Genomic DNA, 55937 nt, shown 5'->3' on the forward strand with positions numbered 1-55937 from the left:
CAATACCGCCGGGTGATCGAGTTGAGTGCCGACTTTGTCGAGCAGCACACGGGCTTCAACCCAATACAGGTCGATGTGGGAGCTGTCGAGCTTCAGCGAGGCTGCGATGCAGGCGCCTCGGTCTTTCAGGTACACCGAGGTGATGCCATCGCAGCCTCGCCGGGGCTCGACAGCTCCCACATTTGATCGGCGTTCACCACAGAAATAAGGGATACCTGTGATCACCACCCAAGCCTTCCCGACCATCCGGGCCCTCCAGCGTAGCGCCTGGAACGACTGCTTCCCCGGTGCGTTGGAGGACTGGGATTATTACGTCGCCGTGGAAAACGCCGCCATCGCGGACTTCCAATGGCGTTACCTGGCGGTTTACGACGATGGAACGCTAGTGGCCGTTGCCGCCGCGTTCATCACCCATTATCGGCTCGACACCACGGTGTCGGGCGCCGGCAAGCGTTTGGCCGAACGTATGGAGCGGCTGTGGCCGGGGATTTTGCAATTGGGGCTGTATGCCGTTGGCTCGCCGGTGGCCGAGCGTTGCGACGCCGGGGTTGCCAGTGGCGTGCCCGCGTCGCGTCGCCCGTTGCTGCTTAAACACCTGTTGGACGCCGCGCGCCAGGATGCCGATGACTTCGGTATCGGCCTGCTGGCGGTCAAGGATGCGCCTTCCCGGGACCCGCATTGGCTCGACAGTTGCCGAGCGGCGGGTTTTCAAAACATGCCGAGTTTGCCTACGGGGGTGTTGCCGCTGCCCTACGGCTCGTTGGATGCCTACCTCGGCTCGCTGGGTAAATCCACGCGCAAAGACTTGCGCCGCAAGCTGCGCGCACCGGGACCACGGGTGGAGTGGCGGCGTAATATCGACGACGTGCTGCCCGACGTCATGCGCTTGTACGAAGCCACGCTCAAGCGCGCCGAGTTGCAGTTCGAGCGCCTGCCTGCCGGCTATTTCACCGGCGTGCTGGAACGTCTTGGAGCGCGTGCCGTCTGTGTTCTTTACTGGGTAGACGAGCAGTTGGTGGCGTTCAACCTGATCCTGGTGGACGAGCACCGGCTGGTGGACAAGTTTTTCGGGCATGACGTCGAATTTACCCGCGATTACAACCTGTACTTCCGCAGTTGGCTGACCAATGTCGACTACTGTATTGCGCACAATATTGCGGTGTATGAGTGCGGCCAGGCCGGGTATGCCAGTAAGCTGCGCCTGGGTTGCGAGTTCCAGGGCAACAGTGTGTTTTTCCGCCACCGCAACCGGCTGGTCAACGGCCTGCTCAAGCTTGTAAAACTGTTTATTCGACCGGATCGTTCCGACCCTGCCATGGCTGCTGCGATAAGCGAAACCTGATGATCACCAAGACCCGCCAGAAAGCTCGCCCCTTTGCCATTTCGCGCTGGAGCGTCCAGCGCAAGCTGGTGCTGGCGTTCTGGCTGGTCAGCGTGATTCCCACCATGATCGCGGCGGAGCTGGCCGCGACCACGCTGTCGCAGATTTTCGACAGCAACGTGCGTATCTGGCTGCAGGAGTCGACCAAAATCGTCAAGGACGAGATCGGCGACATCCTTCACGACAACGCACGCATGGCCAAGCTGTTCCTGCGCTACACCAGCCCGCCCTCCAGCCGGCTGGCTGCCAAGCATGACCGGCTGACCGCGGACATCGCCGATGCCACCGACATCGACGTGGTGGCGCTGATCCGTACCAGCGATCAGAAGGTGGTGTTCAGCACCGCCTCGGATGACATCGTCAAACAGATCAGCCTGACCAGCAACGCGGTGCTGCAGACCGTGCAAGTGGCGGGGGTGAGTACCGGGATTGTGGTCTCGACCTTCGAAACCAGCCAGGACGGCGTCGACTATCGCTTGTTGGTGGCGACCTACCTGGACAGCAGCTTCCTCACCAGCGTGGCTGATGTGCACTCCCTCGACCTGCGCCTGTACCTGGCCAACCCCGAGGGGTTCTCGGAGATATTCTCGACCCAGCGCTTCGTGGATCACCCGTCGCGCATCCCGAAAAGTGTCGAGACCGCGATGCGCAGCACCAAGCAGCCCAGCGAGCAGTTCACCAACAGCTACAGTGGGTTGTACTGGCCGATCTTCAATGACGCCGGTGACCTGCAAGGCGTGATTTTCAGCGGCCTGCTGCGCCACACCAGCCTGGTGGGCCTGGTGAACCAGAGCAACCTGTTCGTGCTGATTTTCCTGCTCAGTTCGGCATTGTCCCTGGCGGCCGGTGTGCTGGTGTCGCGGCGCTTGACCAAGCCGTTGCGGGACTTGTCCGAAGGCGTGGGTGCGGTGATCTCAGGCAATTACGCGCACCGCGTGCTGGTCAGTGGTGGCGACGAACTGGCGCAATTGAGCAGCACTTTCAACCATATGACCGAGCGCCTCGGCGAGCTGCACCACCTCGAAGCCCAGCTGCGCCGGCGTGATCGTCTGCACGCCCTGGGTGAGGTCGCCATGGGCCTGGCCCACGAGATCCGTAACCCGTTGGGCATCATCAAGACGGCTACCCAGTTGTTGCACCGTCGTGCTGACCTGCCGGACGCCGACAAGCGTCACCTGGAATATGTGATCAGCGAAGTCAGCCGCATCAACGACTTGATCACCGAGTTCCTCGACTTTGCCAAACCCAACCCACCGTTGCGCGTGCTGCAGCCGGCGCGCCCATTGGTCGAGGAGATCCTGGGTTTCTGCGCGCCGGAACTGGCCAGCCATAACATCGATGCGCAGATCGATGACCAGGCGCCGGGGGCGACGATCTACGCCGATGCCAAGCAACTCAAGCAGGCCTGCCTCAATCTGATTCTCAACGCCATCGATGCCATGCCCGAAGGCGGGCGCCTGACCCTGGGCATTCGCAGCGTGGGCGACAACACTGTCATCACCATCGCCGACACCGGCCAGGGCATCGCGCCGGAGATGATCGAGCGTATCTTTACGCCCTTCGTCACCACCAAGGCCTCGGGCACGGGCCTGGGCCTGGCCAAAGTCTATTCGATCATGGAAAGTCACGACGGCAGCATCGAATGCGCCAGCGAAAACGATGCCGGCGCCACCTTCAGCCTGTACATTCCAGCGATAGGCGAAGACGACGAGGACAGTCATGACGCATAACATTCTGGTAGTCGACGACGAACCCAAGCTCTGCGACCTGTTGGCGTCGGCCCTGGGCCAGAACAACGTGCAGGTGTTCATTGCGGGCAACGGCCTGCATGCGCTCAAGGTTCTGGAGCAGGAAGACATCGACCTGGTGATCAGCGACTGGCGCATGCCGGGCATGGACGGGCCGGCCTTGTTGGCCGAGATCAAGCTGCGCTATCCCCAGGTGCCGGTGATCGTGATGACCGCCTACAGCACGGTGAAAAACGCCGTGCAGTCGATGCGCAACGGTGCCTACGACTACATCGCCAAGCCGTTCGATATCGACGAACTGGACATCACCGTCGCCAAGGCCCTGCAGTTTCGCGACATCATGCGCGACAACGCGCGCCTGCGCGCCGAGCTGGACGAGCAGACGCAGTTCGACAGCCTGGTCGGCGACAGCCCGGCGTTTCGCAAAGTGCTGCAGGCGGTGGATTCGGTGCGCGACAGCAGCACCACCATCCTGCTGACCGGCGAAAGCGGCACCGGCAAGGAAATGGTCGCCCGCGCCATCCACAAGCATGGCAGCCGTGCCGACAAACCGTTCGTGGCGGTCAACTGCGCAGCGATCCCGGAGGGGCTGCTGGAAAGCGAAATGTTCGGCCATCGCAAGGGCGCGTTTACCGGCGCCGTGTCTGATCGGATCGGGCGTTTCCAGCAGGCTGACAAGGGCACGCTGTTTCTTGATGAGGTGGGCGATATGCCCCTGGCGCTGCAAGCCAAGATCCTGCGCGCCTTGCAGGAACGGGTGATCGAGCCGGTGGGCGATCCCCGCGAGCGCAAGGTGGATGTGCGGGTGATTGCCGCTACCAACAAGAACCTGCTGGAAGCGGTGGCCAACAAAGAATTTCGCGAAGACCTGTATTACCGCCTCAACGTGTTCCCTATCCCGCTGCCGGCCCTGCGTGAACGTGTGGAAGACATCGCGCCCCTGGCGCGCCACTTTGCCCAGACCCTCAGCGCCACTGCCGGCAAGCGTATTACCGGCTTCAGCCCTGAAGCGTTGCAGGCCATGGCCGCGTATCACTGGCCGGGCAATATCCGTGAGCTGCAAAACTGTGTGGAGCGCGCGACCATCGTGGCGGCGTCACCCGTGATCGAGGATATCGACTTGCCGGGCTACCTGTTTGCGTCGAAGCCGAGCGAAGGCGGCGTGACCGCGATCCTCAGCGACGGGCCGGGCATTCCTCAGGATCTGGATGCGGCGCTGGCAGAGGTGGAGAAGGCTTATATCCTGGCGGCGTTGCAGGAGAGTAATGGCGTGCAGGCTGCGGCGGCGGCGAAGATCGGGATCTCTGAGCGCAGTTTCTGGTATCGACTGAAGAAGCTGGGCATCCAGGTCGACAAGATCGTCCGCTGACATGCCTCGATTAAAAATGTGGGAGGGGTGTCAGGCGTGGACGCGTACCCACACGCTCACCAACACCGTCGCGGCCATCAGCCACGCTACCGCTGCTACGGCTAAAGAGGCCTCCAGCCGCATCCGGTCCACCACCACATACAACGTCGCCAAGTACACAAAGTACGGAATGATCGACCACATCCCGAACAGGATCGTGGTCTTCAAATCGTCCAGCGAGCGGCCCTTGCCGACGATGTAATGGGCGATCAACGCAAAGGTCGGAAACAGCGGCACCAGCCCCGCGATGTAATAGTTCCTGGTCTTGGCCAACGCCGCCAGGATCAACACCACCGCCGCGCCAAGGGCGGCCTTCAAAAAAAGATCCATCAGTGGCTCAACCCGTACTTTTTGACTTTGTCGAACAGGGTGGTCTTGGCCATGCCCAGTTCCTGGCTGGCCTGGGTCAGGTTGCCACCGCTGCGTTGCAACGCGTCTGCCAGCAGGTTGCGTTCAAAGGCTTCGACCGCCTCGGTAAAGGCCAGGCCTTGGCCGCTGCTGCTGTTGCCACTTTTCTTGAAGGCGGGCAGGCCGAGGGCGAAGCGTTCGGCGACGTTGCGCAGTTCACGCACGTTACCGGGCCAGTCGTGGCTCATCAGGCTGGACACGGTCTGGTTGTCCAGTTCCGGCGCGGTGCGGTCAAAACGCAGGGATGACTGCTGCAGGAAATGTTCGAACAGTTGCAGGATGTCTTCGCGGCGTTCGCGCAGGGGCGGCAGTTCCAGGGTCACCACGTTGAGGCGGTAGTACAGGTCGCTGCGGAATTGGCTGGCGCGGCTGAGTTCGTCGAGGTCGGACTTGGTGGCGGCGATTACCCGGCAATCCACGGCCACGCTCTGGTTCGAACCCAGGCGTTCCAGGGTGCGTTCCTGCAACACCCGCAGCAATTTGATCTGCAGGTTGATCGGCATGCTTTCCACTTCATCGAGGAACAGCGTGCCTTCGTGGGCGTGCTCGATCTTGCCGATACGGCGTTTGCCGGCGCCGGTAAAGGCATTGGCTTCGTGGCCGAAAATCTCGCTTTCGAACAGGTTCTCCGGCAGGCCGCCGCAGTTGAGGGCGACGAACTGGTGGGAATGCCGGCGGCTGAAGTCATGCAGGCAACGCGCGACCAGTTCCTTGCCGGTACCGGTCTCGCCTTCGATCAGCACGTTGGCCGAGGTGTCGGCGACGTTGGCGATCAGTTCGCGCAAGTTCTGCATGGCCGGCGAGCGACCGATGATGCGGCCTTCCAACGAATCCCGCTCGGCCAACTGGCGGCGCAGTGACCAGACTTCCCGCGCCAGTCCGCGTTGTTCCAGGGCGCGCCGGGCGACGTCGACCAGGCGTTCGGGGGAGAAGGGTTTTTCCATGAAGTCGTAGGCGCCATTACGCATGGCGCCTACGGCCATGGAGATATCGCCGTGCCCGGTGATCAGCACCACCGGCAGGCTTTTATCCAGGGCCTTGAGTCGGGTGAGCAACTCCAGGCCGTCGATGCCCGGCAGGCGGATATCGCTGATCACGATGCCGGCAAAGTTCTCGCCGATGCATTTCAACGCTTCTTCGGCACTGCCCACGCCCACGCTGGGGATGTCTTCCAGCGCCAGGGCCTGCTGACAACCGAGCAGCACATGGGGGTCGTCTTCGACGATCAGGACGGTGAGGTCTTGGGGATCAATATTCATGTCGACTCAGCTGTTTGGGCGCCCACCAGCGGCAGGCTCAGGACAAAGGCAGTACCGCCGCCGACCGGGTGTTCCACGGCGAGGCTGCCGCCGGTGGCCGCCGCGAGGCTGGCGGAGAGGGTCAGGCCGAGGCCCAGGCCTTGCTCGCCGGGTTTGGTGGTGAAGAACGGTTCGAACAAATGCTTGCGGACCTCGGCGTCGATGCCATGGCCGTTGTCGCGCACGCGCAGGCGGTATTTGCCCTCGGCGATGCTGCCTTCCAGCCATAGCTCGGGAGCGGGTTGCGCCTGCATGGCGTCGAGGGCGTTGCCGATCAGGTTGACCAGGATTTGCTCCAGTCGGGTCTGGTCGATCTGCAATTGGGCCGGGGTGAAGTCGCGATGCAGGGTCAGCGGCAGGCTGTCCAGGCGTGCACCCAGGACCTGGAACGCGGCGTCTACCGCTTTGGGCAGGCTCGCTTCGCCCTGGTCATCACCGCGCCGCGCGAACGAGCGCAGGCTGGCGGTGATGCGGCCCATGCGGTCGATCAGTTCGTTGATGGTCTTGAGATTGGCGCTGGCGGTGTCCAGCGCGCCGCGTTCGAGGAAGCGCACGGTGTTGCCGGACAAGGTGCGCAGCGCCGCCAACGGCTGGTTCAGTTCATGGGCAATGCTGGTGGACATCTGGCCGATGGCTGCCAGTTTGCCGGCCTGTACCAGTTCGTCCTGGGCGCGGCGCAGGGTTTCCTCGGCCTGGCGCCGTTCGCGGATCTGGCCCTTGAGCCGTTCGTTGCTGGCGCGCAGGTCGGCGGTGCGTTCGGCAATCCGCCGTTCCAGTTGGCTGTTGGCTTCCTGCAAGGCTTCGCGCGCAGCGAGGCGGGTGGCGATGACTTTGCGGCGTTCGTTCCAGGCAATCAGCAGGAAGGCCACCAGGCCAAATGCGACAGCCACCAGGATGCCCTGGTTGATCGCTGCGCGGCGCAGGTCGTTGAGCGGGGTGAGCAGGGTGAAATTCCACGGCGTGTCGTTGAGTGGACGGGTTTGTGCCAGGTAGCTGACTTCGTGCTCGTCGTTGACCACTTCGCTGTTGGCCGGGAAGGTCAGCTTTTCGCTGCGGTCATTCAAGCGCTCGCGGGCCAGGGGTTCCAGCTCGTTCAGCGTGGCCCAGTAATATTGCAGGCTGTGGGCCAGGTGTTCCTTGATCTCATCGCTCAGCGGGCGCACGGCCTTGAGGCGACGGGCCGGGTCGCTGGAGAGGATGATGATGCCGTTCTCGTCGCTTACAAAGGCTTCGAGACGCGCGCGTTGCCAGCGTTCTTCCAAGGCTTCCAGGCGTACTTTGACCACCGCCACGCCGATGATCTTGCCGTGCTCTTCCAGGCCGTGGGCCAGGTAGTAACCGGGTTCGCCGTTGGTGCTGCCGATGCCGTAGAAGCGTCCGGGCTGACCGCGCACGGCATTCTGGAAATAGGCACGAAAGGACAGGTCTTCACCCTGGTAACTGTCGGCATCGCGCCAGTTACTGGTGGCCAGCACCCGGCCGGTGGTGTCCATCACGTAGATGGCCCGGCTGCGACTGCGTCGGTTCAGGCCTTCGAGGTAGTCGTTGACCGCTTTGCGGGTTTCCTGATTGGGCTCGGCCAGCAGCTTGGAGACGCTGGACTCCAGCTCCAGCAGGCTGGGCAGGTAGGTGTATTTGCTGAGTTCACTTTCAACGGTGCGGGCATGCAGCTCCAGCTGGCGCTCGCCGTTGTCGCTGAGGGTGCGGATGCCGTAGTACTCACTGATCCAGAAGCCGATATAACCCAGGCCGATCATCAGGGCGATGATCAACGGCGGCAGGAACAGTTGGCGAATCAGGCGAGGTTTCACGGCAAGTGATGGCGGTGCGGCGCGAAATTGGTTGGGGTCGCATTTCATCACAGATGCCTTGGGTCAGCTACCGCCCTCCGGCCAACTGTAGGAGCGAGCTTGCTCGCGAAAAACGTCAACGATGACGCGTGCATCCTGGATGTCCGCGGTGCTCTTGGGTTCTTCGCGAGCAAGCTCGCTCCTACAGGGTGGGAGTGAGGCTGTTTTTAGTGCTGCAGGATTTTCTCAAGGAAGTGCTGCGCGCGTTCGGAGCGGGCGCTGATGTCGCCGAAGAATTCTTCTTTCGGGCAGTCTTCGATGATCTTGCCGGCGTCCATGAAGATCACGCGGTCGGCCACTTTGCGGGCAAAGCCCATTTCGTGGGTCACGCACATCATGGTCATGCCTTCCTGGGCCAGTTGCACCATCACGTCCAGTACTTCGTTGACCATTTCCGGGTCGAGGGCCGAGGTCGGTTCGTCGAACAGCATGACGATCGGGTCCATGGCCAGGGCGCGGGCAATCGCCACACGTTGCTGCTGACCACCGGAGAGCTGGCCAGGGTGCTTGTGGGCGTGCGCCGACAGGCCTACGCGCTCAAGCAGTTGCAGGCCTTTCTTGGTGGCCTCTTCCTTGCTGCGGCCGAGCACCTTGATCTGCGCGATGGTCAGGTTTTCGGTGATGGTCAGGTGCGGGAACAGTTCGAAGTGCTGGAACACCATGCCCACGCGCGAACGCAGTTTCGGCAGGTTGGTCTTCGGGTCGGCGATGGAGGTGCCATCGACGACCACGTCGCCTTTCTGGAACGGTTCCAGCGCGTTGACGCACTTGATCAGGGTGGACTTGCCCGAGCCCGACGGCCCGCACACCACGATCACTTCGCCTTTTTTAACCTCGGTGCTGCAATCGGTCAGCACCTGGAAGTCGCCATACCACTTGTTGATGTTCTTGATAGAGATCATACGGCAAACCTTTTTTGCAGACGCTTGACCAGCAGCGAGGCGGAAAAGCTGATGATGAAGTAGACGACACCGGCGAAGATCAGGAACTCATTGGAGCGGCCAATGATGTCGCCGTTGGAGCGGGCGGAGTTGAGGAAGTCCACCAGGCCCACGGTGTAGACCAGCGAGGTGTCCTGGAACAGGATGATCGACTGTTGCAGCAGCAACGGGGTCATCTTGCGGAACGCCTGGGGCAGGATGATCAGGCGCATGGTCTGGCCGTAGGTCATGCCCATTGCTTGAGCGGCGGCCATCTGACCCTTGGGGATCGACTGCACGCCGGCCCGCACGATCTCACAGAAGTACGCGGCTTCGAACATCATGAAGGCCACGACGCACGAGGTGAACGCACCGATCGGCGTGTCTTCGCCGGTGATCCAGCGCAATACGAACGGTACCGCCAGGTAGAACCAGGTGATCACCAGCAGCAATGGGATCGAGCGGAAGTAGTTCACATAGGCGCCGGCCACGCGCGACAGCAGTTTGCTGGACGACAGGCGCATCAGTGCGAGGACGGTGCCCAGCGCGATACCGCCGATCACACCCATGACCATCAACTGCAAGGTCATGAGCATGCCGTTCCACAGGCCTGGGATCGCGGGGATGATGCCGCTGAAATCAAGTTCCATTATTTACCCCCCACGGAGATCAGGCCGGGCACGGCGACTTTCTTCTCGACCACGCGCATCAGCAGCATCAGGCTCATGTTCAGCGTGAAGTAGATCAGCGTTGCCAGGGTGAAGGCTTCAAACAGGTTGGCCGAGAACTCGGCGGTCTGCTTGGTTTGCGCCAGCAATTCCATCAGGCCGATCAAGGACGCCACGGAGGAGTTCTTGAAGACGTTGAGAAATTCCGAGGTAAGCGGCGGAATAATGATCCGGTAGGCCTGGGGCAGCAGCACGTTCCAGTAGATCTGCGGCAGCTTGAAGCCCATGGCCCGCGCGGCGGATTCCTGGCCGCGTGGCAGCGCCTGGATGCCGGTACGCACTTGCTCGCAGACACGGGCGGCGGTGAACAGGCCCAGACACACGACAACGCTCAGGTAGGCCGAGGTGGTCGGGTTCAGGTCTTGCTTGTACCAGTCCTGCAGGTTCTGCGGCAGCAGGTCGGGTATCAGGAAGTACCAGATGAACAGTTGCACGAGCAGCGGTACGTTACGAAACAGCTCCACATAGCAGGTCGCAATGCCCGCTACGAGGCGGTTTGGCACAGTGCGCATGACCCCCAGAATGGAGCCCAGCAACAAGGCGATAATCCATGCCACGACAGCGATGGCGATGGTCCAGCCCAGGCCGGCGATGTACCAGTCGAGATAAGTCTCGCTGCCCACGCCGGTGGACTTGAAGAACACGCCCCAGTCCCAGTTGTAATTCATTAGGGTCTCCCCTCGAAATCGATCGATGTACAAGCACCCGCTTGGGGAAGGTCCATTCCCGCCTGACGATGAACGCCAGGCACACACGATCGGCTCGAAAACCGCCAGGTCGAGTGTTCCAAGGTATAGCCAGCAGGTAGTAACAGACGCCTGGGGGAGAGTTGGCTCCCCCAGGAGATAAGGTTAGATCAGTGTCAGATTTTTACTTCAGGCGCTGGCTTATCGCTCGGAGTGGCGATCAGAGCCTTGACCTTTTCACTCATCGGGAAGTTCAGGTTCAGGCCTTTCGGTGGGATCGGGCTTTCGAACCACTTGCTGTAGATCTTGTTGATCTCGCCGGATTTGTACAGGCCGACGATAGCGTCATCTACAGCCTTCTTGAACGCTGGGTCGTCTTTACGAACCATGCACGCGTAGGCTTCGAAGGATTGCGGAGTACCGGTGATGACCCAGTCGTCCGGCTTCTTGGCCTTGGCTTCTTCACCGGCCAGCAGGGCGTCGTCCATCATGAAGGCGACGGCGCGGCCGCTTTCGAGCATCTGGAAGGATTCGCCGTGGTCTTTGGCGGAGATGACGTTCATGCCCATCTGCTTGTCGGCGTTCATCGCCTTGATGATGCGCTCGGACGTGGTGCCGGCGGTGGTCACGACGTTTTTGCCTTTGAGGTCGGCAAAGTCAGCGTAGGACGGCTTGCCTTCCTTGTCTTTCTTGACCAGCAGACGGGTGCCGATTTCGAAAATATTGACGGTGAAGTCGACCTGCTGGGCGCGTTCGGCGTTGTTGGTGGTGGAACCGCACTCAAGGTCCGCAGTGCCGTTCTGGATCAACGGGATACGAGTTTGCGAGGTAACCAGGTTGTACTTGGCCTTCAGGTCGGGCTTGTTCAGGTCTTTTTTCAGGGCTTCAACGATGGCCAGCTGAATGTCGTGGGAGTAGCCCACAGGTTTGCCCGAACCGTCCGCGATGTAGGAAAACGGAATGGAGCTGTCGCGGTGAGCGAGGGTGATGGTGCCGGAGTCGTTGATTTTCTTCAGTGTGCCGGTGAGTTCGGCGGCAAAAACTGGAGTGCTGATCAGAGCAGCAGCGATAGCTGCGCCCAGGATAGGGGGAACGATGCGCATCAATACTTCCTCGACATTTGTTTTTTTTATGAAGCCGGCTTACGGCTCTCTTGTACAGCGAATGCCCATGACGGCTCCTGAGGTGCCTCAGGCAATCGTCAAAGAGTGTAGAGCATGAGTCGTGCCAGACCCTGAGTAAAAGGTTAACTATATGATTTATATGAAAATTAACTTTGTGTTACAGCGCGTATTTGCCGGTTTGATCCGGCAAACCGAATAGGTTGGGGTATCACGTTCGGAAAACCGAATGCTGTAGGACGTACGTAGGAGCGAGCCTACTGGCGAAGAATGCAAAAACGCCGCGTTTATTCTGAATAAACGCGGCGCTCTGAGGTTTTTGCGAGCACGCTCGCTCCTACAGTAAGGAGGGGTCAGGCTGCTTCGATCTTGCTGCGGCTCTGCTCAACCTTGGACAGGTAACGCTGCACGTTGTCCTGTTCCTGCGCAGTGGTGAACAGGCCGAGTTTGGTGCGGCGCCACAGCACGTCCTGGGGTTGGGTTACCCATTCTTGCGCACACAGGTAGTCGACCTCGCGGGTATACAGGCCGCCACCCAGGTGATCGCCCAGGTCAGCCAGCGATTGCACGCCCTCCAGCAGGCGCCAGGTGCGGCTGCCGTAGGTGGTGGACCAGCGGCGTGCGATCTCGCTCGGCAACCAGTCGAATTTGCTGCGAATAGCCTCGGCCAGGGCTTCTGGCGTGGTCATGTCCTCGCCGCCGGGCAGGCTGGCGGTGGCGGTCCAGCTTGGACGCATCTGCGTGAAGTAAGGCGCCAGTTGCGCCATCGCTGATTCGGCGAGCTTGCGATAGGTGGTCAGCTTGCCGCCGAACACCGACAGAATCGGCGCCTCGCCCACGCCACCGGATAGCGACAGGGTGTAGTCGCGGGTGATGGCCGACGGGTTGTCCGACTCGTCGTTGCACAGTGGGCGCACACCCGAGTAGGTGTGGACGATGTCGTCGCGGCTCAGCTGTTTCTTGAAGTGCGCGTTGACGACCTTGAGCATGTAGTCGGTTTCACCTTCGGTGATCGCCACTTTCGCCGGGTCGCCGGTGTATTCGCGGTCGGTGGTGCCGATGATGGTCAGGTGGTTCAGGTATGGAATGGTGAAGACGATACGCTGGTCTTCGTTCTGCAGAATGTGTGCGTGGGCGCCTTCATACAGTTTCGGCACGATCAGGTGGCTGCCCTGGATCAGGCGGATGCCGTAGGGCGAATCCAGCTTCAGGTCGTCCTTGATGAACTTGGCGACCCATGGGCCGGCGGCATTCACCAGCGCACGGGCGCGGATGGAGAACAGGCTGCCATCGGCGCGTTCCATGTTCATGTCCCACATGCCGTTGCTGCGATGGGCGCTGATGCAGCGGGTCTGGGTGTGGATATGCGCACCCTTTTCACGGGCGGCCATGGCGTTGAGTACTACCAGGCGGGCGTCGTCGACCCAGCAGTCGGAGTATTCGAAGCCTTTGGTGATTTCGCTTTTCAGCGGGCTGTCGGGACCGAACTTGAGGCTCTTGGAGCCGGCGAGTTTCTCGCGCTTGCCCAAGTGGTCATACAGGAACAAGCCGGCGCGGATCATCCATGCCGGGCGCAGGTGCGGGCGGTGGGGCAATACGAAGCGCATCTGCTTGACGATGTGCGGGGCCTTGGCCAGCAGCACTTCACGTTCGGCCAGGGCTTCGCGCACCAGGCGGAATTCGTAATGTTCGAGGTAGCGCAGGCCGCCGTGGATCAGCTTGCTGCTGGCGGAGGAGGTGTGGCTGGCCAAGTCATCCTTTTCGCAAAGGAATACCGACAAACCGCGCCCGGCTGCGTCTGCTGCAATCCCGACGCCATTGATCCCGCCACCGATTACGGCAACGTCATAGACTTCGGCAAGCGGTGGAGCAGGCAAGGTAGAAGGGTTCATCGGCTGGCCTCGGGATCTTTTTCGTATTGGAATTCGAACATTAATGTTCATTTGCGAAAATGGTAGCTGATAAACGCGGGCACAGCCACCCGACTTCGATTGAAAAAACTCATCGAAGGGCGGGAAAAAGAAAATTTGTGAACATGAAACCGAGGCAGGCTTAAGAAATGGCCTGTCAGATAGATCGTCATCGGGGGCAAGCCCCCGATGGCGTCAGTGCTGACGCTATACGACTTCCAGACGAACCTTGTGCTGATTCAACAACTGCACCAAGGCGGGCACCGGCTCCTGATCCGTCACCAGGCAGTCCACCAGGCTGATCGGTCCCAGGCGAATCATGGCATTGCGCCCGAATTTGCTCGAGTCCGCCGCCAGGATCACCTGGCGCGCATTGGCGATGATCGCCTGGGAAACCCGGACTTCCTGGTAGTCGAAGTCGAGCAGGCTGCCGTCCTCGTCGATGCCGCTGATACCCACCAGCGCGAAGTCGACCTTGAACTGGTTGATGAAATCGACACTGGCCTGACCCACCACACCGCCGTCACGGCGCACATTGCCGCCTGTCAGCAGTACATCGAAGTCGTCCTTTGCGCTAAGCATGGTGGCAACGTTGAGGTTATTGGTGATGATTTTCAGGTGATTGTGATTGAGCAGCGCGCGGGCAATGGACTCGGTAGTGGTACCGATATTGATGAACAACGAGGCGTGATCGGGAATTTGTGCCGCAATGGCTTCGCCGATGCGCTGTTTCTCGTCGCGCATCTGGTCGGCACGCATGGCGTAGGCGGTGTTCTCGACACTGGAGTCATAGGCTGCGCCGCCGTGGTAGCGGCGCAACAGATTGGCGTCCGCCAGTTGATTGATATCGCGGCGGATGGTTTGCGGGGTGACAACGAACAACTGCGCCATCTCCTCGATACTGACGTAGCCGCGTTCGCGGACCAGTTCGAGGATTTGTTGTTGGCGGGGAGGCAGATTCATGGGGCGTCCTTTGGGCTGCCATACAAAAGTGGCCCATGATGACGCAGGAATCTGCTCCCTACCAGTTACAACCCAATATGGGTCCGGCGCGTGGCTTATTCGGCGCCTTCGTGCGGTTCCCAATCACGGGTGCGGCTCACCGCTTTTTGCCAGCCGGCGTAGAGTTTCTCTTTGGCGGCTTCTTCCAGTTGCGGTTCGAATTCGCGCTCGATCACGGCTTTGCCGCGCAATTCGTCCAGGCTGCCCCAGAAGCCACAGGCCAGGCCCGCCAGGTAGGCGGCGCCGAGTGCCGTGGTTTCACGCATTTGCGGGCGTTCGACCTGGGTGCCGAGAATGTCGGCCTGGAATTGCATCAGGAAGTTGTTGGCTACCGCGCCGCCGTCGACACGCAGGGCCTTGAGGCGTTCGCCCGAGTCCTGTTGCATGGCGTCGAGTACGTCGCGGGTCTGGTAGGCGATCGACTCCAGGGCTGCACGAATGATGTGATCCACACGTACGCCACGGGTCAGGCCAAACAGTGCGCCACGGGCATACGGGTCCCAGTACGGAGCGCCCAGGCCGGTGAAGGCCGGGACCAGGTACACGCCGTTGCTGTCCTTGACCTTGCCGGCGAAGTATTCGGTGTCGGTGGCGTCGGCGATGATTTTCAGCTCGTCCCGCAACCACTGCACGGTGGAGCCACCGTTGAACACTGCGCCTTCCAGCGCGTAGGCCACTTCGCCACGCGGGCCGCAGGCGATGGTGGTGAGCATGCCGTGCTTGGACTTCACCGCTTTGTCGCCGGTGTTCATCAGCAGGAAGCAGCCGGTGCCGTAGGTGTTCTTGGCCTGGCCAGGTTCCACGCACATCTGGCCGAACAGCGCCGCTTGCTGGTCGCCGGCGATACCGCCGATGGCGATGCCGCTTTTGGTGCGGCCGTAGATCTCGGAAGAAGACTTCACTTCCGGCAGCATTTCCCGCGGAACGTCGAGGATCTCCAGCATCTTCGCATCCCACTCCAGGGTGTGGATGTTGAAGAGCATGGTGCGCGAGGCGTTGGTGTAGTCAGTGACGTGGGTTTTGCCGCCGGTAAATTTCCAGATCAGCCAGCTGTCGATGGTGCCGAACAGCAACTCGCCGTTGCGCGCACGCTCGCGGCTGCCTTCGACGTTATCGAGGATCCACTTGAGCTTGGTACCGGAGAAGTACGGGTCGGTGACCAGGCCGGTGGTGTCGTTGATGTATTGCTCGTGGCCGTCGCGCTTGAGCTGCTGGCAGATTTCGGTGCTACGGCGGCATTGCCAGACAATGGCGTTGTAGATCGGGCGGCCGGTGATCTTGTCCCATACCACGGTGGTTTCACGCTGGTTGGTGATACCGATGGCGGCGACCTGGTCATGGTGCAGGCCGGCTTGTGCCAGGGCCTCGACCATCACTGCGCTCTGGGTGGCGAAGATTTCCATCGGGTCATGTTCGACCCAGCCGGCTTGCGGGTAATGCTGAGTGAATTCACGTTGGGCGGTGCAGACCACGTTGGCGTCACGATCGAAGATGATCGCCCGGGAACTGGTGGTGCCCTGATCAAGGGCAATGATGTAGTTCTTATTCTCGATATCGGTCATGTCTATTGCCTTGGACGAAATAAGGAAGTCGGAAATCAGCCTGGGCCGCGAAGGGCAGGGGGCCAGGCTGGCGCTTTCAGGAAATACGAGTCTTGCCGTTGACAGCCGTGTCAGTTGTTTCAGCTACAGCAGGTGCGGCGCTCGGCAAGTGGCGGGCAATCAGCCCGCGATAGGCCGCAGCACCGAGGCATGCGCCGACAATCGGCGCGAAAATCGGAATCAGGAAGTAAGGAATGTCGCGACCGCCAGTAAAGGCCATTTCACCCCAGCCAGCGAAAAAGGTCATCAGCTTGGGCCCGAAATCCCGCGCCGGGTTCATCGCAAAGCCGGTCAGCGGGCCCATGGCGCTGCCAATTACCGCAATCAGCAGGCCGATCAGCAGTGGGGCCAGCGGGCCGCGTGGCAAGCCGTTGTTGTCATCGGTCAGGGCCATGATCACGCCCATCAGGATCGCGGTGATGACCATTTCCACCAGGAAGGCCTGGGCGGTGCTCAGCAGCGCGTGGGGGTAGGTGGAGAACACTGACGCCAATTCCAGGCTGGCTTGGGTGCCGCGCACCAGATGGTGAGTTTGTTCGTAATCGAAAAACAGGTTGCTGTAGAGGGTGTAGACCAGGGCGGCCGAACAGAAGGCTCCGGCGACCTGGGCAAGAATGTAGAAGGGCAGTTTGCGCTTGTCGAAGTCGGCAAAAATACACAGGGCGATACTGACCGCCGGGTTCAGGTGAGCCCCGGAAATACCGGCGCTCAGGTAGATCGCCATGCTGACGCCGATCCCCCAGATGATGCTGATTTCCCATAACCCAAAGCTGGCACCCGCGACCTTGAGCGCAGCGACACATCCCGTACCGAAGAAGATCAGCAGCGCAGTGCCCAGGAACTCGGCCATGCATTGGCTTGAAAGTGAAGGCTGTTGAAGAGCAGTTGTCATGGAAAACCTCGATTGTTGTTCTTGTCTGGCGCACTGCCTCAACGGGCGGTTGCGCGATTTTCACCGTGACGAGGATCCCCATCCAAGGCGCGGCTTACTGCTGGAACGCTGTAGATGTATTCCTACAGTATTCGGAAACGAAAAAATATAGACAAGAATGACTGCTGTCAAAGGTCGAAAGTGAACTGTCGGTCACTTTCGAACTATTGGTTTGATGAATGATCACGCTTGCTACGTTAAGCATTGTTGGTGAGGAGGGCGGACTAGAGCGTTTTGTGTGGGCTTGGCCTAGAATTGGCCATCTGTTTGCCACGCCCGGAGGCGTCATGACACCCGCACTGGATTTGTTGAAAAAAGTTCGCGCCGAACATCGCATCCACAGTTATGAACACGACCCCAAGGCGGCCTCCTATGGCCTGGAGGCCGCAGAGAAATTGAGCCTCGACCCGGCACAGGTGTTCAAGACCTTGTTGGCCAGCAGTGAGAAGGGCGAGTTATTGGTGGCCGTGGTGCCGGTCGTCGGAAGTCTGGATCTCAAAGCCCTTGCCCACGCGGCCGGGGTGAAAAAAGTCGAAATGGCTGACCCGGCGGCGGCGCAGCGTTCTACCGGTTACCTGCTGGGAGGCATCAGCCCATTGGGGCAGAAGAAGCGTTTGCGCACATTTATCGACGTGACGGCGCAGCCGTTTGCGACAATTTTTGTCAGTGCGGGCAGAAGGGGGCTGGAAGTGGAGTTGCCTGCCGCGGTGCTGGCGGAACATACCCAGGCCAAATTCGCAGAAATTGGCCGGGTTTAATCACGGTCTGTCGGAGAACCAATGTTGGGGGGGCAAGCCCCCTTCATTGACTCAGCCAGCCGGGCTGTAGCGCCGTACGCCGGATTCGGATCGAGGCACCTGCGCCGCGACGCTGCCTGAAGCCTGGAACAGCACCAAATGCTCAGCGGCCACGCGAATACCCACGTCCGCGCCCACCTGATGGTCAGCATGGCTGGGGAAAATCGACTCCAGCTGCGCGCCGGTCGGCAGTTGCAGGCGGTACAGGGTCGACGCGCCAAGGAAAGTCTTGCCGACGATCCGCGCCGTCAATGGGCTGTCTGGCGCATAGACGATGTCGTCCGGGCGCAGCAATACGTCCACTGCGCCCCCCGTAGGCCAGGTGTAGGCGCGGTTACCGCGCAGGTCGCCCAGTTCGGTATGCACGGAGTCGGGCGAGCTCAATTGGCCGCGGATGAAATAGCCTTGGCCGATAAAGCTGGCGACATACGGGGTCTGCGGCTCGTGATAGAGGTTGTAGGGCGTGTCCCACTGCTCAAGGCGACCTTCCTTGAAAACGCCCACATGGTCACTCACGGCGAACGCTTCTTCCTGGTCATGGGTCACCAGGATTGCACTGGTGCCGCGCGCCTTGAGGATGTCGCGCACCTCGTGGCTGAGCTTGCGCCGCAGTTCGCCGTCGAGGTTGGAGAACGGTTCGTCCAGCAGCAGCAGTTGTGGCTCTGGCGCCAGGGCGCGGGCCAGGGCGACGCGTTGCTGCTGGCCGCCTGACAGCTCATGGGGGAAACGCTTGCCCAGGTTCTTCAGGTTGACCAGTTCCAGTAACTCGGCGACCACACGGTCTTTTTGCGGGTGTTTGCGAATGCCGAAGGCGATGTTGTCGGCCACGCTGAGGTGGGGAAACAGCGCGTAGTCCTGGAACACCATGCCGATGCGACGTTTCTCCGGTGCCAGGGTAAAACCGGCGCTGGAGATCACTTCGCCCGCGAGGCGGATTTCGCCTTCGTGCACCGGCTCAAATCCGGCAATTGCGCGCAGGGTCGTGGTTTTGCCGCAGCCCGAAGAGCCGAGCAGGCAACCGATATCGCCGGCGTTGAGGTGCAGATTGAGGTTCTGCACCACACGTTGATCCTGATAGCCGCATGCCAGATCGCGCAAGCTCAGCAGTAATGGCTGGCTCATGCGTGGTGGTACGCCGGTTCGACGAGGAATTCGAGCAGGGCCTTTTGCGCGTGCAGGCGGTTTTCGGCTTGGTCCCAGGCCACGGAGCGCGGGTCGTCGAGCAGGTCGAGGCTGATCTCTTCACCACGGTGTGCTGGCAGGCAGTGCATGAACAGCGCATCGGGCGCGGCCAGGTCGAGCAGCTCACGCGTGACCTGGTACGGCGCGAACAAGGCGAGGCGCTTGGCCGTTTCATCTTCCTGGCCCATGGAGGTCCAGACGTCGGTGCTGACCAGGTGCGCGCCGATCACCGCATCCTTTGGATCGCGCAGGATTTGCACACGGCCATCGGCCTTGGCCAGGAACTCGGCGGCCGGTTCGAAGCCGTCCGGGCAGGCAATGCGCAGGTGGAAGTCGAACTGAATCGCCGCTTCTATATAGCTGTTGCACATGTTGTTGCCGTCACCGATCCAGGCCACGGTCTTGCCCTGGATTGAGCCACGGTGTTCAAGGAAGGTCTGCATGTCGGCCAGCAATTGGCACGGGTGCAGGTCATCGGACAGGCCGTTGATCACCGGCACGCGTGAGTTGGCGGCGAATTCGGTCAGGGTGCTGTGGGCGAAGGTGCGGATCATCACTGCATCGAGCATGCGCGACATGACGATGGCGCAATCGCTGATCGGCTCGCCACGGCCCAGCTGGGTGTCACGCGGCGACAGGAAGATGGCTTGGCCACCCAACTGGATCATGCCGGCTTCGAAGGACAGGCGGGTGCGGGTCGACGACTTCTCGAAAATCATCCCGAGCACGCGGTTTTTCAAAGGCTCGAACAGTACGCCGCGGTTACGCAGGTCTTTAAGCTCAATGCCTCGACGGATCACGCTGACCAGCTCTTCGGGCGTGCAATCCATCAGGGAGAGAAAGTGCCTTGCGCTCATCATTAACTACCTTTTTGCAACAGACCGCAGATACTCAAAGCCTTGTTTATTGTGACAACGGGCGAGACCTGCGGCGAAAGCCGCACGGGGCGACGAAATAGGGGAAGGCGCGATCTTATAATTAAATGTCGCGTCTTACCAATAGGGGCTACGGTTTTATGGGTGTTCAAGAAGGGCGCGAAAGCGCTTTTGAAGACGGTTTCCAGACAGCAGCGGGTCATTTGTACACTGGCGTTGCAACCTTTTGCAATGCGCAGGGGCGGGCCCAGGCCAGGCTGCGTCGGTTTTAGGCGTCGCCTGGAGGCTCTGTAACATTTGCTCATGTTTGCTTATCGCCTGGCCTGATGGCTATCGATTCACAGGGCGAACGATGCTGGTGCCTGTCGTGGTCACGGCCCATAGTCGAACCAAAGCCCTATAAAGAGACTGGCCATGACCAAGACTCTCCACCACCGTGCCTGCCATCTGTGTGAAGCCATTTGTGGCTTGACCCTGGAAACCACCCAAGCCGAAGACGGCAGCCTGGCGATAACTTCGATCAAGGGCGACCCGCTGGACAGTTTCAGTCGTGGCCACATCTGCCCGAAGGCTGTGGCCTTGCAGGACATCCAGAATGATCCCGACCGCCTGCATCAGCCCATGCTGCGGGTGGGCAGCGAATGGCAGCCAATCCCGTGGGATGAGGCATTTGCCCTGATCGCCGAGCGGCTGGCGGGCATCCAGGCCCGGCATGGGCAGAATGCGGTGGCGGTGTACCAGGGCAACCCCAGCGTGCACAACTATGGGCTGATGACCCACAGCAACTACTTCCTGGGCCAGCTCAAGACGCGCAACCGGTTTTCGGCCACCTCCGTGGACCAGTTACCCCATCATCTCACCAGCCACCTGATGTACGGTCACGGGCTGTTGCTGCCGATTCCGGACATCGATCACACCGACTTCATGCTGATCCTGGGCGGCAACCCGCTGGCCTCCAACGGCAGCATCATGACCGTGCCCGATGTGGAGAAGCGCCTCAAGGCCATCCAGGCCCGGGGCGGTAAAGTGGTGGTGGTTGACCCACGGCGCAGTGAGACGGCGGCGATTGCTGATCAGCACCTGTTCGTGCGCCCTGGCGGCGATGCGGCGTTGCTGTTCGGGGTACTCAACACGTTGTTTACCGAGCACCTGACGCGTGACAGTCATTTGCCGGTGGAGGGCCTTGAGGAGGTGCGCCGCGCGATCGCTGGTTTTACCGCCGAAGCCATGAGCCGCCAGTGTGCCGTGCCTGCTGGACAGATCCGCCAGTTGGCGCGGGACTTTGCGGCTGCGGACAAAGCTGTGTGTTACGGGCGCATGGGGGTTTCAACCCAGGCATTCGGTACGCTGTGCCATTGGCTGGTGCAGTTGATCAACCTGGTCACTGGCAATCTGGATCGTGTGGGCGGCGCCCTGTGCACGACGCCGGCGGTGGATCTGGTGGCGTCGACCGGTGGCGGGCACTTCAATCGCTGGCAGAGCCGGGTTTCCGGGCGTCCGGAATATGGTGGTGAGTTGCCGGTATCGGCTCTGGCTGAAGAAATGCTTACCGAAGGCGAAGGACAAATCCGCGCGCTGGTGACGGTGGCTGGCAATCCGGTGCTGTCGACGCCTAACGGTCGCCAGTTGGAGCAGGCCCTGGATGGGTTGGAGTTCATGGTCAGCGTCGACCTGTATATCAACGAGACGACGCGGTATGCCGACCTGATCCTGCCGTCCACCTCGGCGCTGGAAAACGATCATTACGACACCACCTTCAACATGTTTGCAGTGCGTAATGTCACGCGCTTCAATCGTGCGATCCTGCCCAAACCCGCAGGGGCTTTGCACGACTGGGAAATTTTCGTCGGTTTGGCCAAAGCATTCGCGGCGCAGACCGGTGGTGTGCTCAAACCGACGATGCCGCCCGCGCAGATGATCGATTTCGGGTTGCGTGCAGGGGCTTACGGTGATGCGTCCAGTCATAAACTGTCGGTAGCGATGTTGGCTGATCATCCCCATGGCATGGATTTGGGGCCTTTGCAGCCCAATCTCGCGGCGCGTTTGAAAACACCGGACGGCAAGGTGCAGGCGGCGCCGGCGGTGATTCTTGCCGACCTGGCGCGTTTTGCGGCGCAACCCATGCCTGTGGCTGACGAGTTACTGCTGATCGGCCGTCGTCATGTGCGCAGCAATAATTCCTGGATGCATAACTATCATCGGTTGGTGAAGGGTAAGCCCCGACACCAGTTGCATATGCATCCCGACGACCTGAGCAGTCGACAGTTGAGTGATGGTCAGCGGGTGCGTGTCAGTTCGCGTATCGGCATGATCGAGGTGGAAGTGGTCGCCAGCCTGGACATGATGCCCGGCGTGGTCAGCCTGCCCCATGGTTGGGGCCACGGCCGGCCGGGCGTTCAGATGAGCATTGCCAGTGGGCAGCCGGGGGCGAGTGCGAATGACTTGACCGACGAGCGGCAACTGGATGAGTTATCGGGCAATGCGGCCTTGAATGGCGTGCCGGTCCAAGTCGCTGCTGCATAAGCAGGCCGAGCACCGCGTTGGAATTTTGCGTTACAATGCGCCACCGTGCCGACCTGTGAGTCGCAAAGTTCCAGCCGAGGTGTTCCATGGATATCATCGAAACGATCAAAGAGCAGATTGCCAACAACACCATTCTGCTTTACATGAAGGGCGCGCCTAACGCTCCTCAGTGCGGTTTCTCCGCGAAGGCTTCCCAGGCTGTGATGCAGTGTGGCGAGAAGTTCGCTTACGTGGATATCCTGCAAAACCCGGAAATCCGCGCCAACCTGCCGAAGTACGCCAATTGGCCTACTTTCCCACAACTGTGGGTAGCCGGTGAGCTGGTCGGCGGTAGCGATATCATCACTGAAATGGCAGCGGATGGTTCGTTGCAGGCGCTGATCAAAGACGCAGCGGCCAACGCCGCCGCCAAGACCGACGCCTGATCTGTAGGAGCCGGCAAGCCGGCTCCTACAAGTCACCGGTCAATAAAAAGCCCCGCTTCTCATTCGAGAGCGGGGCTTTTTTGTACCTGTCGCCTAAGGGTTACTCACCCATCTGCGATTGCAGGTAGTTTTCCAGGCTGACTTTGTCGATCAGGCCCAGTTGGGTTTCCAGCCAGTCGATATGTTCTTCCTGGTCTTCCAGGATATCTTCGAGCAGTTCACGGCTGCCAAAGTCACCCTTGGTTTCGCAGTGCGCGATGGCGGCCTTGATGTCGCTGTGGCTCTTGCGCTCAAAGCCGAGGTCGCTGCTGATCATTTCCTGGGTGTGCTCGCCGATGTTCAGCTTGCCCAGGTCCTGTACGTTCGGCAGGCCCTCCAGGAACAGAATGCGCTTGATCAGCGCGTCGGCGTCCTTCATGGCCTTGATGGATTCTTTGTATTCGCGCTTGCCGAGCTTTTCCAGGCCCCAATCGTCGTACATGCGTGCATGTAGAAAGTACTGATTGATCGCGACCAGTTCATTGGCAAGGATTTTATTGAGTTGCTGGATGACTGAGATGTCGCCTTTCATGACTGGGGTCCTGCCCTGTAATAGCTGTGTATAGGGCGGAGTTTGAGCGGCCAATTCTCTAGTGTCAAACCTAAGTTATTGAATAATAAATGAAAATTAATCGGAATAAGAATGTTTGTGTTCCGCGTCTTGGCGCTAACTAATTGAATTACAGGCATAAAAAAACCGGACGCTAAGTCCGGTTCTTTAAAACACGCCTAATTAAGCGTGTGTAAATTCTGCTGAGTAGGGGAGCGCGGCCTGGGCTGTTTGCAGCTGCGTCAGGGTTTCCCGTACCACTTGCTTGGCGAGGCAAGCACATTTGCCACACTGGCTGGCAACGCCGGTGGTTTCACGTACTTCCTTGTAGCTGCAGCAACCTTCGTAGATTGCTTCGCGGATTTGTCCGTCGGTGACGCCGGTACACAGGCACACATACATAAGGGAGAACCGTCGCGGGTTAAGGCTTAAGTGCGGTGGATCTTAATGTTAACGAGAATGATTGTCAAAGTAGATTTGTAGGCTATTCGGCGGCACGGCCCTCGGGCTGACGAGCGGTTTTTTCAGTGTATGATGGTCGGTCTTCACGAAGCGTGACTGCGTCACAGGGCTGTCGCCTAAACGCGGCAGACTCAGGGCCGGTCCTTTTACTTCAATCGTCACCCTCACATCAGGAGATACCCAATGAGCGTACTCGTCGGCAAACAAGCCCCGGATTTCGACGTACCAGCCGTACTCGGCAATGGCGAAATCGTTGACAGCTTCAAACTGTCTGAAGCCATCAAAGGCAAATACGGCCTGGTGTTCTTCTACCCGCTGGACTTCACCTTCGTCTGCCCGTCGGAGCTGATCGCTCTGGATCACCGCATGGACGATTTCAAGGCGCGTAACGTTGAAGTGGTAGCCGTTTCCATCGACTCCCATTTCACCCACAACGCCTGGCGCAACACCGCCATCAATGATGGCGGCATCGGCAAAGTCAAATACACCATGGCTGCCGACATGAAGCACGACATCGCCAAAGCCTATGATGTTGAGTCCGAAGGCGGCGTGGCTTTCCGTGGCGCGTTCCTGATCGATGACAAGGGCGTTGTGCGTTCCCAGATCATCAACGACCTGCCGCTGGGTCGTAACATGGAAGAGCTGATCCGTCTGGTTGACGCTCTGCAATTCCACGAAGAGCACGGCGAAGTCTGCCCTGCTAACTGGAAAAAAGGCGACAAGGGCATGAACGCTTCGCCAGAAGGCGTTGCGGCTTACCTGACCGAGAACGCTGGCAAGCTGTAAGCCAGGTTCGAGGTAAAAAAAACCGGCCTGAGAAGGCCGGTTTTTTTATGCGCGGGATTTGACCTCAGTCGCCGAAGTCTTCCCAGCCGCCCATCTGCTTCCAGCGGTTGACGATGCCGCAGAACAGCTCAGCCGTTTTCTCGGTGTCATAGCGGGCCGAGTGGGCTTCGCGACCGTCGAAGTCGATACCGGCCGCCTGACAGGCTTTGGCCAATACGGTCTGGCCGTAGGCCAAGCCCGCGAGGGTGGCAGTGTCGAAGCTGGAGAACGGGTGAAACGGGTTGCGCTTCATGTCCAGCCGCGTCACGGCGGCATTCAGGAAGCCCAGGTCGAAGCTGCTGTTATGGCCCACCAGGATCGCGCGCTTGCAGCCGTTGGCCTTCAACGCCTTGCGTACGCCACGGAAGATATCGGTCAGCGCCGCCTCTTCACTGACGGCCATGCGCAATGGGTGATCGAGCTTGATCCCGGTGAACTCCAAGGCTGCCGCTTCGATGTTGGCACCCTCAAACGGCTCGACGCGGAAGAAGTGGGTGTGTTCTGGATACACAAAGCCCTGTTCGTCCATGCCGATAGTTGTTGCGGCGATTTCCAGCAGTGCATCGGTGGCGCAATTGAAGCCGCCGGTTTCTACGTCGATAACGACAGGCAGGTAGCCACGGAAGCGTTCGGCCATCGGGTGGCGTGAACCACCACCGCTGCCTTGTTCCTGGTCGTCATCGTAATGGTCTTCACTCACTTGCTTTCCTCCAGCAGGCGCCAGCGCAGTGTTTCACCGGCGCGCAGCGGGATAACGGTCAGCTCGCCAAATGGCAGGCTGGCAGGGGCGGTCCAGTCTTCACGGACCAGGGTGATACGGTCGGTATTCGCCGGCAGGCCGTAGAAGCGCGGGCCATTGAGGCTGGCGAAGCCCTCTAGTTTGTCCAGGGCGTTGCGCTGCTCGAACGCTTCGGCGTAGAGCTCAATGGCGGCGTAGGCGGTGTAGCAACCGGCACATCCGCACGCGGCTTCTTTTGCGTGTTGGGCGTGGGGCGCAGAGTCGGTGCCGAGGAAAAACTTCGGATTACCGCTGGTCGCGGCATCCAGCAGGGCCACCTGATGGGTATTGCGCTTTAGGATCGGCAGGCAATAGAAGTGCGGCCGAATCCCGCCCACCAGCATGTGGTTGCGGTTGTACAGCAGGTGATGGGCGGTGATGGTCGCGCCGACGTTGGCCGACGCCTCGGTGACGAACTGCACGGCATCGGCCGTGGTGATGTGCTCGAACACCACCTTGAGGGTCGGGAACAGCTCGACCACGCGGCGCATGTGCTCGTCGATGAAGATTTTCTCGCGATCGAACACGTCCACATCGCCACGGGTGACTTCACCGTGGATCAGCAGCGGCATGCCGACTTCGGCCATGGCTTCGATGGCGGGCAGGATCTTGTCGATACTGGTCACGCCGGAATCGGAGTTGGTGGTCGCGCCGGCCGGGTACAGCTTGGCGGCGTGCACGAAACCGCTGGCCTTGGCCTCGCGAATCTCGGCGGGCTGGGTGCGGTCGGTGAGGTAGAGCACCATCAACGGTTCGAAGCGGCTGCCGGCCGGCCGTGCAGCGAGGATACGCTGGCGATAGGCATCGGCTTCAGCGGCGTTACGCACCGGTGGTACCAGGTTAGGCATGATGATGGCGCGGCCAAACGTACGCGCTACATCGGCCACGGTTTGGGGCAACGCAGCACCATCGCGAAGATGAATATGCCAGTCGTCGGGACGCAGCAGGGTCAGGCGGTCGGACATTGGGGATTCCAGGCGGGTCAATCTGGTGGGAATGCTACCGGAAAAGACTCTTGCAGGCACTCGCTATCAAGTTTTGCAGGATGCATCCGATAGCCTTTCGTATGCCTTATCGATGTATGACGCTTTGAAGTGTTGTAGAAACCAGTGGAGCCTCCCGTGCGCCAGCATTATCTAGCCCTGCTCAGTGTGTTCGCCAGCCTGCCTGCGATGGCCCTCACGTTCCAGACACGTCTGGAGAATATTGAGTGGAAGGTGGAGGGGGACAAGTTCGAGTGCCGCCTGACCCAACCGATCACCGACTTCGGTTCGGGTGAGTTCGTGCGCCGGGCCGGCGAGCAGGCGACGTTTCGTCTGAAAGCCTATAACGGTTCGCTGGGCGCCGGATCGGCCACCTTGTTGGCCGCTGCTGCTCCCTGGCAGCCCGGTCGGGGTGACATCAATCTCGGTGCCGTGCGTGCCGGCAGCGGCGATGTGCTGTTCAACAGCTCCCAGGCCCAGGCCGGGCGTCTGTTCAACGGTTTGCTCGATGGGCGCTCGCCCACCGTGCGGCACTACGGACGTGAGGGCGGCTATTCAGAGATTCGCCTGCTGCCGGTGAAATTCAACAAGGCCTACAGCGACTATCAGTTGTGCACGGCCAAGTTGCTGCCGATGAATTACGATCAGGTCAAGCAGACCGAAGTGGGCTTCCCCGGTGGTGGCATCGAGTTGGACGCAGCGGCGAAGCAGAAGCTGGCGGTGATTCTCGAATTCATGAAGGCGGACCCTACCGTCAACCATATCGAGCTGAACGGTCACTCGGACAACAGCGGTAATCGCCTGAGCAACCGTGATGTTTCACGCCGTCGCGCGCTGGCGGTGATGGACTACTTCAAGGCCAACGGTATCCAGGAGTCCCAGATCACCCTGCGGTTCCATGGCGAAAGTTACCCCTTGGCGCCCAACACCAATGCCGCCAACCGCGCTCGTAACCGCCGTGTGAATATTCAGCTCGAACGTGTGGCCGCCCCCGAGAAACCGGCGCCCCAGGCCACTGGCCCGAGCAACCCTGCGCACACGTCGTAACCTGCGACCATCGGTCGCTCGCTCGACATAATCTGTCGCTTTATCTTCATTTGCTGTCGCGCCCCTGTAAATCCACGGTTTTGATCGGTAGAATCGACGCCTTTCCGTACAACCCCGTGGAGTGATGGCATGGCCGACGTAAACAAGGTCGTTCTCGCGTATTCCGGCGGCCTGGACACTTCGGTGATCCTCAAGTGGCTGCAGGATACTTATAACTGTGAAGTGGTGACCTTCACCGCTGACCTGGGTCAGGGCGAAGAGGTCGAACCTGCACGCGCCAAGGCGCAAGCCATGGGCGTGAAAGAGATCTACATTGACGACCTGCGCGAAGAGTTCGTCCGCGATTTCGTCTTCCCGATGTTTCGCGCCAACACCGTCTACGAAGGCGAGTACCTGCTGGGTACTTCCATCGCACGTCCGCTGATCGCCAAGCGCCTGATCGAAATCGCCAACGAAACCGGTGCCGATGCCATTTCCCATGGCGCTACCGGCAAGGGCAACGACCAGGTGCGTTTCGAACTGGGTGCCTACGCGCTCAAGCCCGGCGTGAAAGTGATTGCCCCTTGGCGTGAATGGGACCTGCTGTCCCGTGAAAAGCTGATGGATTACGCTGAAAAGCACGCGATCCCGATCGAGCGTCATGGCAAGAAGAAGTCCCCGTACTCGATGGACGCCAACCTGCTGCACATCTCCTATGAAGGCGGCGTGCTGGAAGACACCTGGACCGAGCACGAAGAAGACATGTGGAAATGGACCGTCTCCCCGGAGAACGCTCCAGACAAGCCGCAGTACCTGGAACTGACCTACCGCAACGGCGATATCGTCGCGCTGGACGGCGTCGAAATGACCCCGGCCACCGTATTGGCGACCCTGAACCGTATCGGTGGCGAACACGGTATCGGCCGCCTCGACATCGTCGAGAACCGCTATGTGGGCATGAAGTCCCGTGGCTGCTACGAAACCCCGGGCGGCACCATCATGCTGCGTGCCCACCGCGCCATCGAGTCCATCACCCTGGACCGTGAAGTGGCTCACCTGAAAGACGAGCTGATGCCCAAGTACGCCAGCCTGATCTACACCGGCTACTGGTGGAGCCCTGAGCGTCTGATGCTGCAACAGATGATCGACGCTTCCCAGGCCCACGTGAACGGCGTTGTGCGTCTTAAGCTGTACAAGGGCAACGTGATCGTTACCGGTCGCAAGTCCGATGATTCGCTGTTCGACGCCAACATCGCCACCTTCGAAGAAGATGGCGGCGCCTACAACCAGGCAGATGCAGCGGGCTTTATCAAGTTGAATGCGTTGCGCATGCGCATTGCTGCCAACAAGGGTCGCTCGTTGTTCTGAGTATTTAGCGTGTTGTGAAAAATGGCCCCTTGTATAAGGGGCCATTTTTTTTGCCTGAGAATTTGGACTAATCCAAGTTGTTTAAACTTGTTCAGTCAGTTTTCAAACTTTTTGATGCGCTGGAATTTTTTCGGTTGTGTTGTGCGCTATCTACATTTTTTGTAGGGAGAGAATGATTTTTTACACTCTTGTAGGAACCAGTCTTACAGATAATTCACTCATATAGGTGCGATGAGTATGTAAGAAGCCTAAAGTTCTGTAGGAAATAAGGATGTAAGTAAATATGTTAAATGGAACTGAAACTACCGATTTTTCTCTGCCGGCTCCAGCAGTCTCAGGCGCCAGGCAAGGGGCATTTCCTGATAGTTGCGTGCGCAATGTTTACCTTGCCTACTCGGGAGCCTGTGAATTTCACTCAAAATATGTGAAGCACCGGAAAGTTCTGAAAGGCTCCATAAAACTGGAAACATCCGAATTGGTGTTTTTTTGTAGGGCATTTCCTTTATCGCTGTGGGTTGGGTCTCTGCTTGCTGTTGCTCGGGGGGGAACGCTATGCCAACTAGGAAACGACTAGGCTATTGTGTTTGCTCTAAATAATTCGAACAGCGAAATTGGACTTTCTCATGAATAAAGTGCTGATCGTAGATGATCATCCCGTCATTCGTCTTGCTGTACGTATGCTAATGGAACGTCATGGTTATGAGGTCGTTGCCGAGACCAATAACGGTGTCGATGCGTTGCAACTTGCACGGGAGCATATGCCGGACATTGTCATACTGGATATTGGGATTCCCAAACTCGATGGCCTGGAAGTTATCTGCCGGCTCTCGTCTACCAAGCAGGCGGTTCCGTTCAAGGTCCTGGTACTCACATCCCAGGCCCCAGGTCACTTTTCCATGCGCTGCATGCAGGCGGGCGCTGCTGGCTATGTGTGCAAACAACAGGACCTGACCGAGTTGCTGAGTGCGATCAAGGCGGTTTTATCCGGCTACAGCTATTTTCCAAACCAGGCGCTCAACTCGGTGCGCTCCACCATGGGCAATGCCAGCGAGGCCGATATGGTAGAGCGGTTGTCTGGCCGGGAAATGATGGTGTTGCAGCAATTGGCTCGGGGCAGAACCAACAAGGAGATCGCCGACGGTATGTTTCTAAGCAACAAGACTGTCAGTACCTACAAGACGCGCCTGCTGCTCAAGCTCAATGCCCGCTCTCTGGTGGATCTGATCGAATTGGCTCAGCGTAACGGCTTGGTATAGATGAGGGCACATAACTGCACCCAGGCAGCGTAACCGGCAGAAAAAAGCCTCCGTCAGGGAGGCTTCCGGCCGTCGACCGCTCGATCAGAGGTCGAAGTCGTAGTCGGCCAGTTGTTTTTGCAAGCGTCGTTCTTCCAGAAGGTTGTCGATAGTACGGCGTTTGCTCAGATTGGTCTTGGCCACCTCTGCTACAGGGGCTTCTACGCCATCGTCCTCCGACTCAACGAGGTCGTCTTCCACATCCAACTGTTCTTTGTCAGTGCTCATAACGTTAACTCCGGAGTAAGACTGCCGTTGGCGCCCCTTATAACGATAATCCATGAGTGGGTAAAAAAGATTTTTTCAATCGACTGATCGAAAAAGCCAATGAACCCTCAATCGTCCGACGTCTTGTCCTTGTATTCGCACAGGTCTTCAATGCGGCAACTGCCGCAGCGTGGCTTGCGGGCCTGGCAAACATAACGTCCATGCAGGATCAGCCAATGGTGGGAGTCGAGCAGGAATGCCTTGGGCACAAACTTCATTAACTGCTTCTCCACTTCAACCACGTTCTTGCCACGGGCAATACCGGTTCGATTACTGACCCTGAAGATATGGGTGTCCACGGCCATAGTGAGTTGCCTGAAGGCGGTGTTGAGCACCACGTTGGCGGTTTTGCGGCCCACCCCTGGCAGGGCTTCCAACGCTTCGCGGGTTTGCGGCACTTCGCTGCCGTGCAGTTCTACCAGCAAGCGGCAAGTCTCGATGACATTCTTGGCCTTGCTGTTGTAGAGGCCGATGGTCTTGATGTATTCCGACAACCCTTCCACACCCAGCGCATAAATCGCCTCTGGGGTGTTTGCCACAGGGTATAGCTTGGCCGTGGCCTTGTTGACGCCAACGTCTGTGGATTGGGCCGACAGGATCACTGCAATCAGTAACTCGAACGGCGAGGAGTAGGCCAGTTCGGTCTTGGGTTCCGGATTGTCTTCGTGAAGCCTGCGGAAAATTTCCAGGCGTTTTGCGGCGTTCATGGGGTGGAAGGTTCCTTGCGGGCAGTCAGCGTAGTTTCGAATAGTGGAGCCAGGTCTGGAACCTGCGAGCAGTCACCCGGGCAGGATAACCCCAACAGGTATCAATGTGGTGCCGGCGATGGGCCGTAACAACCCACGATGATCAGTTACATGCCATGGGCATCTACCTGACGTTGCGCGTCGTCGAGCTTATGTTGCGCGTCGGCCAATTGCTGCGGATCGGCGTGTTGATCCAGAGCTTTCTTCAACTCGGCCCGACGCATCGCCAGTTGGATTTTGGCGCGTTTAAGGTCGGCGTGGTTGGCGGCTGGCAGCGGTTTCGCGGGCGTGTCGTTCTGGTCCAGGGCGGCCAGTGCCTGCTCCGCGGCTTCGAACTGCTGTTGCAGCACGATCAGTTGGGATTGCTGCTCAAAGGTCGGCGGATGCCCAAAAGCCTTCAAGGATTTGTGCAACTGGGCGCGGCTCATGGCCACATTGATCTTGGCTTTTTTCACCGTCGCATCCTGGGCGGCTCGCGCAGCGTCAGGTGGCAAAGGTTGCACCGATGCTGAGCGCTTGGCCCGTGCCAAACGCTCGGCAATCCTGTGTTCTTCTTCCCGTTGCAGGCGCGCATTGCGTTGTTCAAAGCGGCGCCGGGCACGGTCGCGCTTGAAACCTCGCTCACGGCGTTGATCGTCGTTGGCGGCCAGGCCTCCGACGATCGGCAGCCCTGCGGCCAGCGGGCGCATCTCAATGCAATCGACAGGGCAGGGCGCCACACAGAGGTCGCAGCCGGTGCACTCATCGATGATAACGGTGTGCATCAACTTGGCAGCGCCGACAATCGCGTCGACCGGGCAGGCCTGGATGCATTTGGTGCAGCCGATGCACTCGGCCTCGCGGATGTAGGCGACTTGGGCCGGGGCTTCACCGCAGCTGGTGTCCAGTTCCAGAACTGGCACACGCAGCAATAGCGCAAGGCCAGCGATGGTCTCCTGGCCTCCGGGTGGGCACTTGTTGATTGCCTCGCCTCGGGCGATGCCTTCGGCGTAAGGCTTGCAGCCCGGGTGCCCGCACTTGCCGCATTGGGTCTGTGGCAGCAGCGCGTCGATACGTTGAATCAGGTTCATGGAGTGATCATTGGCATGCCGGTTGAACAAACAGGGTCTGATTATCCGGCAAGCGAGAAAGGGGGACTAGCTGAAAAGCCCCGTCGCTGAAACGACAGGGCTGTCTTGCAGGCTTACTTGATGCGTTGACCAGGCTTGGCGCCGCTGTCCGGGCTCAACAGGTAGATCTCTTCACCGCCGGGGCCGGCCGCCATCACCATGCCTTCGGAGATACCGAACTTCATTTTCCGTGGCTTGAGGTTGGCGATCATCATGGTCAGGCGACCATCGAGCTTGGATGGATCCGGATAAGCGCTCTTGATCCCGGAGAACACGTTGCGTTGTTCATCACCGATATCCAGTGTCAGGCGCAGCAGCTTGTCCGCGCCTTCCACGGCTTCGGCCTTGATGATCAGCGCAACACGCAGGTCTACAGCGGCAAAGGCGTCGAACTCGATTTCCGGAGAAAGCGGGTCCTTGGCCAGCTCGCCGTTACCGGCCGGCTTGGATTCGCCGGTATCGGTCTGGCTGGCGGCCAGGTCTTCTTTCGAGGCGTCGGTCATGGCCTGGACCTTGACTGGGTCGATACGGGTCATCAATGGCTTGAACTCGTTCAACTGATGGTTACTGAGCCAGGTAGCGTGGTCGTTCCAGGTCAGCGGCGCGACGTTGAGGAACGCCTCGGCGTCGGCGGCCAGCAATGGCAGTACCGGCTTGAGGAAGATCACCAACTGGCGGAACAGGTTGACGCCTGTGGCACAAATCGCCTGGACCTCAGCCTGCTTGCCTTCCTGTTTGTTCAGCGACCATGGAGCCTTATCGGCGATCCAGGCGTTGGCACGGTCGGCCAGGCCCATGATCTCGCGCATGGCGCGGGCAAAGTCGCGGGCTTCATAGGCGTCGGCGATGCTTGGCGCGGCGGCCAGGAACGCTTCAGTCAACTCTGGCGCGGCGTTCTCGGCCACCAGCAGGCCGGCGTTACCCTTTTGGATAAAACCGGCGCATCGGCTGGCGATGTTGACGACTTTGCCCACGAGGTCCGAGTTGACCTTCTGCACGAAGTCTTCCAGGTTCAGGTCCAGGTCGTCGACGCCACGGCCCAGCTTGGAGGCGTAGTAGTAGCGCAGGTATTCGGGCGACAGGTGATCCAGGTAAGTGCGCGCCTTGATAAAGGTGCCACGTGATTTGGACATTTTCTGGCCATTGACCGTCAGGTAGCCGTGTACAGCGATGCCGGTCGGCTTGCGGTAGCCCGAACCTTCGAGCATCGCTGGCCAGAACAGGGCGTGGAAGTTGACGATGTCCTTGCCGATGAAGTGGTACAGCTCGGCGGTCGAGTCCTTGCTCCAGAACGCATCGAAGTCCAGCTCCGGCGTACGGTCGCAGAGATTCTTGAAGCTGGCCATGTAGCCGATCGGCGCGTCCAGCCACACGTAGAAGTATTTGCCGGGCTCGCCTGGGATCTCGAAGCCGAAGTACGGCGCATCGCGGGAGATGTCCCACTGTTGCAGGCCGGCGTCCAGCCATTCGGCGATCTTGTTCGCCACGGCGTCCTGCAGGGTGCCGCTGCGGGTCCAGGTTTGCAGCATCTGCTGGAAATCCGGGAGTTTGAAGAAGAAGTGCTGGGAATCCTTGAGCACCGGAGTAGCGCCGGAAATCGCCGACTTAGGATCCTTCAGGTCGGTGGGTGCATAGGTGGCACCGCATTTTTCACAGTTGTCGCCGTACTGGTCTTCAGTGCCGCATTTCGGGCAGGTGCCCTTGATGAAGCGGTCGGCCAGAAACATTTTCTTTTCCGGGTCGAAATACTGGGTGATCGAGCGCGTGGCAATGTGCCCGGCGTCCTTCAACCGCAGGTAGATCTGGCTCGACAGCTCGCGGTTTTCTTCGGAGTGGGTCGAGTGGAAATTGTCGAAATCCACCAGGAACTCGGCAAAGTCGGCGCTGTGTTCAGCCTGCACATTGGCGATCAGTTGTTCCGGGGTGATCCCTTCCTTTTCGGCGCGCAGCATGATGGCCGAACCGTGGGCGTCGTCCGCGCAGACATAGATGCATTGATTGCCGCGATGCTTCTGGAAGCGCACCCACATATCGGTCTGGATGTACTCAAGCATATGGCCAAGATGGATGGAACCATTGGCATAGGGCAGGGCGCTGGTGACGAGGATCTTGCGTGGCTCGGACATGGGGCTCGGCTACTTGATGAAACGGAGGTCGGCCACTATAAAGCGCCGGGAAATTTATTTCACCCCGTGGCGCTGTTTCAGAATCTTCCGCACCTGCGAAAGCATGCCGCAATGCCGCTGGAACGGTTAGGATAGCCGCCTGTTTCAGTCAGTCTTTTTTCGGGAGTAGCCCATGAGCGCCGTCAATCGCGCAGCGGTGGAAGCCGTTCTTCGCCAGTACACCGACCCCTATTTGAACCAGGACCCGGTCAGCGCCGGCTGTGTACGCGCCATCGAGGTCCAGGGGGATCAGGTGTCGGTCCAGTTGGAGCTGGGTTATGCCGCCGGCCTGTTCAAGAAGGGCTGGGCGCAGATGCTGCAAATGGCCATTGAAGGCCTCGACGGTGTGGGTGCCGCCAAGGTCGACATCCAGTGCGTCATCGCACCGCACAAGGCCCAGGCGCAGATTCCAGGGCTGGCCAACGTCAAGAACGTGGTCGCCGTGGCGTCCGGCAAGGGCGGCGTGGGGAAATCCACCACTGCAGCCAACCTGGCCCTGGCCCTGGCCCGTGAAGGCGCGCGGGTGGGCATTCTCGACGCCGACATCTACGGCCCAAGCCAAGGCGTGATGTTCGGTATTGCCGAAGGCACGCGGCCGAAGGTCAAGGACCAGAAGTGGTTCGTGCCGATCGAGTCCATGGGCGTGGAAGTCATGTCCATGGCGTTCCTGACGGATGACAACACGCCGATGGTGTGGCGTGGACCGATGGTCTCCGGCGCCTTGCTGCAATTGGTCACCCAGACCGCCTGGGGCGACCTGGATTACCTGGTGATCGACATGCCGCCAGGCACCGGCGATATCCAACTGACCCTGGCGCAGAAAGTCCCGGTGGCAGGCTCTGTGATTGTGACCACTCCCCAGGATCTTGCGCTGCTGGACGCCAAGAAAGGCGTGGAGATGTTCCGCAAGGTCAACATTCCGGTGCTGGGTGTCGTGGAGAACATGGCCGTGCACATCTGTTCCAACTGCGGTCACGCCGAGCATCTGTTCGGTGAGGGCGGTGGTGAGAAGCTGGCGACCCAATACGGCGTTGAACTGCTGGCCTCGTTGCCGTTGTCGATGGTGATCCGTGAACAGGCTGATGGCGGCAAGCCCACTGTAGCGGCAGAGCCCGATGGTCAGATCGCCATGATCTACCAGGAACTGGCTCGCCATGTGGGCGCGCGGATCGTCCTGCAGGAAGCGTCTGCGCCGGCAATGCCGACGATTACGGTCAGCGACGACTGAGTTCGTTGAAGGGCAAGAAGCCTCGACTTTGTCGGGGCTTTTTCTTGCCTGAAGATCGGTCAAGGGGCTTGAGTTACGCTTTTACGCAATTGCGGGTGTAAGCATTCACTTACTTTTTCGTAAGTGTTTGGTTTTTTTACTCGGTGCACGCCGCTAAAAATCTTGAGAGTTTTTTCTATCTATTTGAAATATAACAACTATTTATCTGTGTTTGGGCGCTGGAACTTGTCGGTGTCCACGTTGGATCCCGTTGTACTTCCCTTGGAACTCTCTAACATCAGCCCTGTGTCCACGGATTGACACAGCCATCAAGGAACGATGGTTGAAGGAACGTCGCAGGATGCGATTCATCAGGATGATGAAAAGGAACACAGGGACTAGGGAAAAAATGTGGGCGGGTCATACCGCCCCTTTTTTTTGCCTGTAGAAAAGTGAACGCCTGCCCCTAAATGCAAAAAAGGCCCGCAAGGGGCCTTTTTGGGAGGGCAGCAGCGCGTTAGCGCTCAAGGTCTTTGATTTTGCCTTTCTTGCCATCCCACTCTTCCGCGTCTGGAAGCGGTTCTTTCTTCTCAGTGATATTCGGCCAGATTTCCGCCAGCTCGACGTTCAACTGAATAAATTCCTGCATATCCGCCGGGACTTCGTCCTCGGAGAAAATAGCGACGGCCGGGCATTCAGGCTCACACAGGGCGCAGTCAATGCACTCGTCCGGGTGGATAACCAGGAAATTCGGCCCTTCGTAGAAGCAGTCCACCGGACACACTTCTACGCAGTCGGTGTACTTGCACTTGATGCAGTTGTCGGTGACGACGAAGGTCATTTCTAATTCTCTCCTCAGGCGGCGGCAGCGAAACCCTTTGTGGTAGGGCTCGCGAGGTTCGGGAGCGATAGTCTGCAGGCCAGGCTAAAAGCCAGCAGCATCCCAAACCGCGCGAGAGTCTATCAGCTTGCAAGCCTTAGCGTTATATCCGAGTCTTCAGTGCATATAACATTTCGAGCGCTTTTCGCGGTGTCAACTCGTCCAGGTCAAGCTTTGCCAACTCATCCAGCACCGGATGGGGCAGGCTGGCGAACATATCGCTCTGGTGCGGTGCGGCGGGTTTGCGGCTTGTCTTGGCAGGGTTGGCAACCACGGTTTCATGGGGCAGGGCCGTGGTTTCCAGGCGGCTGAGGTGCTCGCGGGCGCGGGTGATCACATCGCTCGGCACACCGGCCAATTGCGCCACGGCCAGGCCGTAGCTCTGGCTGGCGGGCCCGGGCAACACATGGTGCAGGAACACGATGCGTTCGTTGTGCTCGGTGGCATTCAGATGCACGTTGGCCACCAGTGGCTCGCTTTCCGGCAGCACCGTCAGTTCGAAGTAGTGGGTGGCAAACAGCGTATAGGCACGCAGGTGCGCCAACCGCTCGGCTGCTGCCCACGCCAGGGACAGGCCATCAAACGTGCTGGTGCCGCGACCCACTTCGTCCATCAGCACCAGGCTGCGCTCGGTGGCGTTGTGCAGGATGTTGGCGGTTTCGCTCATTTCCACCATAAAGGTCGAACGGCCACCGGCCAGGTCATCGCTGGAGCCGATCCGGGTGAATATGCGGTCTACCAGGGACAATTCACAACTGGCCGCTGGCACAAAGCTTCCGATATGCGCCAGCAGTACGATCAAGGCGGTTTGACGCATGTAGGTGGATTTACCACCCATGTTCGGACCGGTGATCACCAACATGCGGGTATCGTCGTCCAGCGACAGGTCGTTGGCGACGAATGGTGTGGTCAGCACCTGCTCCACCACCGGGTGACGCCCCTGCACGATGCGCATGCACGGTTCGCTGACAAAGCGCGGGCAGTTCAGGTCGAGGTTCAGCGCGCGCTCGGCGAGGTTGCTGAGTACGTCCAGTTCCGCCAGGGCGGCGGCAGTGTCCTGCAGCGGTGCCAGTTGGCTGATCAGGTCCTCAAGCAAGGCCTCATAAAGCATCTTTTCCCGCGCCAAGGCACGGCTTTTAGCCGACAGCGCCTTGTCTTCGAACTCTTTCAGCTCTGGCGTGATAAAGCGCTCGGCACCTTTGAGTGTCTGGCGGCGTTGATAGTCGATGGGCGCTGACTCGGCCTGCTTGCTCGGCAACTCGATAAAGTAGCCGTGCACGCGGTTGTAGCCGACCTTCAGGTTGGCCAGGCCGGTGCGGGCTTTTTCACGGGCTTCCAGATCAATCAGGAACTGCCCGGCGTTTTCGCTCAGGGATTGCAGTTCGTCCAGTTCGCTGTCGTAGCCGGTCTTGAGCACGCCGCCGTCACGAATGATCGCTGGTGGGTTGTCGATGATGGCCTTTTCCAGCAGCGCTGCCAGTTCCGGGTAGGTGCCGGCCGTCATGGCGAGTTGTTGCAGGTGCGGTGTATCCAGTTCGGTCATCGCCACTTGCAGTTGTGGCAGGGCGCTGAGGGCATCGCGCAGACGCGCCAAGTCGCGGGGGCGCGCGTTGCGCAGGCCGATCCGCGCCAGGATGCGCTCGATATCGCCGATTTCCTTCAACTGCGGTTGCAGCTTTTCAAACCGATAGCCGTCCAGCAAGCAGGTAATAGACGTCTGACGCGCTTGCAGCACAGTCAAATCCCGCAGCGGACGGTTCAGCCAACGGGTCAACAAGCGGCTGCCCATGGCGGTCTGGCAACGGTCGACCACCGACTGCAGGGTGTTATCACGCCCGCCTGACAAGTTGGTGTCCAGTTCCAGGTTGCGACGGCTCGCGCCATCGAGCACCACGGTATCGTCCAGACGCTCATGACGCAGGCTGCGCAAGTGCGGCAGGGCGGTGCGCTGGGTTTCCTTGGCGTAGCTGAGCAGGCAACCGGCGGCGCCGATGGCCAGGGTCAGGGTTTCGCAGCCGAAACCCTTAAGGTCTTGCACCGAGAACTGCTGGCACAGACTTTTCAGTGCCGAGTCACGCTCGAAATCCCACGGCGCACGGCGTTTTGTCCCACGGCGTTTTTCGGCGGGCAGATCCTTCGGCCAATCATCCGGGATCAACAGCTCCACCGGGTTGATACGCTCCAACTCCGCCAGCAGGTTCTCCCAACCCTTAATTTCCAGCACGCTGAAATTGCCGCTGGTGATATCCAGCACCGACAGTCCGAACAAGCGCTCATCGCCCAACACCGCAGCGATCAGGTTATCGCGACGCTCATCCAGCAGCGCCTCATCACTCACCGTCCCCGGCGTAATAATGCGCACCACCTGGCGTTCCACCGGACCCTTGCTGGTGGCCGGATCGCCGATCTGCTCACAGATCACCACCGACTCGCCCAGCTTCACCAGCTTGACCAGGTAGCCTTCCAACGAGTGGTAAGGAATTCCGCACATCGGAATCGACTGCCCCGCCGACTGCCCGCGCGCGGTCAGGGTGATGTCCAGCAACTTGGCAGCCTTCTTCGCGTCTTCATAGAAGATCTCGTAGAAGTCGCCCATGCGATAGAACATCAACTGATCAGGGTGCTGGTTTTTCAGGCGCCAGTACTGCTGCATCATCGGGGTGTGGGAAGACAGATCGGACGTGTTTTTACTCATTGGATAATAGGCAAATTCGTTGAAAGGAGTGGGGCAAAGGTGGGGCACTTGGCCCTGCTGATTTTGCAATGGCCGCAAGGTTAACACGCGCGGTCGGCCCTTCGCAGGTCGCAAACGGATAGGTAAAACGCAAAGGGGGCGACGCATTTACTTAAATGCGCGAGGTTTATTGCACGCAAGCAACGCTGTTGGCGCGCAACGGAGAAAGCCTTCTTCTCAGTACGCTGACACGATTGCCTTGGCCAGTTGCATGTCGGACATAAGAGGCGCGGCGTAGGTCGAGCGATAGTACCGAGATGCCTGTTCAAACTCAGCACCGCGGATCTCTCCGTCCGAACCGATAAAAGCAAGGGCATCGGTTTTGGAGGATGTGAAAAGCTTTGGCGCATCGGTCGTGAGAGAGGTAGTCCCCGCAACCAGGATGGTTGGCACGAACGTCGAATACATCAGCGCTTTATCGAAAGGGTTGGCATTTTCAGCGGCCACTGCTGGGGCGCCGATCAATACCATGACAGCGATTGCCAGAGTCTTCCATGAGTCCATTCTTCGAAGCTTCCATTTCTATAAGAGGGGCGCACGATAGCAGAGCTGGTCACTTTGCAGATATAAGGCGCCGTCGACACTGGGGCGGGTTGCCGTGCTTGACGGGATGGTCTTTAGCTCTCGACTCATCAGCTCGCCCTATAGAAATGGTTCAGCACTATCAATTCAATCACCGCGACGAAACAGCACAGAACAATGAATCCGGGGCTGAAAACCCGCTTGCGATTAGAGCCCCCGTCGCCCAGCGAGCTTAAGTCTGCGCCGTCGGAAATCAACATTAGGAGCGCCAGCACGGCGTATATCCACGCCTTGCCCCAGAAGCTCTGATTTCTCCATTCGGTCATTCGTGGTCTTCCGCATACCGCTTTAAATTGAGGTGAATGGGCGTTGGCGGCAAGGTTAGCACGCAAGGTTGGGGGCTTCGCAGGTCCTAAACGGATAGGCAGAACGTAAAAGTGGGGGCGACCTTTTTTGTCCCTTAGCCCATCCTTGATCAACGCTTCATTGCGTTGCACTGAGTGCGCAAATCGCTATTGCTGATGTTTTCGCAGCTGGCGCCACTTTGTTTGGCATTGCAAAGGGCGCGTTGATCGCTGTCGCTGATGTTGTAGCAAGAGCTCCCATTCATCTGTGCGTTACAGGCGGCACGCATCTCAGAATTGCTGATGTTTTCGCAGCTTGAACCGCTTTGTTTGGCGTTGCAGTAGGCTCGCTTGTCAGGATCACTGATATTGGTGCACGAGCTACCGCTCATTTCTGCGTTGCATTGCGCCCGTAACTCACTATTGCTGATGTTGTAGCAGCTGGAGCCACTTTGCTGGGCGTTGCAGTACGCTCGTTGGTCAGAGTCACTGATGCTGGTGCAACTTGCCGCAAAGGTGTACCCACTGAACATCAACAAAATGGTAAGCACGAGTTTCATTACTTTCTTCCTTGGCTCGCCAGGAATCAGCCTGGCGCTGTTTGAGCACATTGCATCAAGTACCGCGGTGCTCATGTCAAATTGACGTTATTTTGCCCGGAAGTTCCGCTGATGTGCATGGAATATGCAAATTAGCATTTGCCAACCCCCAAAACTCCCGTCACTATCGCCGTTATGCAAAAACGCAACGTTTCTATTGTCTTAAGAGAGCTGTTGGACCGCGACCGGATCTCCCCCACGGAGCTTCACCGGCGTACTGGCGTGCCTCAATCCACATTGTCCCGGATCCTCAGCGGCAAGATCGTTGATCCGTCGGATAAACACATCTCGCGCATCGCCGAGTACTTCCGCATCAGCACCGACCAGCTGCGCGGACGCGCGGCGGTGGGCGCTTTGCGCGATGGAGGGCGCGACCCGATGCATTCGGAACTCAAGGATATAAGCCTGTGGGACGACGACACCCCCGTTAATGATGACGAGGTGTCGATCCCCTTTCTGCGCGAGGTTGAATTGGCTGCTGGATCAGGGAGATTCGTCATCGAGGAAAGCGAGAAGGCCAGCCTGCGTTTTGGAAAACGCAGTCTGCGACACAACGGTGTGCAGTTCGACCAGGCCAAGTGTGTGACGGTGCGCGGCAACAGTATGCTGCCGGTACTGCGCGACGGCGCGACGGTCGGAGTGAATGCGGGTAAAAGTGGCATTGGCGACATCGTCGATGGCGACTTGTATGCCATTAACCACAATGGCCAACTGCGGGTGAAACAGCTCTATCGCCTGCCTTCCGGTATTCGCCTGCGCAGTTTCAATCGCGATGAACACCCGGATGAGGACTACAGCTTCCAGGATATTCAGGATGAGCAGATCAGCATCCTTGGTCATGTATTCTGGTGGGGTATGTACGCCCGTTAACCTCCTTGCGTAAGAGAAAGCCCGCCATTGAGCGGGCTTTTTTTGGCCTGTAGAAAATCGCCAAACCCTTTGCCCATAAGGCCTGAAATGCATCAACGCATTTTATAGGTGAAAATAAATGCATTCGTGCATTGACTGTATATGCATACATGCATATTCTTCATCTCAAGCCAGCCAAAAAGGCTTGGTGGAGGCGGCAAGGATGCTGCCAAGGAAGACAAGGAAGGCACGCAACATCGGCAAGGACGCCATCCGAGCGATGGTAGGGACGCCAGGCAACACCGGCAAGGATGCCGACGCTCTTTAGTTTCACAGCTTTGCAAGAACAGGCAGCGATGAGCCGGCCTCAACGGTTCAGAGGGTTGGCAACTGACCCGGGTGTGCAGCGTAAAGCACCAGAAGCAGTTATCCGGCAGACAGGGATCGTGGTCGGAAAAACATTGAGGAAAGATCCGTACCGCGCCAGTAGCGCCGAAAGATCGAATCTGGACCGCATTACTGAAAAGCCCGGGCAACCGGGCTTTTTGGAATGCCTACCTATAAATGGAATTACCCAAAAGCCGGCCCATTGCCGGGAGTGCTCAGCCAGGAGGCGTGACATGACAAACGAGCAGCAAGCGTTAGCGGAAATGCCTATCTGGCTGGTGATCGCACTGGCCCTGATCGGCGGCGTATCCGGCGAAATGTGGCGCGCCGACAAGGAGGGCGCCCGCGGCTGGTCGCTGGTTCGACGTCTGGCCCTGCGGTCCGGGGCGTGCATGGTCTGCGGAGTCTCGGCATTGATGCTGTGCTACGCCGCAGGCATGTCGATCTGGACCGCCGGCGCCATTGGCTGCCTGACGGCCATGGCTGGTGCAGACGTCGCCATCGGCCTTTATGAACGCTGGGCGGCCAAGCGCATCGGGGTCAATGAAGCGCCGACGTCCCGCCCGGATCAGCAGTAACTGCTGCAAGGACGCAACTTATGACACTTATCGAAAAACCATCCCAACTACCTGTAGCAATTGGGGATGCGCTCAAGCGTGCCTTTCCACAACTACAGGTAGGCAACCACCAGGACTTTGCCGACGCCGAGGATCACGCCGGTGTGCTGATCAGTGTGGAACGCAATGGCCCCGGGGTTCGTTCCCCTGCAGGGCGCAAGGCCCATGTTTTGTCGGTTTCACTCAGGGCTACGGTCGCCAGCGGTGCGGCACCTTTTGACGCGTGCGACCTGGCCAGCCAACTGATGGACCTGGCCCTGGATAACCGCTGGGGCCTGCCGCCGGATCAGTGCGATTTACCTGCGGCCGTCGTTGCGGCGCCTTCCGGACTTTCCAGCGCCGAAACGGACTACGACACGTGGAGCGTTTCCTTCACTCAAACCCTCTATCTCGGCCCGTCGTTGCTCCAAGATCCCACAGGTACACCGCTATTTGCCCGTACCTGGGAAGTCTCGGACATCGATGACCCGGATCAATATCGGCCCCTGCAGGAGTAGTCCATGTTCCACGCATTGTTACGCATGCAGCTGGGGCCGATTGTCGAGCGCTTGGCGGAAATGGAAGCCCAGCTCGAAGACCTCTATCGACGCGCGGAAAGTTACTGCCGCATTGGCGTGTGCCAGTAGGTCGACGCTGCCAGCAATACCTGCAAGGTCAGCCATGGTGAGTTGCTCACCCCGGCGATTCGGTTCTTCAACCCCAGCGCCGGCGCGCAGGCCGAAACCCGTATTCCATCGGTGGGCGAACAAATGCCTGTTGCTCAACTACGGCGGCGGGGAAGGAGGCACGCAGTCTGTGGCTCTGTTCGGGCTGAACAGTAGTCTGTTTCCACCAGTATCCAGCATGGCCTCGCTGACGCGGCGGCGCCATCAGGATGGCACCCAAAGCGTCGACGACGACGCCAGCCACACCTTCAACTGGATTAACGGCCCAACCACGTTCAGCGGTTCTCGCGAACAGGTCGACATCAAGGTCGGCGCTGCCAGCCTGAACATGAGCGCCCAGAGCATCACCCTGCAACTCGGTGCCACCGGCCTTTCGCTGGACGCAGCCGGCGTGCATTTGAGCGGCCCGGTGGTGGATCACCAGGGGCGTGTGATCAGCCGCGCATAAGGAGTTGCCATGATCGGAATCGATAGGAACACCGGGGCAGCCGTCGATGACTGGCTGCAATTCGTACAGCGTGCCACCCGAGCGCTGACCACCCCCTTAGGCACTCGTCAGAAGCGCCCGTTGTACGGCTCGATGATCCCGCAACTGCTCGGCGAGAACCTCTGCGACGACCTGTTGATCCTCGCCCAGAGCCACGCCGCGCAAGCGTTCTACAACACCCAGAACGGTATCGCCGACTTCCAGCCCCAGGTCATCGTCGCCAGCCGCCAGGGCGCCGGTTTATTGCTGCGTTTTGCCGGCACTTGGAAAAACCGCCAACAATCCTTCGAGGTCGTGACATGAGCATGCTGATCCCAGGCCAGAACCAACTGGCGGAACCGGCGATTATCGCGGTCGATGAGTTCGAACCGCTGCTGGCGGAGTTCAAGGCGTTTGTCGTTGACTACGTCGCCACCCGTGCGCCGCAAAGCGCGGCCAGACTCAAGATCAGCCTCGACAACGAAAGCGAACTGCTGACCCAAGCGGCCGCGCAGCAACTGCTGCAAACCTACGCTGACTCCTGCCATTGCTTGGACGGCCGCGTGAACCCAAGTTGGATCGACTATGCGTTCCACAGCGCCGGTGCGCGCAACTGCAGATACTCGAGCCCTTGAGGCCGATCATGATGATTCACAAAAAACGGCCATTGTGTCGGATTTTTTGTGCCCGGAAGAAAGCAAAAAGCCCCGACAAGTTCAGGGCTTTTTGTTGAGATCGAAAAAAGAGAGGGCGACTCCAGAGGGTGCTGTAACACCCTAAGGAGACGCCAGATCGCAGATGTAGCCTGCCAGCCAAGGCCCTCACTGCTCGCGCGAGCGGGACGGAGCCTAGCGAAAAAACAAATGGACTTGCAGATGTTAAAAGAATGCAGATGCGGAAAATGCAACAGACTTCTCGCCCGCGTGGGTGAGTTTACCGAGCTCCAGATCAAATGTTCCCGATGTGGGACGCTGAATCATGTGAAGGCCGCGAGCCTCGAGCAATCGCCCATGAGCGCCATACGCCCAATACAGAGGCCTGAACTTAAATCAGCTAAGTAACGGAGTTTAAAATGGAAAGCGCAAACTCGGCGTCTCAAACCTTGCAAGATCTTTGGACTCAAGTACAACCGGTGGATAACACCGGCATGCTTAGGCGCGTAGTTTTTGCGCAAGGCAAGTTCTATGCGGCTGGTGGCAACGGTCTTCCCACAACCACTCAGCTTGTCAGCGGAGACGCAACTGGTACAGCGTGGACCAAGCTTAAGGGCGTCGTCACCTCTGATAGCGGAAAGGTCCTCAACGACCTGTACTGGAACGGTCTTGGGACACAGCTTCAAGCCCTTTCTCAATCCGGCAGTGTGGTCTACGGCAGCACAGCACGCCCTGAAAGGGCTTGGACAGACATTACGGCAACTGCTCGCGCGTCCGGAGACTTGCAAGGCATCGTGTATTATCAGCCAATTTCCGGCATTGACACGACCTGGATACTGGTTGGGTCTAATGGTAAAGTCTTTTCCCGTTATGGCGATTGGTCAGGCCAGGTGGAGCGCACTACGACCTTCAACTCTAGCGAGACTGTGTACTGCGTCAACGTCATTGGCGTTTTTGTGTTGGTTGCGGGATCGAATGGGAAGCTGCTTAGCGCTGTGAAGATGGCGACGGAAAATCCGCAATCATTTGCGACCAGAACCAGCACCTTCGGCACTAGCACCATCCTTTCCATGAAGCTTTGCAACGGGAAAATGTTTATCGTTGGTGCGGATGGCAAGATGGCATATTCATCCGATGGGCTTACCTGGACTGCTGTTGAAGATACCAGTTTCGGTGGAACCATCATCCGCGACATTGCTTACGGTAATGGCAAGTATGTAGCTGTCGGCGACGGCGGCAAGACAGCCGTTTCCGAGGATGGGATCGGCTGGGTTCAGCAAGCCAACACTTTCGCAGGAACCGATATCCGGAGCGTCGCCTACGGCAACGGCAATTTTGTAGCTGTTGGTGCAGGCGGCAAGATTGCTTACTGGACTCCATGATCTTCTATCTCCTTGCGTAATAGAGCCCAGCCGTCGCGCTGGGCTTTTTCATTTCTGATTCAGGCTCGCCACAGCCAAGGTGGCCCTTCGGGGAATGCCTGGACGCGGATAAGCCGGTAGTGCAGCGCTATGGAAAAACACCGGCAGCCCGCGCGTGCTGTTAACACCTGACTTCCAGGGTAGCGCGAGACAGGAACGGCTAGATCGATGCATTGAGGCGTCGACGCTGGGGTTGTCTTTGGCTGATGTCGGGAAAGACCGCTAACCTACTCCTGCCGCAGTGAATTTAGATAATCCGTGCAAAACTTAGTATCGAGGATTTTCTTTGCTCGGGCTTCTTGCTCCTTTCCCGATGAGCCAGGAGGACCCAATATTTCGTTTTTTACGCCCTCAAACATCGCGACTAACTCTTCTCGATTTTTCTTCATGCCGCTTTCTTTCATGTAAAGAGCGGTAGTGTTCAGCGACTTTACTATCACAGCATGTTCAATATTTGGATCACCGCTCCGCCAAGGCGCACCGAATCATTTTTACTGCGTGCGCCTCATGGGTTTCGCACCCCTGCATATTGAGAAGAGCAACAACAGCTAGCACTGTGAAAACTTTCCCTCTCTTCATGTTGTTCTTCCTGTGCTTGGATAAATATTTAGATTTTCCAGCTGAAGGTACGCTCTACCCGATCCAAATCTACCTTTTCAGGTCTCTACATTGGTAGGGGCCTTTTCGTTTTCGGCTCCACCACACCCATTGCTCCAAGCTGGGAGTGCTGCTGGGGCTAACTTATTTATACAGGTCGTGGTTCGGCCACCTTTCTCTATTGAGTGGCGATGGATCCTAACGACCTGGGGCCAGGCACGTTCGTGTGGCTTGGCGGTACCGGCACTGTTCTGCTCGGTGGTCTGTTATGGCTGAGAAATTTCTCTTCAAGTCAATGTGGTTCAAGGCGTACGCAGCGGTGGCGTAAACGCCGTCGGCTCAGGCCTCAGCACCGCTGTCGGTGGCGCAATCGGTTGTTTGCTCGGCAGCGAGGCAGGCAGTTGGGGCGGTGACAAACTGTTTGGCTCAACGGATCGCCTGCCTGCACCCAATGCGGTGAGCAAGGAACTCAATGCGGCGCGCACGGATAACGTGCAAGTCACCCTCGCCCCGAGTATCCAGATCACCGGTGTAAACCCCGCCGATGCCCAGCAGGTCGTCAACCAGGTGATCCAGGCGCTGCAGTTCCAATGCATGCCGATGCTCACCGACAGCCTGGGCATCCGACGCAACGCGGCACTGCTCAATCAACGCCTGATGCGCTGGAGCCACACCGACGCCGCGGGCATTGAGACCGACCGGCTGGAGCTGACCCTGAATATCGAGGGCCTGGACGGCCTGCCCACGCTGAACGGCAAGATCGACTTGCGTGTCGGTTATCTGGAGTCGGGGTTGGTGGAGAAGGGCGAGTTTGTCGTCACCCACCGCACCCCGGTGCTGTTTCCCATGCGCTTGATGATCGTTGCCACCGCAGCGCCCTTCAGCGTGGTCGATGCAACGGGGTACCGACAGCGTCGATCCGCCAGTTATGGTCCGACCACCTTGGGTACGCTGTTTCGCCAACTGGTCAGTCGTCACGGCTATTCACCGCGAGTGGCGCCGGCGCTGGAGGGAATCGCGATCGAGCACATCGACCAGTCCAATGAAAGTGATATGGCGTTCATTTCGCGCCTTGCCCGACTCTATAGTGCGGTCACCAAACCGTTTAATGAACTCTATGTGTTGGCCGAAGCCGGTCGAGTCAAGTCGCTCTCCGGCCAGCTACTTCCGGAAGTGAAGCTGTCCGTGACGAATGACAACCGGCCCGGTGAGCAGAGCTTCATCACCGCCAAGCTCGACGAAAAATCCCGCTCGAAATACGAAGGCTGCCGCGCCAGTTGGTGGGATGCCTCCGCCGGCAAGCAGCGTGTAGTCCAGATGGGTAATGCCCCGTTCAAAACCTTGCGCCAACGCTACCAGAACGAAGCCGAAGCCCGCGCCGTTGCCGAAGGCGAACTGCGTCGTGTGGGGCGTGAGAATTTGAAGTTGTTGATCGATTGCCCAGGCAATCCATTGTTGGCGGCGGAAGGGCTGTTAGTGCTGGATGCGAGCTGGCCGCCCTATATGCAGGGACTATGTCGATAAAACAGGTGGTTCATGTCGGCGATCCGGCGACGGGATACCGCAGTTCGATCACGGCGGGTGGGTTGTCGGTATAGATACTTTTCGAGAGTAAAACCCATGGTGATAACACTCCCCCAACTGCTTGGCGTTATGCCGGATGCCCGCCTTAGAGCGGGGCTTTTTTTAACGCCCTTGAATGCGGCTTTCGTCCGTTTCGAGATTAACCGCGCGAAGCGCATCGCCGCCTTCCTCGCCCAGATCGGCCACGAATCCGGCGAGTTGCGTTACGTGCGTGAACTGGGCGGCGATCACTACCTGAGCAAATACGACACCGGCAGCCTGGCCGCGCGTCTGGGCAACACCTCCGAAGCGGATGGCGATGGTCAGTTGTACCGGGGCCGTGGGCTGATCCAGATCACCGGTCGGCGCAATTACCTGGCATGCAGCCAGGCGCTGTTTGGTGATGATCGTCTGTTGCGCGAGCCGATGTTGCTGGAGCAACCGCAGTGGGCGGCTGAGTCGGCCGCCTGGTTCTGGCAGAGCAATGGCCTGAATGAGCTGGCCGACCAGGACCAGTTCACCACCATTACGCGGCGTATCAACGGTGGGCTGAATGGGCTGGAGGATCGCTTGCGGTTGTGGGCGCGGGCGAAGGCGGTGCTATGCGTTTCCTAGGGGCCTGTCGACTGATCGGCGTTTGCCTGTTGGTGGCGGCGACTTGGCAGATACAGGCCTGGCGCTTGGGTGCACAGCTTGAGCGCCAGGCTTCGGCTCATGCGCTGGCGCTCAGCCAGCAAAGCCAGGCGGCCTTGCATCAACAACAGGCTGAACAGGACAAACGGCTGGCCCTGGAGCAACAGCTCAGTGCCAGCGACCAGCACTATGCTCGGGAGTTGAGCGATGCCCAACGTAACCAGGCTGCTCTGCGCCACCGCCTGGCCACTGCTGATGTGCGGTTGTCAGTCCTTCTTGACTCCACCGAACCCTCCAGTGGCTGTGCAATGCCAACCTCCGCCTCCGCCTCCGCCTCCGCCGTCAGCGTGGTTCATGCAGCCGCGCGAGCCCGACTTGCCCCGGCGCATGCTCAACGAATTATCGGCATCACCGATGCCGGCGACCAAGGACTGATCGCCTTGCGCGCTTGCCAGGCGTACGTGCGTGCTGTCGCCCGCTAATCTCTTGTTCCAGTCTGTCGCTTGCATGAGCGATTTGCTCCTGTAGGGTAGGCAAACCCCCGTCCACTTCTGGAGATCACCGTGAAGGAAATCACCCAACTTGCCGCTGACCTGGGTCGCCGCTTGCAGGTGCTCAATGCCCACGTCACCACCGCCGAGTCCTGTACAGGCGGCGGTATCGCGGAAGCCATCACGCGGATCCCAGGGAGTTCGTCCTGGTTCGAAGCGGGGTATGTCACCTATTCCAATCGGCAGAAGACCCGGCAGTTGAACGTGCCGGAGGGGTTGTTTGCAAAAGTCGGGGCCGTCAGCCAGGAGGTGGTTGAGGCCATGGCGCGCGGTGCGCAGGAGAAAAGCCTGGCGCGCTTTGCCGTGGCGGTCAGCGGTGTGGCGGGGCCGGACGGTGGTTCAGCGGACAAACCGGTGGGCACCGTGTGGCTGGCCTTTGGCGTTGGTGATGAGGTCACGGCCGAGCTTCAGCACTTCCCCGGCAATCGCGACGAGGTCCGTCGACAAACGGTAAAGGCCGCGCTGGAGGGCTTGTTGCGACGAGCTGCAGCAGAAATAGAAAATCAGGGGTAGGCGATCTCTGATCTTTGTGGAACAATACTGTCTACTTATACAGGTGTTGGCCGCCAGGCCTTATTGATTACGTGAGGACTTTAATGGACGACAACAAGAAGAAAGCCTTGGCTGCGGCCCTGGGTCAGATCGAACGTCAATTCGGCAAGGGTGCCGTAATGCGTATGGGCGATCACGACCGTCAGGCGATCCCGGCTATTTCCACTGGCTCTCTGGGTCTGGACATCGCGCTCGGCATTGGCGGTCTGCCAAAAGGCCGTATCGTTGAAATCTACGGTCCTGAATCTTCCGGTAAAACCACCTTGACCCTGTCGGTGATTGCCCAGGCACAAAAAATGGGCGCCACTTGCGCGTTCGTCGACGCCGAGCACGCCCTGGATCCTGAATACGCGGGCAAGCTGGGCGTCAACGTCGACGACCTGCTGGTTTCGCAGCCTGACACCGGTGAACAAGCCCTGGAAATCACCGACATGCTGGTGCGCTCCAACGCCATCGACGTGATCGTGGTCGACTCCGTGGCAGCCCTGGTACCCAAGGCTGAAATCGAAGGCGAAATGGGCGACATGCACGTGGGCCTGCAAGCCCGCCTGATGTCCCAGGCGCTGCGTAAAATCACCGGTAACATCAAGAACGCCAACTGCCTGGTGATCTTCATCAACCAGATCCGTATGAAAATCGGCGTGATGTTCGGCAGCCCGGAAACCACTACCGGTGGTAACGCGCTGAAGTTCTATGCGTCGGTCCGTCTGGACATCCGCCGTACCGGCGCGGTGAAAGAAGGTGACGAGGTGGTTGGTAGCGAAACCCGCGTCAAAGTCGTGAAGAACAAAGTGGCTCCGCCTTTCCGCCAGGCTGAATTCCAGATTCTCTATGGCAAGGGTATCTACCTGAACGGCGAAATGATCGACCTGGGCGTGCTGCACGGCTTCGTCGAGAAATCCGGTGCCTGGTATGCGTATAACGGCAGCAAGATCGGTCAGGGTAAGGCCAACTCGGCCAAGTTCCTTGCGGACAACCCGGATATCGCGGCCACGCTTGAGAAGCAGATCCGCGACAAGCTGCTGACCCCAGCGCCAGACGTGAAAGCTGCCGCCAACCGCGAGCCGGTTGAAGAAGTAGAAGAAGCTGACACTGACATCTGAAGCAAACGATGACTGTTGTACTGGATACACTCGTCGCCGTTCGGCGCACCGCAATGGACCTGCTCGCTCGCCGCGAGCATGGTCGAGTCGAGCTGACGCGCAAACTGCGTCAGCGCGGCGCGGAACCCGAGATGATCGAAACCGCCCTTGACCGTTTGACGGAAGAGGGGCTGCTTTCGGAATCACGTTACCTCGAAAGTTTTGTCTCCTACCGAGCCCGTTCCGGCTACGGCCCAGCGCGTATTCGCGAAGAGCTGAGCCAGCGCGGTTTGCAACGTAATGATATTGACCTTGCCCTGCGCGAGTGCGGTATCAGCTGGCAGGCGCAACTGGAAGACACTTGGCGTCGAAAGTTCTCTGGTCATCTCCCCATCGATGCGAGAGAACGCGCGAAACAAGGCCGCTTCCTGAGTTATCGCGGTTTTTCGATGGAGATGATCAGCCGCTTACTCAGTGGTCGAGATATGGACGACTGAACACCTTGTTGTGTGATGAACGGCCTTGTTGTGTGATGAACGGCCTTGTTGTGTGGTGAATGGGCTTGTTGTGGTGAGCGGGCTTGCCCCGCGTCGGGCTGCGAAGCAGCCCCAATGGCCTCACCTTCGATCTAAACTTGAAATACCAAAACTGAAGCACCAAAAAAGGCCCGCTATGAAAATAGCGAGCCTTTTTGCGTTTCTGGATTTCACGCCGGCTGCGGCGCTACCCGCTGTTGCGTCTTCCCCTGAGCCTGTGCCCAGTTCTCCGGCAAGTTGATGTAATCCACCAGTTCTCGCAACCGGCCCTGATCGCGGCCATTGAAGTTGAACACCAACCGCGTCAAATGGCTGAACCTCGGTTCGTCATGCTCCTCACCCGTATAGGCAAGTTGCTGGAAATCCCCACTCAACCGCAGGCTGGCAAATTCACTCTGCAAATGAGCCAGCGCTCGATCGCTGAGTGGATGATTCATGCGGACCACAAACTCCCGCTTCAACCAGCGCGTGGAATGGAAGTTGGCATAGAACTGATTGATCTCCTCCACTGCCTCTTCAGCGCTGTACACCAGGCGTACCAGCTTGAGGTCGGTGGGCAGAATGTAGCGATTGGCTTCCAGTTGGCTGCGGATAAAGTCCAGCGCGCCCTGCCAGAAACCTCCCCCCGGCGCATCCAGCAACACCACCGGTACCAGCGGGCTTTTGCCGGTCTGGATCAGGGTCAATACTTCCAGGGCTTCATCCAGGGTGCCGAAACCACCTGGGCACAACACCAACGCGTCGGCTTCCTTGACGAAGAATAGCTTGCGGGTAAAGAAGAAGTGGAAGGACAGCAGGTTCTCAGTGCCATCGATAGTCGGGTTGGCATGCTGTTCAAACGGCAGGGTAATGTTGAACCCCAGGCTATGTTCCAGGCCTGCCCCTTCGTGGGCCGCCGCCATGATGCCGCCGCCACCACCGGTGATCACCATCAGGTCCGAGCGCGCCAGCGCTGCACCTACTTCACGGGCCAGGGCGTACAGGGGGCTTTCTACCGGGGTGCGTGCCGAGCCGAACACCGTGACCTTGCGGCGCCCCTTGAACTGTTCGAGTACGCGGAAGGCATGGTCCAATTCGCGGATAGCCTGCAGGGTGATCTTGGCATTCCAACGGTTGCGGTCGTCCTGAGCCATGCGCAGCACGGTAAGGATCATGTCGCGATAGAGAGGGATATTCGGGCTGTTGGGCGCTATCTGTTGGAGTTGAGCTTCGACCTGCTGCGTAAGGTCGGCGCCGTTTTCTTCAAAATGCCGGAGCAGGCGGTCATTCGGTTCGTAAGGCATTCAACGTCTCCTTCTTCACAGAGGCTGGGCCAACGGCGAGAGATTCGTCCGCAGGCCACGACACTGCATGTGTCGCTGCATGCCCAAGGCATTGCACGTGTTTGCCGGGCGGCAAATGGGCTCTGTATGTTCCTTGTGATTTAAAAACCTTTGCACTGCAAGTCGCAGGAGGGCAACCCTGTTTTGCCCTGAAAATGTTACAGAACGACATGGAAGCCGTTGTGAACGGGCGGTTGGGATGACTTGATCATGGGCCGAAAAACCCTTGGCTGGCAACCGCTTATTGGCCACTCAGCAGGGAGTTTAGCTGCCTGCGGGAAAATGAAGCGGGGGAGTGCGCGCTACTGGACAGCAGCGCGCGAAGGGGAAGCGCAGATTACTTTTTCTTCTTGGCGGCAGCCGGTGCCGGGCAATCCGCTTCCACGAATTTCACCGATGCCACAGGACGGTTAGTCTTGTTTTCAGTGATTTCGTAGCGCATCACTGCGCCCTTGGCCATCAGCTCGCGATAACCTTTGTTCAGGCACACGCTCTGCCCCAGTTGGAAGTACACAGCCTTGGGGTTGGCGCGCATCTGTTCGGCACGGTCGGGCAAGACGCTCAGGTGATCGATTAACTGCATGCCTTCAACGGTGTAGGCGACTTCCAGGGTTTTATCGTCGATTTCCCGGGGCAGGTCTTTGTTGCTTTCAGCCGCGACGCTTTGCAGCTTCCTGTTCATTTGGGCCTCCAGCAGCGAGGCCGCCTGGGCGCCCACAGGCAATACCAACGCAAGTGCGATGGATGGGGCGGCAAGACGCAGCATGGAACGCAGCATGAAACTCTCCTGATTCGGTTACTGGTGCATAGACCAGCCACTGCGCTGTGCGTTCAGTGGCGCGCAATTATAGGTGACCCCTTGCCACTACAGCCAGGCGTATCGCTGTTAAACTGCGGCCACTTCAGCCTTCCACGAGTTTTCTCCGTGTCGATCTACCCCTCTGTACGGCGCATCCGATGAGCCACGCCGTCTCCCGCCTGCGTACCCAGCGCCTGGCACGCGCGATCAAACCCTTCGTCAATCGAGGCTCCCGTGCCGAGCGTTGTCCCGGCTGCCGGGTCATCCCCGAGTATTGTCTGTGTGCCTGGCGTCCCCGTGTCGCGGCCCAGTCGGCCATGTGCCTGCTGATGCACGATGTCGAACCGATGAAGCCCAGCAACACCGGCTGGCTGATCGCCGACGTGATCGACGACACCAGCGCATTCGCCTGGTCGCGCACTGAAGTCGATCGGGATTTGCTCACCCTGCTCGCTGACCCGCAGTGGCAGCCCTACATCGTGTTTCCCGGCGAGTTCGTGGCGCCCGAGCGTGTCGTCAGTACCGTGACGGTGGCAAAAGGCAAGCGCCCGCTGTTCATCCTGCTGGACGGCACCTGGAGCGAAGCACGCAAAATGTTCCGCAAGAGTCCGTATCTGGAACATCTGCCGGTATTGAGCCTGGCACCTGAGCAACTCTCGCGCTACAAACTGCGCCGCTCCAAGCGCGATGACCATTTCTGCACCGCCGAAGTCGCGGCCCTGTGCCTGGAGCTGGCCGAGGACGCCGCTGCAAGCGAAGTGCTGGATGCCTACCTGGATGTATTCAGCACCCACTACCTGGCTGCCAAGTTCCAGTTACCGCTGGACCCGACCGACAGGGTCCATACTCGTCTTGCGCCCTATATACCCGAGCTATAGCCAGACGACGTTTGCATGATGGCACCGTAAACCCGCCCCTCGCTAAAATGCCCATGGGCGTAGTGCTTGACCCTCCAGGCTGCGCTGGGCATGCTGGGCGCCGATTGGGGCGTAACCGTGAATTTTCGACGTCGTTTCAGGTGCTTTTGACGTTGAACCTGCCCTGTGGCGATGGCTGCCTGGCCGTTGCCTTGTGTACTGGCGAACCCTGAACCCATCAGGGCTGCCATAAAAAACAGGATCATTTAATTAATGGCCACATACGAAATCCTGATAGCCGATGACCATCCGCTGTTTCGCAGTGCATTGCACCAGGCCGTGACGCTGGGCCTTGGCCCGGATGTGCGCCTGGTTGAAGTGGCCAGCATTGCCGAGCTGGAAGCCCGCCTTACCGAAAAGTCCGACTGGGATCTGGTGCTGCTCGACCTCAACATGCCCGGCGCCTACGGCTTCTCAGGCCTGGTGCTGCTGCGCGGGCAATACCCGCAGATTCCCGTGGTGATGGTTTCGGCCCAGGAAGACGCTGACGTGGTGGTGCGCTCCAAGGAGTTTGGCGCCAGCGGTTTTATCCCCAAGTCCAGCGCCATGGAAGATATCCAGAACGCCGTGCGTAAGGTGCTCGACGGTGATGTGTCCTGGCCGCCGCAAGCGTTTGAAGAAATCAACGTGTCCGATGAAGCCAAAGCCGCCCGCGATGGCCTGGCCAGCCTGACGCCGCAGCAGTTTCGAGTGTTGACGATGGTCTGCGAAGGGTTGCTGAACAAGCAGATCGCCTATGAGTTGAGCGTGTCGGAAGCGACCATCAAGGCTCACGTCACAGCGATCTTTCGCAAACTCGGGGTGCGCACGCGGACCCAGGCGGCGCTGCTCTTGCAACAACTTGAGTCAATTTCGCAGCATTAAGTTGTTACCGATTCACGCTTTTTTGACTTTGCGTGATCTAGTTTCCCCACTTCTTTGGTTCAGTTGCCTACGTCTATGTCGCCTTTCAAGGGTCAAACCGGTCTCAAACGTATCTTTAATGCAGGGGGTTATTCCCTGGATGGCCTGCGCGCGGCTTTCACCGGTGAGGCGGCGTTCCGCCAACTGGTGCTGCTGAACGTCATCCTGATCCCTCTGAGCTTTTTCCTGCACGTCAGCCGTGTCGAACGGGCGCTGTTGATTGCGGTGTGCCTGTTGGCCTTGATCGTTGAATTGCTCAATTCGGCGGTAGAAGCGGCCATCGACCGTATCTCCCTCGACCGCCACCCCCTGTCGAAAAATGCCAAGGACATGGGCAGCGCCGCGCAATTCGTGGCACTGACCATGATTACTCTGGTGTGGGTGGTGATCCTGATCTAACGATCAGGCAATGCTCGGCAGCACGATCTCGTCGCTGCGCTGAACCCCGGCGGTAAAAGCACGGCACAGCTCCAGGAACTCGCGCATCGCCGAGGTCTGGTATTTCTGCTTGTGCCAGATGAAATAGAACTGTCGCGCCAGGTCCAGGTCCGGGGTTTCCACCGGTACCAGGCTGCCGCGGCGGAACGCATCGCGCAGTGCCAGGCGAGAGATGCAGCCAATTCCCAAACCCGACTCCACCGCCCGTTTGATCGCCTCGGTGTGCTCCAGCTCCAGGCGGATATTCAGCGAGCTGCGGTGATGGCGCATGGCCTGGTCAAAGGTTAGGCGCG

55 protein-coding genes and 4 pseudogenes (1 of these 59 running past the window's edge) are annotated in these 55937 nt (G+C 59.0%); 29 read left to right on the forward strand and 30 right to left on the reverse strand.

Annotated features, from left to right (window positions below; genetic code table 11):
- The coding region (locus tag J1G35_RS06495) for a hypothetical protein (RefSeq protein ID WP_223014157.1) at window positions 1–180 on the reverse strand (180 nt) is incomplete at its 3' end.
- Between the two features lie 37 nt (window positions 181–217).
- Between J1G35_RS06495 and J1G35_RS06500 the strand changes: the two genes are divergently transcribed.
- Genes J1G35_RS06500 through J1G35_RS06510 form a run of 3 tightly spaced genes read left to right on the forward strand, consistent with a single transcriptional unit; the run spans window position 218 to window position 4498 of the window.
- Complete coding sequence (locus J1G35_RS06500; RefSeq protein ID WP_223014159.1) at window positions 218–1342, forward strand: GNAT family N-acetyltransferase; 1125 nt, start codon at window positions 218–220, stop codon at window positions 1340–1342.
- Window positions 1342–3111 (forward strand): HAMP domain-containing sensor histidine kinase, encoded by a 1770-nt coding sequence (locus J1G35_RS06505; RefSeq protein WP_053133494.1) that lies wholly within the window; start codon window positions 1342–1344, stop codon window positions 3109–3111. The genes J1G35_RS06500 and J1G35_RS06505 overlap by 1 nt, the downstream gene beginning before the upstream one ends.
- Window positions 3101–4498 carry a sigma-54 dependent transcriptional regulator gene (locus tag J1G35_RS06510; protein WP_223014161.1) on the forward strand — a complete coding sequence of 466 codons (1398 nt, stop codon included), beginning with the start codon at window positions 3101–3103 and terminating at the stop codon, window positions 4496–4498. Before J1G35_RS06505 ends, J1G35_RS06510 begins: the two co-directional genes overlap by 11 nt.
- A 30-nt stretch (window positions 4499–4528) precedes the next feature.
- On the opposite strand, the gene J1G35_RS06515 is transcribed toward J1G35_RS06510, so the two are convergent.
- The 11 genes from J1G35_RS06515 to J1G35_RS06565 all read right to left on the reverse strand — a co-directional run bounded on the left by J1G35_RS06515 (window position 4529) and on the right by J1G35_RS06565 (window position 16953).
- The gene (locus J1G35_RS06515) at window positions 4529–4867 is read right to left on the reverse strand and encodes a GlpM family protein (RefSeq protein WP_053133487.1); all 339 of its coding nucleotides are present in this window, start codon (window positions 4865–4867) and stop codon (window positions 4529–4531) included.
- Complete coding sequence (locus tag J1G35_RS06520) at window positions 4867–6204, reverse strand: sigma-54 dependent transcriptional regulator (RefSeq protein ID WP_053133484.1); 1338 nt, start codon at window positions 6202–6204, stop codon at window positions 4867–4869. Before J1G35_RS06520 ends, J1G35_RS06515 begins: the two co-directional genes overlap by 1 nt.
- Window positions 6201–8102 carry a sensor histidine kinase gene (locus J1G35_RS06525; protein ID WP_223014163.1) on the reverse strand — a complete coding sequence of 634 codons (1902 nt, stop codon included), beginning with the start codon at window positions 8100–8102 and terminating at the stop codon, window positions 6201–6203. Before J1G35_RS06525 ends, J1G35_RS06520 begins: the two co-directional genes overlap by 4 nt.
- Before the next feature lie 158 nt (window positions 8103–8260).
- On the reverse strand, window positions 8261–8995 hold the full coding sequence (locus J1G35_RS06530) for an amino acid ABC transporter ATP-binding protein (RefSeq protein WP_003208734.1): 735 nt from the start codon (window positions 8993–8995) through the stop codon (window positions 8261–8263).
- Window positions 8992–9663, reverse strand: coding sequence for an ABC transporter permease subunit (locus J1G35_RS06535; RefSeq protein ID WP_053133478.1), 672 nt, complete (start codon window positions 9661–9663; stop codon window positions 8992–8994). The genes J1G35_RS06530 and J1G35_RS06535 overlap by 4 nt, the downstream gene beginning before the upstream one ends.
- A complete protein-coding gene (locus J1G35_RS06540; RefSeq protein WP_053133475.1) occupies window positions 9663–10409 on the reverse strand; it encodes an amino acid ABC transporter permease in 747 nt (248 codons plus the stop codon). Before J1G35_RS06540 ends, J1G35_RS06535 begins: the two co-directional genes overlap by 1 nt.
- 194 nt (window positions 10410–10603) lie before the next feature.
- The gene (locus J1G35_RS06545; protein ID WP_053133472.1) at window positions 10604–11530 is read right to left on the reverse strand and encodes a glutamate/aspartate ABC transporter substrate-binding protein; all 927 of its coding nucleotides are present in this window, start codon (window positions 11528–11530) and stop codon (window positions 10604–10606) included.
- 371 nt (window positions 11531–11901) lie between these two features.
- Complete coding sequence (glpD, locus tag J1G35_RS06550; protein WP_053133469.1) at window positions 11902–13440, reverse strand: glycerol-3-phosphate dehydrogenase; 1539 nt, start codon at window positions 13438–13440, stop codon at window positions 11902–11904.
- Between the two features lie 225 nt (window positions 13441–13665).
- Window positions 13666–14421: a DeoR/GlpR family transcriptional regulator gene (locus J1G35_RS06555; protein ID WP_027604598.1), complete on the reverse strand. Its 756-nt coding sequence runs from the start codon at window positions 14419–14421 to the stop codon at window positions 13666–13668.
- A gap of 95 nt (window positions 14422–14516) precedes the next feature.
- A complete protein-coding gene (gene glpK / locus J1G35_RS06560) occupies window positions 14517–16022 on the reverse strand; it encodes a glycerol kinase GlpK (protein WP_223014165.1) in 1506 nt (501 codons plus the stop codon).
- Window positions 16023–16098: 76 nt separating this feature from the next.
- Window positions 16099–16953 carry an MIP/aquaporin family protein gene (locus tag J1G35_RS06565; RefSeq protein WP_053133463.1) on the reverse strand — a complete coding sequence of 285 codons (855 nt, stop codon included), beginning with the start codon at window positions 16951–16953 and terminating at the stop codon, window positions 16099–16101.
- 326 nt (window positions 16954–17279) lie between these two features.
- On the opposite strand from J1G35_RS06565, the gene ybaK reads away from it, so the two are divergent.
- On the forward strand, window positions 17280–17750 hold the full coding sequence (gene ybaK, locus J1G35_RS06570) for a Cys-tRNA(Pro) deacylase (RefSeq protein ID WP_223014328.1): 471 nt from the start codon (window positions 17280–17282) through the stop codon (window positions 17748–17750).
- Window positions 17751–17801: 51 nt separating this feature from the next.
- On the opposite strand, the gene J1G35_RS06575 is transcribed toward ybaK, so the two are convergent.
- Window positions 17802–18911: an ABC transporter ATP-binding protein gene (locus J1G35_RS06575; RefSeq protein ID WP_053133457.1), complete on the reverse strand. Its 1110-nt coding sequence runs from the start codon at window positions 18909–18911 to the stop codon at window positions 17802–17804.
- Window positions 18908–19828 (reverse strand): ornithine carbamoyltransferase, encoded by a 921-nt coding sequence (gene argF, locus J1G35_RS06580; protein ID WP_053133454.1) that lies wholly within the window; start codon window positions 19826–19828, stop codon window positions 18908–18910. The genes J1G35_RS06575 and argF overlap by 4 nt, the downstream gene beginning before the upstream one ends.
- Before the next feature lie 432 nt (window positions 19829–20260).
- On the opposite strand from argF, the gene J1G35_RS06585 reads away from it, so the two are divergent.
- On the forward strand, window positions 20261–22369 hold the full coding sequence (locus tag J1G35_RS06585; RefSeq protein ID WP_053133451.1) for a molybdopterin oxidoreductase family protein: 2109 nt from the start codon (window positions 20261–20263) through the stop codon (window positions 22367–22369).
- Window positions 22370–22455: 86 nt separating this feature from the next.
- Window positions 22456–22794, forward strand: a complete 339-nt coding sequence (gene grxD / locus J1G35_RS06590; protein ID WP_027604591.1) for a Grx4 family monothiol glutaredoxin — start codon at window positions 22456–22458, stop codon at window positions 22792–22794.
- Window positions 22795–22894: 100 nt separating this feature from the next.
- On the opposite strand, the gene bfr is transcribed toward grxD, so the two are convergent.
- The gene (bfr, locus tag J1G35_RS06595; protein ID WP_053133448.1) at window positions 22895–23365 is read right to left on the reverse strand and encodes a bacterioferritin; all 471 of its coding nucleotides are present in this window, start codon (window positions 23363–23365) and stop codon (window positions 22895–22897) included.
- Between the two features lie 201 nt (window positions 23366–23566).
- The gene (locus J1G35_RS06600) at window positions 23567–23785 is read right to left on the reverse strand and encodes a bacterioferritin-associated ferredoxin (RefSeq protein WP_010564137.1); all 219 of its coding nucleotides are present in this window, start codon (window positions 23783–23785) and stop codon (window positions 23567–23569) included.
- Between the two features lie 243 nt (window positions 23786–24028).
- On the opposite strand from J1G35_RS06600, the gene J1G35_RS06605 reads away from it, so the two are divergent.
- A complete protein-coding gene (locus J1G35_RS06605) occupies window positions 24029–24631 on the forward strand; it encodes a peroxiredoxin (protein ID WP_003172097.1) in 603 nt (200 codons plus the stop codon).
- A gap of 64 nt (window positions 24632–24695) precedes the next feature.
- Here the strand turns inward: J1G35_RS06605 and rnt are convergent, their stop codons facing one another.
- Both rnt and pyrC read right to left on the reverse strand, forming a co-directional pair.
- Window positions 24696–25370: a ribonuclease T gene (gene rnt, locus J1G35_RS06610; protein ID WP_223014167.1), complete on the reverse strand. Its 675-nt coding sequence runs from the start codon at window positions 25368–25370 to the stop codon at window positions 24696–24698.
- Window positions 25367–26413 carry a dihydroorotase gene (gene pyrC / locus J1G35_RS06615; protein WP_053133443.1) on the reverse strand — a complete coding sequence of 349 codons (1047 nt, stop codon included), beginning with the start codon at window positions 26411–26413 and terminating at the stop codon, window positions 25367–25369. Before pyrC ends, rnt begins: the two co-directional genes overlap by 4 nt.
- Before the next feature lie 156 nt (window positions 26414–26569).
- On the opposite strand from pyrC, the gene J1G35_RS06620 reads away from it, so the two are divergent.
- The 3 genes from J1G35_RS06620 to J1G35_RS06630 all read left to right on the forward strand — a co-directional run bounded on the left by J1G35_RS06620 (window position 26570) and on the right by J1G35_RS06630 (window position 30081).
- Window positions 26570–27478, forward strand: coding sequence for an OmpA family protein (locus tag J1G35_RS06620; protein ID WP_053133441.1), 909 nt, complete (start codon window positions 26570–26572; stop codon window positions 27476–27478).
- Window positions 27479–27607: 129 nt separating this feature from the next.
- Entirely contained in the window at window positions 27608–28825 is a 1218-nt protein-coding gene (locus tag J1G35_RS06625) for an argininosuccinate synthase (RefSeq protein ID WP_012722490.1), read from the forward strand.
- A 623-nt stretch (window positions 28826–29448) separates the two neighbouring features.
- Complete coding sequence (locus J1G35_RS06630) at window positions 29449–30081, forward strand: response regulator transcription factor (RefSeq protein WP_027604587.1); 633 nt, start codon at window positions 29449–29451, stop codon at window positions 30079–30081.
- Between the two features lie 84 nt (window positions 30082–30165).
- Here J1G35_RS06630 and J1G35_RS06635 read toward each other — a convergent pair whose 3' ends face one another.
- From J1G35_RS06635 to metG, 4 genes are all read right to left on the reverse strand, one after another.
- The gene (locus J1G35_RS06635; RefSeq protein WP_027604586.1) at window positions 30166–30348 is read right to left on the reverse strand and encodes a hypothetical protein; all 183 of its coding nucleotides are present in this window, start codon (window positions 30346–30348) and stop codon (window positions 30166–30168) included.
- A 107-nt stretch (window positions 30349–30455) separates the two neighbouring features.
- Window positions 30456–31094 (reverse strand): endonuclease III, encoded by a 639-nt coding sequence (gene nth / locus J1G35_RS06640; protein WP_223014169.1) that lies wholly within the window; start codon window positions 31092–31094, stop codon window positions 30456–30458.
- Between the two features lie 146 nt (window positions 31095–31240).
- Window positions 31241–32203, reverse strand: coding sequence for an electron transport complex subunit RsxB (rsxB, locus tag J1G35_RS06645; protein ID WP_223014171.1), 963 nt, complete (start codon window positions 32201–32203; stop codon window positions 31241–31243).
- Window positions 32204–32316: 113 nt separating this feature from the next.
- On the reverse strand, window positions 32317–34368 hold the full coding sequence (gene metG / locus J1G35_RS06650) for a methionine--tRNA ligase (RefSeq protein WP_053137469.1): 2052 nt from the start codon (window positions 34366–34368) through the stop codon (window positions 32317–32319).
- 172 nt (window positions 34369–34540) lie between these two features.
- Here metG and apbC point away from each other — a divergent pair, with 172 nt between their 5' ends.
- The gene (gene apbC / locus J1G35_RS06655; protein ID WP_053137464.1) at window positions 34541–35635 is read left to right on the forward strand and encodes an iron-sulfur cluster carrier protein ApbC; all 1095 of its coding nucleotides are present in this window, start codon (window positions 34541–34543) and stop codon (window positions 35633–35635) included.
- A 496-nt stretch (window positions 35636–36131) separates the two neighbouring features.
- Here the strand turns inward: apbC and fdxA are convergent, their stop codons facing one another.
- The 5 genes from fdxA to J1G35_RS06680 all read right to left on the reverse strand — a co-directional run bounded on the left by fdxA (window position 36132) and on the right by J1G35_RS06680 (window position 40654).
- Window positions 36132–36455 (reverse strand): ferredoxin FdxA, encoded by a 324-nt coding sequence (gene fdxA / locus J1G35_RS06660; RefSeq protein WP_053137462.1) that lies wholly within the window; start codon window positions 36453–36455, stop codon window positions 36132–36134.
- Window positions 36456–36597: 142 nt separating this feature from the next.
- Window positions 36598–39189, reverse strand: coding sequence for a DNA mismatch repair protein MutS (gene mutS / locus J1G35_RS06665; RefSeq protein ID WP_223014173.1), 2592 nt, complete (start codon window positions 39187–39189; stop codon window positions 36598–36600).
- Between the two features lie 216 nt (window positions 39190–39405).
- Window positions 39406–39732 (reverse strand): DUF2388 domain-containing protein, encoded by a 327-nt coding sequence (locus tag J1G35_RS06670; protein WP_223014175.1) that lies wholly within the window; start codon window positions 39730–39732, stop codon window positions 39406–39408.
- 128 nt (window positions 39733–39860) lie between these two features.
- Window positions 39861–40076, reverse strand: coding sequence for a hypothetical protein (locus J1G35_RS06675; RefSeq protein WP_223014177.1), 216 nt, complete (start codon window positions 40074–40076; stop codon window positions 39861–39863).
- A gap of 149 nt (window positions 40077–40225) precedes the next feature.
- Window positions 40226–40654, reverse strand: a complete 429-nt coding sequence (locus J1G35_RS06680; protein WP_223014179.1) for a hypothetical protein — start codon at window positions 40652–40654, stop codon at window positions 40226–40228.
- 174 nt (window positions 40655–40828) lie between these two features.
- Here J1G35_RS06680 and J1G35_RS06685 point away from each other — a divergent pair, with 174 nt between their 5' ends.
- The 15 genes and pseudogenes from J1G35_RS06685 to recX all read left to right on the forward strand — a co-directional run bounded on the left by J1G35_RS06685 (window position 40829) and on the right by recX (window position 51226).
- Entirely contained in the window at window positions 40829–41563 is a 735-nt protein-coding gene (locus J1G35_RS06685) for an XRE family transcriptional regulator (protein WP_262417179.1), read from the forward strand.
- Between the two features lie 599 nt (window positions 41564–42162).
- On the forward strand, window positions 42163–42507 hold the full coding sequence (locus J1G35_RS06690; RefSeq protein ID WP_131697366.1) for a phage holin family protein: 345 nt from the start codon (window positions 42163–42165) through the stop codon (window positions 42505–42507).
- 20 nt (window positions 42508–42527) lie between these two features.
- Window positions 42528–43043 (forward strand): hypothetical protein, encoded by a 516-nt coding sequence (locus J1G35_RS06695; RefSeq protein ID WP_223014181.1) that lies wholly within the window; start codon window positions 42528–42530, stop codon window positions 43041–43043.
- 3 nt (window positions 43044–43046) lie between these two features.
- Window positions 43047–43659 (forward strand): annotated as a pseudogene (locus tag J1G35_RS06700) (phage baseplate assembly protein V).
- Window positions 43660–43668: 9 nt separating this feature from the next.
- Window positions 43669–44001, forward strand: coding sequence for a phage baseplate protein (locus tag J1G35_RS06705; protein WP_223014183.1), 333 nt, complete (start codon window positions 43669–43671; stop codon window positions 43999–44001).
- Window positions 43998–44177: pseudogene (locus J1G35_RS06710) on the forward strand (baseplate J protein); the annotation flags it as partial. The gene J1G35_RS06705 and the pseudogene J1G35_RS06710, both read left to right, overlap by 4 nt.
- A gap of 375 nt (window positions 44178–44552) precedes the next feature.
- Window positions 44553–44738: a Com family DNA-binding transcriptional regulator gene (locus J1G35_RS06715; protein ID WP_223014332.1), complete on the forward strand. Its 186-nt coding sequence runs from the start codon at window positions 44553–44555 to the stop codon at window positions 44736–44738.
- An 11-nt stretch (window positions 44739–44749) separates the two neighbouring features.
- Window positions 44750–45712: a hypothetical protein gene (locus J1G35_RS06720; RefSeq protein ID WP_223014185.1), complete on the forward strand. Its 963-nt coding sequence runs from the start codon at window positions 44750–44752 to the stop codon at window positions 45710–45712.
- Window positions 45713–46539: 827 nt separating this feature from the next.
- Window positions 46540–46638, forward strand: a pseudogene (locus J1G35_RS06725) (chemotaxis protein); the annotation flags it as partial.
- A 304-nt stretch (window positions 46639–46942) separates the two neighbouring features.
- Window positions 46943–47946: pseudogene (locus tag J1G35_RS06730) on the forward strand (phage late control D family protein).
- 22 nt (window positions 47947–47968) lie between these two features.
- Window positions 47969–48526: a glycoside hydrolase family 19 protein gene (locus J1G35_RS06735; RefSeq protein ID WP_223014187.1), complete on the forward strand. Its 558-nt coding sequence runs from the start codon at window positions 47969–47971 to the stop codon at window positions 48524–48526.
- A complete protein-coding gene (locus tag J1G35_RS06740; RefSeq protein ID WP_223014189.1) occupies window positions 48514–49026 on the forward strand; it encodes a lysis system i-spanin subunit Rz in 513 nt (170 codons plus the stop codon). The genes J1G35_RS06735 and J1G35_RS06740 overlap by 13 nt, the downstream gene beginning before the upstream one ends.
- 81 nt (window positions 49027–49107) lie before the next feature.
- Window positions 49108–49608 (forward strand): CinA family protein, encoded by a 501-nt coding sequence (locus J1G35_RS06745; protein ID WP_053137441.1) that lies wholly within the window; start codon window positions 49108–49110, stop codon window positions 49606–49608.
- An 83-nt stretch (window positions 49609–49691) separates the two neighbouring features.
- On the forward strand, window positions 49692–50750 hold the full coding sequence (recA, locus tag J1G35_RS06750) for a recombinase RecA (protein WP_048720087.1): 1059 nt from the start codon (window positions 49692–49694) through the stop codon (window positions 50748–50750).
- Between the two features lie 8 nt (window positions 50751–50758).
- Window positions 50759–51226, forward strand: a complete 468-nt coding sequence (gene recX / locus J1G35_RS06755; RefSeq protein WP_053137438.1) for a recombination regulator RecX — start codon at window positions 50759–50761, stop codon at window positions 51224–51226.
- A 209-nt stretch (window positions 51227–51435) separates the two neighbouring features.
- Here recX and J1G35_RS06760 read toward each other — a convergent pair whose 3' ends face one another.
- Both J1G35_RS06760 and J1G35_RS06765 read right to left on the reverse strand, forming a co-directional pair.
- Window positions 51436–52548 (reverse strand): TIGR00730 family Rossman fold protein, encoded by a 1113-nt coding sequence (locus tag J1G35_RS06760; RefSeq protein WP_053137435.1) that lies wholly within the window; start codon window positions 52546–52548, stop codon window positions 51436–51438.
- A 376-nt stretch (window positions 52549–52924) separates the two neighbouring features.
- A complete protein-coding gene (locus J1G35_RS06765) occupies window positions 52925–53365 on the reverse strand; it encodes a PA3611 family quorum-sensing-regulated virulence factor (protein ID WP_053137432.1) in 441 nt (146 codons plus the stop codon).
- A 179-nt stretch (window positions 53366–53544) separates the two neighbouring features.
- Here J1G35_RS06765 and J1G35_RS06770 point away from each other — a divergent pair, with 179 nt between their 5' ends.
- From J1G35_RS06770 to J1G35_RS06780, 3 genes are all read left to right on the forward strand, one after another.
- Window positions 53545–54264, forward strand: coding sequence for a tRNA-uridine aminocarboxypropyltransferase (locus J1G35_RS06770; protein ID WP_223014191.1), 720 nt, complete (start codon window positions 53545–53547; stop codon window positions 54262–54264).
- Window positions 54265–54516: 252 nt separating this feature from the next.
- Window positions 54517–55167 carry a response regulator transcription factor ErdR gene (gene erdR, locus J1G35_RS06775; RefSeq protein ID WP_053137423.1) on the forward strand — a complete coding sequence of 217 codons (651 nt, stop codon included), beginning with the start codon at window positions 54517–54519 and terminating at the stop codon, window positions 55165–55167.
- 75 nt (window positions 55168–55242) lie between these two features.
- Window positions 55243–55605, forward strand: coding sequence for a diacylglycerol kinase (locus J1G35_RS06780; RefSeq protein ID WP_053137420.1), 363 nt, complete (start codon window positions 55243–55245; stop codon window positions 55603–55605).
- A 3-nt stretch (window positions 55606–55608) separates the two neighbouring features.
- Here the strand turns inward: J1G35_RS06780 and J1G35_RS06785 are convergent, their stop codons facing one another.
- A protein-coding gene (locus J1G35_RS06785) for a LysR family transcriptional regulator (protein WP_223014193.1) crosses the window boundary here: on the reverse strand, window positions 55609–55937 show its 3' portion. It continues 598 nt past the right edge of the window; only the last 329 of its 927 coding nucleotides appear in the window; the start codon falls outside the window, past its right edge — the gene reads right to left on this strand; its stop codon occupies window positions 55609–55611.

This window comes from Pseudomonas sp. SH10-3B (assembly GCF_019891415.1).
GTDB lineage: Bacteria > Pseudomonadota > Gammaproteobacteria > Pseudomonadales > Pseudomonadaceae > Aquipseudomonas.

Coding starts and splice junctions, on each gene's coding strand:
- J1G35_RS06565 (WP_053133463.1), bottom strand. CDS start 16,953: ATGACAACTGCTCTTCAACAGCCTTCACTTTCAAGCCAATGCATGGCC.
- bfr (WP_053133448.1), bottom strand. CDS start 23,365: ATGAAAGGCGACATCTCAGTCATCCAGCAACTCAATAAAATCCTTGCC.
- apbC (WP_053137464.1), top strand. CDS start 34,541: ATGAGCGCCGTCAATCGCGCAGCGGTGGAAGCCGTTCTTCGCCAGTAC.
- J1G35_RS06510 (WP_223014161.1), top strand. CDS start 3,101: ATGACGCATAACATTCTGGTAGTCGACGACGAACCCAAGCTCTGCGAC.
- J1G35_RS06770 (WP_223014191.1), top strand. CDS start 53,545: ATGAGCCACGCCGTCTCCCGCCTGCGTACCCAGCGCCTGGCACGCGCG.
- J1G35_RS06680 (WP_223014179.1), bottom strand. CDS start 40,654: ATGAAACTCGTGCTTACCATTTTGTTGATGTTCAGTGGGTACACCTTT.
- J1G35_RS06520 (WP_053133484.1), bottom strand. CDS start 6,204: ATGAATATTGATCCCCAAGACCTCACCGTCCTGATCGTCGAAGACGAC.
- J1G35_RS06675 (WP_223014177.1), bottom strand. CDS start 40,076: ATGACCGAATGGAGAAATCAGAGCTTCTGGGGCAAGGCGTGGATATAC.
- recA (WP_048720087.1), top strand. CDS start 49,692: ATGGACGACAACAAGAAGAAAGCCTTGGCTGCGGCCCTGGGTCAGATC.
- J1G35_RS06535 (WP_053133478.1), bottom strand. CDS start 9,663: ATGGAACTTGATTTCAGCGGCATCATCCCCGCGATCCCAGGCCTGTGG.
- J1G35_RS06695 (WP_223014181.1), top strand. CDS start 42,528: ATGACACTTATCGAAAAACCATCCCAACTACCTGTAGCAATTGGGGAT.
- J1G35_RS06760 (WP_053137435.1), bottom strand. CDS start 52,548: ATGCCTTACGAACCGAATGACCGCCTGCTCCGGCATTTTGAAGAAAAC.
- mutS (WP_223014173.1), bottom strand. CDS start 39,189: ATGAGTAAAAACACGTCCGATCTGTCTTCCCACACCCCGATGATGCAG.
- rsxB (WP_223014171.1), bottom strand. CDS start 32,203: ATGAACCTGATTCAACGTATCGACGCGCTGCTGCCACAGACCCAATGC.
- pyrC (WP_053133443.1), bottom strand. CDS start 26,413: ATGTCCGACCGCCTGACCCTGCTGCGTCCCGACGACTGGCATATTCAT.
- J1G35_RS06575 (WP_053133457.1), bottom strand. CDS start 18,911: ATGAGCCAGCCATTACTGCTGAGCTTGCGCGATCTGGCATGCGGCTAT.
- glpD (WP_053133469.1), bottom strand. CDS start 13,440: ATGAACCCTTCTACCTTGCCTGCTCCACCGCTTGCCGAAGTCTATGAC.
- J1G35_RS06715 (WP_223014332.1), top strand. CDS start 44,553: ATGTTAAAAGAATGCAGATGCGGAAAATGCAACAGACTTCTCGCCCGC.
- J1G35_RS06630 (WP_027604587.1), top strand. CDS start 29,449: ATGAATAAAGTGCTGATCGTAGATGATCATCCCGTCATTCGTCTTGCT.
- J1G35_RS06600 (WP_010564137.1), bottom strand. CDS start 23,785: ATGTATGTGTGCCTGTGTACCGGCGTCACCGACGGACAAATCCGCGAA.
- J1G35_RS06515 (WP_053133487.1), bottom strand. CDS start 4,867: ATGGATCTTTTTTTGAAGGCCGCCCTTGGCGCGGCGGTGGTGTTGATC.
- J1G35_RS06765 (WP_053137432.1), bottom strand. CDS start 53,365: ATGCTGCGTTCCATGCTGCGTCTTGCCGCCCCATCCATCGCACTTGCG.
- J1G35_RS06705 (WP_223014183.1), top strand. CDS start 43,669: ATGATCGGAATCGATAGGAACACCGGGGCAGCCGTCGATGACTGGCTG.
- metG (WP_053137469.1), bottom strand. CDS start 34,368: ATGTCCGAGCCACGCAAGATCCTCGTCACCAGCGCCCTGCCCTATGCC.
- J1G35_RS06690 (WP_131697366.1), top strand. CDS start 42,163: ATGACAAACGAGCAGCAAGCGTTAGCGGAAATGCCTATCTGGCTGGTG.
- J1G35_RS06740 (WP_223014189.1), top strand. CDS start 48,514: ATGCGTTTCCTAGGGGCCTGTCGACTGATCGGCGTTTGCCTGTTGGTG.
- glpK (WP_223014165.1), bottom strand. CDS start 16,022: ATGACCGATATCGAGAATAAGAACTACATCATTGCCCTTGATCAGGGC.
- J1G35_RS06625 (WP_012722490.1), top strand. CDS start 27,608: ATGGCCGACGTAAACAAGGTCGTTCTCGCGTATTCCGGCGGCCTGGAC.
- J1G35_RS06605 (WP_003172097.1), top strand. CDS start 24,029: ATGAGCGTACTCGTCGGCAAACAAGCCCCGGATTTCGACGTACCAGCC.
- J1G35_RS06635 (WP_027604586.1), bottom strand. CDS start 30,348: ATGAGCACTGACAAAGAACAGTTGGATGTGGAAGACGACCTCGTTGAG.
- J1G35_RS06735 (WP_223014187.1), top strand. CDS start 47,969: ATGGTGATAACACTCCCCCAACTGCTTGGCGTTATGCCGGATGCCCGC.
- J1G35_RS06585 (WP_053133451.1), top strand. CDS start 20,261: ATGACCAAGACTCTCCACCACCGTGCCTGCCATCTGTGTGAAGCCATT.
- argF (WP_053133454.1), bottom strand. CDS start 19,828: ATGAGCGCAAGGCACTTTCTCTCCCTGATGGATTGCACGCCCGAAGAG.
- J1G35_RS06780 (WP_053137420.1), top strand. CDS start 55,243: ATGTCGCCTTTCAAGGGTCAAACCGGTCTCAAACGTATCTTTAATGCA.
- erdR (WP_053137423.1), top strand. CDS start 54,517: ATGGCCACATACGAAATCCTGATAGCCGATGACCATCCGCTGTTTCGC.
- recX (WP_053137438.1), top strand. CDS start 50,759: ATGACTGTTGTACTGGATACACTCGTCGCCGTTCGGCGCACCGCAATG.
- nth (WP_223014169.1), bottom strand. CDS start 31,094: ATGAACGCCGCAAAACGCCTGGAAATTTTCCGCAGGCTTCACGAAGAC.
- grxD (WP_027604591.1), top strand. CDS start 22,456: ATGGATATCATCGAAACGATCAAAGAGCAGATTGCCAACAACACCATT.
- fdxA (WP_053137462.1), bottom strand. CDS start 36,455: ATGACCTTCGTCGTCACCGACAACTGCATCAAGTGCAAGTACACCGAC.
- J1G35_RS06525 (WP_223014163.1), bottom strand. CDS start 8,102: ATGAAATGCGACCCCAACCAATTTCGCGCCGCACCGCCATCACTTGCC.
- J1G35_RS06530 (WP_003208734.1), bottom strand. CDS start 8,995: ATGATCTCTATCAAGAACATCAACAAGTGGTATGGCGACTTCCAGGTG.
- J1G35_RS06670 (WP_223014175.1), bottom strand. CDS start 39,732: ATGGACTCATGGAAGACTCTGGCAATCGCTGTCATGGTATTGATCGGC.
- J1G35_RS06555 (WP_027604598.1), bottom strand. CDS start 14,421: ATGAATCTGCCTCCCCGCCAACAACAAATCCTCGAACTGGTCCGCGAA.
- J1G35_RS06505 (WP_053133494.1), top strand. CDS start 1,342: ATGATCACCAAGACCCGCCAGAAAGCTCGCCCCTTTGCCATTTCGCGC.
- J1G35_RS06720 (WP_223014185.1), top strand. CDS start 44,750: ATGGAAAGCGCAAACTCGGCGTCTCAAACCTTGCAAGATCTTTGGACT.
- J1G35_RS06685 (WP_262417179.1), top strand. CDS start 40,829: ATGCAAAAACGCAACGTTTCTATTGTCTTAAGAGAGCTGTTGGACCGC.
- J1G35_RS06545 (WP_053133472.1), bottom strand. CDS start 11,530: ATGCGCATCGTTCCCCCTATCCTGGGCGCAGCTATCGCTGCTGCTCTG.
- J1G35_RS06540 (WP_053133475.1), bottom strand. CDS start 10,409: ATGAATTACAACTGGGACTGGGGCGTGTTCTTCAAGTCCACCGGCGTG.
- ybaK (WP_223014328.1), top strand. CDS start 17,280: ATGACACCCGCACTGGATTTGTTGAAAAAAGTTCGCGCCGAACATCGC.